A 57,108-nucleotide genomic window follows, 5' to 3' on the forward strand; every position below is an offset into this window, starting at 1 on the left:
TGATAATGGTGGCTTTAGCCCGGGTGTTCACCTCTTCCCATTCCGAACAGAGTCGTTAAGCCCCGGAGCGCCTATGGTACTGCCTTCACCGGTGGGAGAGTCGGTCGCCGCCAACCTTATCAAGCCTGCTGCCCCGCAGCGTCCAGTGCCTTACGGCCCGGGATGCGCGGGGCAGTTCGCGTTTATAGCCCTGCCAGTCCTGCCGTAGCAGTGATGCTGGGTTTTTGCCATTAGGCTATTCCTATAGGTTGATTTACAAGACTGGCTCACCTATTATATAGTAGGTGAGCCAGTCCTTTGTTAAGGCAACTGGTGGTATGCGCAATTAACCCATGAAGTGGGATTTACTGCCGCCATTTTGTAGTTACCTTCACGGAATTACTGTTTTCTCTGCATGGTATTTACGTATCCGTGGTTTCTGTGGGGTTTATTGGCTGTTGCTATTCCCATTGCCATTCATCTCTTTGAATTGCGTCGGCCGCAGCGGGTGCTGTTTTCCAACGTTGAGTTCATTCGGGAGGTGAAGCTGGTAACGGCTCGGCAGCGCAAACTAAAGCACTTGCTGGTGCTGGCGGCCCGGATTGGGTTGGTGGTATTTCTGGTGTTGCTTTTCGCGCAACCGTTCATTCCGGCTCCCGAGCAAGTTGCTACGGGGAATGTGGTGCAGGTGGTGCTCGACGATTCGCCTAGTATGCGGCAATTGGGCGACAACGACCAGCCGGTGTTGGAACAGGCCATCGACCAGGCTGCCGACCTGCCGCTGGCTTTTCCGGCTTCGGCCCGCTTTAACCTCGCACCGGGCGGGCCCGACTTGCTTGGCGTAGCGGCTTTCCGAAGCGCCGTGGAGCAAGTGCAGGTAAGCGGGCAGACCGGGGAGTTAGGTAAGGCACTGGGGCAGCGTCAGCAGGGCCGGGCGGCTGGTGCAGGTCCGTTGTTTATCTTCTCCGATTTCCAGAAGAACGACTTCTCGGCCCGCAGCCTGCAGGCGCTTGATTCCAGTCAACAGGTATTTCTGGTGCCGGCTGCGGCGAAGCCTTCTGCCAACGTATTCGTCGACAGTGTATGGCTCGATGATGGTTTCGTTCGTAGTGGCGTTGACCTTACGCTGCGTATTCGGTTGAAGAATGGTGGCCAGCTACCTGCCGACAATTCGCCGGCTAAGCTCTTTGTGGGTGCGCGCCAGGCAGCGGCCTTCCAGGTTACCGTGCCGGCTCAGCAAACTATTACCACCCAGGTGCGGATGCGGCTGGACGGGGCGCAGGTGCAGCCGTGCCGGGTGGTAGTCGATGATTTTCCGGTGGACTTTGACAATACGTACTACTTTACGCTGCAGCCCGCTGCGCAAATTAGAGTGGTAGAGGCGGCGGCGAGCGAGCAGCTCGGCCGGCTGTATGGCAACGAGCCACTGTTCAGCTACCAATTCACCAACTCGCAAACCGCCGACTACCGCAAGCTGGCGGAAGGTAGCCTGCTCTTGCTGCGCGAGGCTCCTGCGCTCTCTGCCGGCCTACGCGAAAACCTGCGGCGGGCGGTGCAGCAGGGCGCCACGCTGGTGGTAGTACCGCCGGCCGCCCCGAGTAGCCGGGAGGCGTATGGGCAGCTATTCCGCGAGTTGGGGCTGGGGCCGGTGCAGTGGCAGCCGGTGGCGTCGGCCGGCCCCGTACTTCAGGAGGTAGCCCTGCCCAGCAACCGCAACCCCTTTTTCCGCGACGTGTTGGCGGGTGTCAATCCGCAGGCGGCTATGCCCAAGGCGGCGCCGGTGTTGCGCTGGGCGCGCACGGGCACCGAGGTGCTGCGCATGCGCGATGGGGAGAGTTATCTGGCTGGTTTTCCGAGTGGAGCGGGCATGGTGTACGTTTTCTCGGCTCCTTTCAGCGCGCCGTATTCGGATTTTGCCCAGCATCCGCTGTTTGTGCCCGTGCTTTACAAGCTAGCCATGCAGAGCTACCGGCAGGAACAGCAGCCAGCCTATCGGCTCAACCAAGCGGTAGTGAATGTGCAGTTGCCTGCCCGGGAAACCGGACCGGAAACGGTGTACCGGCTGGTGCAGGATAGTCTGAGCTTTATTCCGGTGCACCGGCGGCAGGGCAACACGCTACGGCTGGAAGTGCCGCCCGGCTTGCGGCAGCCGGGCTTTTACGAATTGCAGCAGGCCGGCAAACCCGTAGCCACGCTGGCGTTCAACTTCGACAAACGCGAATCGGAGCTGGCCAGCTATTCAGCCGCCGAGTTGCGGGGCCTCATTGGCCCGAACCGGCCTAACGTGCAGGTATACGAAACCAGCGGAAGCCAGACGGCCGCTGCTCAGTATAAGGCCACGCGGGTAGGAACGCCGCTTTGGCAGTATTGCATCTGGGGGGCGCTGGTCTGTCTGCTGTTGGAGGCGCTGTTGCTGCGCTGGCAGCGGCGACCTGCACCTGTGCCGGCTATAACGGCATAAGCCGATAGGTTCCGGTTTTGCTCAGCAGCAAGCAGGGATATGGTAAAGATTGGTTGCGGCGGCGGCTGTATCTTGCAGCTTCATTTTACTTCTGCTTTGCAATCTACTACTGCTTCTGTCCCGAACCCGATACTGCGCACTGCCATGCTGTGCGGGGCCATTACCGGGGCGCTATGCTTTGCCTGGGTGCTGTTTCTGTATTTCAGCGACAACAACCCTTATGGTCCTAAACGGACACTGGCCGACTTTTTCCCGCCTTTGGCTGCCATTGCCAGCCAGGTGATGTTGCGGCGCTATTACCAGCCCGATGGACCAGGGCTCTGGAAAAGTATCGGAGTGGGGCTGCTGACAGCATTTATAGGCGCAGTGGTGTCGGCAACGGCTTTTTACCTGTTTTCGCGGCTTACAGGGCCGGAGTTGATTGAACAGCATCTGGCCGAAGTATACAAGCTGCTGGAAAGCACGAAGGCGCTATATCTGAAAGAGGCCAACGGCTTGCAGCAGTACGAAGCCACGCTACGTAACCTAGCGCGTACGCCGGCTGAATTCGCGCAGGATGAATTTTCAAAGAAGTTGTTTTTCGGGGTGCTTATCAGCATTCCGGGTGGAGTGTTCTTGCGGAAATAATATACCTTCCCGCATTCATTCACTCACTTTCCCATTTTGCTCATGGAAAACACCGCTACTCCTGCTGTAACCCCCGTTTCCGTTGGTATTCGCTACGGTCTGCTGACGGGTATCGTCACCGTTATCTACTCCCTGATCCTGAAGGCAGCCAACCTGGAGCAAATGCCCGTTATGGGCCTTTTGACGTTTGCTATCTTGATTGTAGGAATTGTGTTGGCACATAAATTCTACAAGAAGGCTTCCGGTGGTTTTATGAGCTACGGGCAGGGCCTGGGCATTGCTACTGTTGCCGGTGCCGTTATTGGTGTCCTGAGTGGCATTTTCAACTACATATATGTCAATTTTATCGATACAGAATACGCGCAGCGGGCAGTGGCTGCAGCCCGGGCCAAGATGGAGGCCGATGGTCAACTCAGTGAAGATCAGATCGATCAGGCAATGGAATGGACGTTGAAAATGATGCCCACCGGCCCGTTAAGCATCTTCTGGGCTATTCTGGCAACGGCTTTCTTTGCCTTCCTGCTGGCCCTTGTTATATCCGCCTTCACCAAAAACAAACGTCCTGAGTTTGAGTAAGCGCCTGCCGCAGCACTTTCCGGTGGAACTGTCCATCGTGGTTCCGCTGCTCAACGAAGCCGAGTCCCTACCCGAGCTCACGCGCTGGATTCACCGCGTGCTGGCCCAGCACGGGCTGACCTACGAGGTCATTCTCATTGATGACGGCTCGACCGACGACTCCTGGGAAGTTATTGAGGAGCTGGCCACCACGAACACGCACCTGCGCGGCATCCGCTTCAACCGCAATTACGGCAAGTCGGCGGCTCTGAACGTGGGTTTCAAGGAGACGACCGGCCGGGTGGTGTGCACCATGGACGCCGACCTGCAGGACTCGCCCGAGGAACTGCCCGAACTCTACCGCATGATTACCCAGGACGGCCTCGATCTGGTGAGCGGCTGGAAGAAAAAACGTTTCGACCCGCTTAGCAAAACCATCCCGACCAAGCTGTTCAACGGCGTCACGCGCTGGATTTCGGGCATCAGCCTGCACGATTTCAACTGCGGGCTGAAAGCTTACGACAGCCGGGTGGTGAAAAGCATTGAGGTGTACGGCGAAATGCACCGCTACATCCCTGTTATTGCCAAATGGGCCGGTTTCCGGCGCATTGGCGAGAAGGTGGTGCAGCACCAGGAGCGCAAATACGGCACCACCAAGTTTGGGCTGGAGCGGTTCGTGTACGGCTTTCTCGATTTGATGAGCATCACGTTCGTGAGCCGGTTCCGGCGGCGGCCGATGCACTTCTTCGGGGCCATGGGTTCGGTTTCCTTCCTGCTCGGGATGCTGATTACGCTCTGGCTGGTAGTGGATAAAATCTGGTATTCGTGGCACAATGTAGCCACCCGCGCCGTCACCGACCAGCCCCTGTTCTTCCTGGCCCTGGTGGCCGTGATTGTGGGCGTACAGTTGTTTCTGGCCGGTTTCCTGGCCGAAATGGTGCAGCTCAACGGCGACAACCGCAACGACTATCTGGTAAAGGAGCGGCTGAATCTGAAGTAATTCCGCCTGTCATCCTGAGCGGAGCGAAGGACTTATACAGAAGCTAACATCAAACATTAGCTTCTGTATAGGTCCTTCGCTGCGCTCAGGATGACAACGGCCCTACATCACCCTAACAACATGCGCGTCGTCATCATCGGGCCGGCCTACCCGCTGCGGGGCGGGCTGGCGACTTACAACGAGCGGCTGGCCCTGGCTTTTCAGGAGGCCGGCGACGAGGTGCGGCTCGTCACGTTTTCGCTCCAGTATCCTGATTTTCTGTTTCCGGGCCAGACGCAGTTCAGTACCGGCCCCGCGCCCGAGGGCTTGCCTATTGAAGTCAGCCTGAACTCGGTGAACCCGCTGTCGTGGTGGAAAGTGGGACAGCAGCTGCGCCGCGAGAAGCCTGATTTGGTGATTTTCCGGTTCTGGCTGCCGTTTATGGGGCCGGCGCTGGGTACCGTGGCCCGCCTCGTCGCCCGCAACGGCCACACCCGCGTAGTCGCCATCACCGACAACGTAATTCCGCACGAGGCCCGCCCCGGCGACCGGCCGCTGACACGCTACTTCCTGAGCGCCTGCCACGGCTTCGTGACGATGAGCCGGGCTGTGCTGGCCGATTTGCGCCGCCTCGGCTTCCGCCAGCCCGCCCGCTACCGCCCGCACCCGCTCTACGACAACTTTGGCCCCACCAAGCCCAAAGCCGCCGCCCTGGCCGCCCTGGGCCTCGACCCGGCGTTTGGCTACCTGCTGTTCTTCGGCTTCATCCGCGCCTACAAGGGCCTCGATATTCTGCTTGAAGCCTTTGCCGACGAGCGCCTGGCCACGCTGCCCGTGAAACTCATCATCGCCGGCGAATACTACGAGGACGCCGCGGCCTACGAAGCCCTCATCCGGCAGCATAACCTGGAAAGCCGCCTCATCCGGGCCACCGACTTCATCCCCAACGAGCAGGTGGCCGACTACTTCTGCGCCGCCGACCTGGTGGTACAGCCCTACAAAAACGCCACCCAAAGCGGCGTTTCCCAGATTGCCTACCACTTCGGCCGCCCCATGCTGGTGACGGATGTGGGCGGCCTGGCCGAACTGATTCCGGCCGGGGAAGTCGGCTACGTGGTGCCGCCGAGCCCCCAGGCCATTGCCGACGCGCTGGTGGATTTCTATGCGCAGCAGCGGGAGGCGGAGTTTATGGCTGGAGTGGCAGCGAAGCGGCAGGAGTTTTCCTGGGAGGTGATGGTGGCGGCGCTGAAGGAGGTAGCGGGCTGAGCGCCTGTCATTGCGAGGAGGCACGACGAAGCAATTTGGGCGGGCAACGCGCCCAGCCCAATGGAGCGAAAGGCCCTTGCGCCTGTCATTGCGAGCGAAGCGAAGCAATCCGGGCAGGTAATGCGCTAAGCCCAATGCAGCGAAAAGCCTTGGCCCTGGGCTTTTTATAAGCCTGGTGTTCAGTATATTTTCAAGCATGAAAACGTACTACGTTTACCTGCTAACGAATAAAAACCGGACGGTGCTTTACATTGGAGTAACCAATGACCTACAGCGCCGGGTGGGGGAGCATAAAGCAGGAAGGCATCCAGGCTTTACCAAGAAGTATAATCTGCATTACCTCGTCTACTTCGAGTCGTACCCGGACATAAACGCGGCTATTGCCCGCGAAAAGCAACTTAAGGCAGGCTCCCGGCAAAAGAAAGAGGCTTTAATCAATGCCGAAAACCCGGAATGGCTGGACTTGGCTACTGAGTTTTGAGAAATGTGGGGCGCCGGCAAAGCCTCTGATACTGTTGGGCGCTGCATTGGGCTGGGCGCGTTGCCCGCACGGATTGCTTGTCGTGCCTCCTCGCAATGACAATAGGGGGCTTAGCGCTGCATTGGGCTTAGCGCACCGCCCGCACGGATTGCTTCGCTTCGCTCGCAATGACAGGCGCAAGCAAGAGCTTTTCGCTGCATTGGGCTTAGCGCATTGCTCGTACGGATTGCTTCGCTCCGCTCGCAATGACACTATGCCGGCACGCTTGCCCGTACGGCCTCGAACACCTTTTCCGCCGGCAAATCTTCCATGCAACTCGTCCCCAGCCGGCAAGTACCGCGGTAGAAGCAGACGCACTGCCGGTCGGGCTGCACGATTTGGCCGCGGCCGTAGAGGTCGAATTCGTGGGGGTTGAAGATGTTGTTCATCAGAATCGTGGGCTTGCGCAGGGCGATACTGATGTGCATGGCCATCGTTACCTGCGTCACGATACCGTCTAGTTGGTGCATCAGGTTGATGAACTGGGGCAGGGGGAAGGTGCCCAGGTAGGCGGCGCCGGTGGCGGCGTGCAGGGCGCGGTTGCGGGCGTCTTCGGCCTCGCCGCCGAGCAGCACGGGCGCGTAGCCGGCGGTTTGCAGCTTTTCGATGAGTGCAATCCATTTTTCGTCGCTCCACAGGCGCGTCGTCCACCGGTCGCCGCAGCCGGTGTTCAGGCCGATGCGGGGGCCGGCGCCGGGGGGCGGCAGCTGGCGCCAGTCGTAGCCCTGGTCCTGGTGGGTGTCGAACACGTACTCTTCGCCCCGGAAATCGAAGCCGCACAGCTCGAAAATTTCCTGCACGTAGGGCTTGGTGTTGGCCAGGCTCAGCTGGTCGAACACGCCGGTGAGGTACTTGTGGCTGGCCTGCTCGTTCACCGGCCACGCCACGCCATCGGCGGGGCGCAGGGCGTAGCCGAATTTGCGGGCGGCCTTGGTGGAGTTGAGCAGCGCGCAGGCCTCTTTCTCTTTATCGAGGTTGATGGCCACGTCGAACTCGCGCCCCTGCAGCTGCAGCGCGCTGGCAAAATCGAACTTCAGGATTTCCTCAATCTCTCCCTGCGGCAAGATCGCGGGCGTGAGCGTGAGCCAGGTGATATAGCAGCCCGGATACTCCTGCCGCAGCCGCCGCAGCAGCGGCGTCGTCCGAATCACGTCGCCGATGGCCCCGAGCTTGATGAGCAGGATGCGGCGCGTGACGGGGGCGTAAACCGGACAGTCCGAGCACATATAGCCATGCTCCTTGTTGGGACGGCAGGGAATATCGCCCCGAAAATGGCGGCAGTCGGGGTGCACGGTGATGCCGTTGAGTTGGGACATTACGGTCTGGTAATCTTGGATTCTTTGCTGGTTAAAATAGTGCGCTCCTCAACGTCTTCTCAGCGAGCTTTCGCAGGAAAAACTGCGCCATAAGCTCGGCCTGCTACATGCCCACGTAATTCTGCGGCGTGATGGCGCGCAACTCTTGCTTAACCGATTCACTTACATCGAGGACGTCCACGAATTCGCGGATGGTGGCTTGGGAGATGGCCTCGCCGGTGCGGGTGAGGGCTTTGAGGGCGTTGTAGGGGTCGGGGTAGGCTTCGCGGCGCAGTATCGTTTGCAGGGCCTCGGCCACCACGGCCCAATTGGCTTCCAGGTCGCGGTGCAGGGCGGCTTCGTCGAGGGCCAGCTTGCCGAGGCCGCGCTGCAGGGCCGTCAGGGCGATGAGCGTGTGGCCCAGCGGCACACCCAAGTTGCGCAGCACCGTCGAGTCGGTGAGGTCGCGCTGGAGCCGGCTGATGGGGAGCTTGGCCGCCAGGTGCTCCAGCACGGCGTTGGCCAGGCCCAGGTTGCCCTCGGCATTCTCGAAGTCGATGGGGTTGACCTTGTGCGGCATGGCCGAGGAGCCCACCTCGCCGGCCTTCACCGTCTGGCGGAAATAGCCCAGCGAAATGTACTGCCACACGTCGCGGGCCAGGTCGGTGAGGATGGTATTGAGGCGCTTGAGGCCGTCGCAGAGGGCCGCCAGGTGGTCGTAGTGCTCGATTTGCGTGGTGGGGTGGCTGCGCTTGAGGCCCAGCCGGCCCTCCACAAACTGCTGGGCAAACTGATGCCAGTCGAGGCCGGGGTAGGCCACATGGTGGGCGTTGAAGTTGCCGGTGGCCCCGCCGAACTTGGCCCCGAACGGCACCTGCCCCAGCAGTTCCACCTGGGCATCGAGCCGGGCCACGAACACCTCGATTTCCTTGCCCAGGCGGGTAGGAGAGGCCGGCTGGCCGTGGGTGCGGGCCAGCATCGGCACGGCGGCCCACTCCTGGGCGCGGGTGGCCAGCTGGTTGCGCACGGCGGCGTAGGCCGGCAGCAGCGTGTGCAGCAGCGCGTGTTGCAGGCTCAGCGGAATGGCGGTGTTGTTGATGTCCTGCGAAGTCAGCCCGAAGTGAATGAACTCCACGAACTCGCCCAGCCCGAGGGCCGCAAACCGGTCGCGCAGGAAGTACTCGGCGGCCTTTACATCGTGGTTGGTTACGCGCTCGTGGGCTTTCACGGCCTCGGCGTCGGCGGCCGAGAATTTGGTGTACAGCGCCCGCAACGACCCGAATGTGGCCTTGTCGACGCCCTGCAGCTGGGGCAGCGGCAGCTCGCAGAGGGCAATAAAGTACTCCACTTCCACCAGCACCCGGTACTTGATCAGGGCCAGCTCGGAAAAGTAGGCTGCCAGCGGGGCAGTTTGGCGGTGGTAGCGGCCATCGAGGGGCGAAACGGCGGTCAGGGGCGTGAGGGCAGCGGCGGCGGACATAAGCAGGAGCGTGGAAGGAGAAAGGAGTTTGCCGGCAAATATACTGTCATCCTGAGCGGCGCGAAGGACCTAAACTCATGAAAACAATTCATCCTGCCGTAAACGGATCCTTCGCGCCGCTCAGGATGACAGAGCGTCATTCACCAAACCACCAAACCAGCGCCCCGGGGCGCTGGCCTTTTTGTTTACCTTTGCGGCTCAAGCTATTCGTGGGGCCGCGGCGGGTTTGGCCCAGTTCTGGCTAACCCGCCGCCAGCCTTGCGTATTCTCCCCGATTCGTGCACATCACTCCCGCAATCAAGAAAAAAATCGGCATCGGCCTGGGCATCTTCGTGGTGCTGCTGCTGGCCGGCCTGGGCCTGTTTCTGACCAAGCGCCAGCAGCTGCTGGAGGCGGCTCTGGTGAAAGTGAAAGCCAAAGTTGAGCGCAAATTTCCGGTGACGCTCACGCTGGGCCCGGCCCGCTTCACCGACCTGAACACTGTGGAGCTGCGCGGCATCAGCGTGGTGCCCGTGGCTCCGCTGCCCTCCGATACGCTGCTGCGCGCCCGCACCGTGCGCGCCTCCCTCAGCGTACGGAGCCTGTTTGCCGGCCGGCCCGTGTTCAGCAACCTCGAAATTGATACCGTCCGCCTCACGGCCCGCCAGCGTGCCGACGGCCGCGACAACTACTCGTTTCTTTACAAGAAAAAGAAGGGCGAGCCCGCCGTGGCCCGCGACACCACCCAGGGCACCAACTACGGCCTGCTGGCCAACCAGCTGCTCGAAGCCGCCTTCGACAACGTGCCCGGCGAGGCCGATTTCCGCCAGTTCCTGATTACCTACGACGGCCCCCGGCACCGCGCCCGCCTCACAATACCGCGCCTGGCTATTGAAGACGGCGAAATTTCGGGCGAGATGACGGCCCTGATCGACTCGGTGGAAAACCGCGTGGGCGTCGTCGGCCACATCGACGCTGGCAACTACGAGGTGGACGCCCAGGTATTCGGCCTCGATAAGCGGCCGGTGGTGATGCCCTACGTGCAGCGCCGCTACGGCGCCCGCGTGCAGTTCGACACCGTGCGCGTGAGCCTGTCGGACAAAACCTTCCGGCGCGACGAGCTGGTGCTGACCGGCACGGCGTCGGCGGTCAACTTCATCGTCAACCACCCCCGGCTTTCCGACCAGGATGTACGGTTCCCGCGCGGGGGCATCGATTTCGTGACCCGGCTGGGGCAGTCTTCGTTTGCGCTGGAAAAGGGCACCCGGGTGCTGCTCAACCGCATGGAGTTTTTTCCGCAGCTGAGCGTGCGCCGCCGGCCGGTGCCCGAGCGGGTGGTGGGCAAGAACATCAACGGCCTCACCAGCCGCGGCCAGCTCATGGCCGGCGTGGTGGTCAAGCTCGACGTGCAATCGGCCGAAACCAAAGCCAACGACTTCTTCGAGGCCCTGCCCGAGGGCATGTTTGAAACCCTGGAGGGCACCCGCGCCGAGGGCACGCTGCAGTACAAGCTGCACGCCGCCCTCGACATGAATAAGCTCGACAGCTTGGAGTTCGACTCGGGTTTGCGGGCCACCCGGTTCCGCATCACCAGGTTTGGCCGCGAAGACCTCAACAAGCTCAACGAGCCCTTCCGCTACACGGCCTACAACGACCAGGGCGACTCGGTAAAGACGTTCACGGTCGGCCCCGCTAACCCCGAATTCACGCCCTACAACCAGGTTTCCGACTACCTGAAGTACGCCATCATGACGGCCGAGGACCCGCGCTTCATGACCCACCGGGGCTTCATGGAGAAGGCCTTCGTGAAATCGGCTATCCAGAACATCAAGGAGCGGCGCTTTGCCCGCGGCGGCAGCACGCTCTCGATGCAGCTGGTGAAAAACGTGTTCCTGACCCGCAAGAAAACTATCGTCCGCAAGGTCGAGGAGGCGCTGATTGTCTGGATTATCGAAAACACCCGGCTGGCCAGCAAGCAGCGTATGCTGGAAGTTTACCTCAATATCATCGAGTGGGGCCCGAAAATCTACGGCGTGCACGAGGCGGCCGAGTTCTACTTTGACAAGGCGCCGGCCAACCTGAATCTGTCGGAAAGCCTGTACCTGGCCAGCATTATCCCGAGTCCGAAGCGGTTCCGGGGCGGCTTCAACCAGTACGGCGAACTGCGCGGCTCGGCCCGCTACTTCCGCCGCCTGATTGCCCAGCTGATGGCCCGCAAGGGCTACATTTCGGAGGGCGAGGCCGAAAGTGTGGGGGGCGTGAGCTTCAGCGGGCGCGGCCTGCGGGCCATGAACTTCAGCGCCCGCCCCGACACCACCCTGCGGGTTCTGGCCCCCGATTCGACCCGCTTCGACGAGCCCATCGACCTGCTCGACCTGCTGGGCACCGGCGTCCCGCCCGGCCTGGAAACCCCCAACCCGTGAAGGTGAGATGGTGAAATAGTGAAATGGTGAGTTGATGTTCGGGAGCCCTGTCATCCTTTATCTGGCGCCCTTAACCTGTCATCCTGAGCGCAGCGAAGGACCTATCCAGAAGCTACTGTTAGATGTTAGCCTCTGTATAGGTCCTTCGCTGTGCTCAGGATGACAGGTTGAAAGGTGGCAGGTGGGATTCTTTACTCGCTCTTGTCTGCCGGGGCGCTTTCCTCCGCTGCCGGCTTCGGAAACAATAGCGACAAAAGCACCGAGAGCAGCAGAATGACCCCCACCGTGCCCAGCGACCAGCCCATCGAGACGTGGATTCCGAAGCCTTCGGCCAGCAGCTTGCCGCCGATGAACACCAGGATGAGGGCCAGGCCGTAGTGCAGGTAGTGGAACAGGCGCATGAGGCCTTCAAGCGCGAAATACAGCGCCCGCAAACCCAGCAGCGCAAACACGTTGCTGGTGTAGACGATGAACGTGTCGCGCGAGACGGCCAGGATGGCGGGGATGGAGTCGGCGGCGAAGATAACGTCGGTGGTTTCCACCATCACCAGCACCACGAGCAGGGGCGTGGCGAACAGCACGCCGTCTTTGCGCACGAAAAACTTGCCCTCGTGCAGCTTGCTGGTGATGGGCAGGTGGCGGCTCAGAAACTTAACGACCGGGTTACTGTCGGGGTCGATTTCGGGCTCGCCGCCGCTGGTGGCCATCTTGATGCCGGTGTACACGAGGAAGGCCCCGAGCACGTACATCAGGAAGTGGAACTTGGCCAGCAGCGCCGCGCCCACCAGAATAAACACCGCCCGCAGCACCAGGGCCCCAATAATGCCCCAGAACAGGATTTTGTGCTGATACTGCGCCGGCACCTTGAAGTAGGTGAAGATCAGCAGGAACACGAACAGGTTATCGACGCTCAACGACTTTTCGATGAGGTAGCCCGTAAGGAATTCCAGCGCCGCCGCCTTGCCCAGCCACTGGTACACCAGGTAGTTGAAGCCCAGCGAAAGCGCAATCCAGAAGGCGCTCCAGCTCAGCGCTTCGCGCATACCCACCACGTGGTCGCGGCGGTTGAAAACCAGCAGGTCGAGCAACAGCAGGGCCAGCACAACTACGTTGAAGCCAACCCAGAACAGCGGGGATATTTCCATTAGTGGCAAGATACGCGGCCGCCGCCAAACACGGCGGTTGGTGGCGCGGGCTGCCGGGCCGCTTAGCGCGTTTCGGCGTCGGCGGGGCCGGCCGCGGCTGCCGTCAGCGGGCCGCCGTTGAGGCGGGGCGCATCGGCCGGCGCCGGGGCGCGGTCGAAGCGGCGGAACCAGCTGCTCATCTTCATCTGCACCACCCCAAAGAAGGCTTCCTTGAAGATGCCTTTGCTCATTTTGGAGGTGCCCCGGGTGCGGTCGGTGAAGATGATGGGCACTTCCTTGAGGCGAAACCCGAACTTGTAGGCCAGCCACTTCATCTCAATCTGGAAGGCGTAGCCCACGAACCGGATTCGCTCGCGGGTAAGTACGCGCAGCACCGGGGCCGTGTAGCACTTGAAGCCGGCCGTGGCGTCCATGATGGGCATGCGGGTAACGAGGCGCACGTAGGCCGAGGCGAAGTACGACATCAGCACCCGGCTCATGGGCCAGTTCACCACGTTTACGCCCTCGATGTAGCGCGAGCCGATGGCCAGGTCGTAGCCCTGCCGGGCGCAGGCGTCGTAGAGGCGCATGAGGTCCTCGGGGTTGTGCGAGAAGTCGGCGTCCATCTCGAACACGTACTCGTAGCCGCGGGCCAGGGCCCAGCCGAAGCCGTGCAGATAGGCCGTGCCCAGGCCCAGCTTGCCGGCGCGCTCCTCCAGAAACAGCCGCCCCGGAAACTCGGCCATCAACCCGCGCACAATAGCCGCCGTGCCGTCGGGCGAGCCATCGTCGATGATGAGCACGTCGAACGGCTGGGGCAGCGAGAACACCTTGCGGATAATTAATTCCGCGTTTTCCCGCTCGTTGTAGGTCGGTATCAGAACGAGGCCGTCAGTCATTGCCGTAAAGGTAAAATTTTGCGCGGAGTGCGGGGCTGACGGAAAAGCCGGCCGGCTACCAAGGCAACCGGCCGCAAACTGCCTGAAAGATGCAGCCGGCCCGGTTGAGGTTGCGTACCGGAGGCTGGATAACCGCGGGGCGGCTTCCGGGTTCGAGAAAAAGAGAAAAAACCGGCTAGGCCGAGCAGCCCGGCTACCGGGCCGCGGCCAGCGTGGCGGCCAACTGCCGAGCGTGGCGCACGCAGTCGGGCACGCCCACGCCGGCCCGCCAGTTGGCCGTGGCGTGCAGGCCCAGCGTCTGCAGGTGGTCGGCGGCGGCGTGGGCGGGCAGAATGCGCGCATCAAACTGCGGAATGGCACGGGGCCAGAAGTGGCGGTGCTGCCAGACCGGCGCGGCATCGGCTTTCAGCCCGTAGAAGCGGCTGAGCTCGGCGTGCACCGCCGCCTGCTGCTGGTCGGCCGGCTCCAGCGCCTGGGGCTCGTACTGGGTACCGCCTACAAAGGTGGTGAACAGCACCTGCCCGGCCGGCGCGCGGCCCGAAAACAGCGAGCTGGTCCAGATGCTGCCGGCGGCGTAGGGCTGCTCGGCCTTGGGGTGCAACGCCCCGAACCCATTGAGCGGGTGGCCCACGTCAGTGCGCTGGTAGGCGGTGTAAACGGCCGTCATGGGCGGGTAGTACACGGCGGCTAGCGCGGCGGCCTCGGCCGGAAACTGCTCGGTTAGCAGCTTGGCGGCGGCGTGGGTGGGCAGCGCCAGCACCACGTGCTGGTACAGCCGCGGGGCGGGGCCGGCGGTGGTGTCCAGCTCCCAGCGGCCGTCATCGTCGTGGCGGTGCAGGCGGGTGGCGGCCTGCCCGAAGTGGGCCCGGCGCAGCTTGGCGGCCAGCGTGTTGGGCAGCGTCTGCAGGCCTCCGGCCAGCGACACGATGCGGCGGCGGCCGGCGCTGCTCTTGGTTTTCATCAGCCCGCGCAGTACCGAGCCGTGGCGCTGCTCCAGGGCCGCCAGCTGCGGAAACGTTTTATGCAGCAGCAGCTGCGCAGGGTCGCCGGCGTAGATGCCCGAAATAAATGGGTTGAGCGCATATTCCACCACTTCGGACCCGAAACGGCGCGTGAAAAACCCGCCCAGCGTTTCAAGCTCGTTCACGGGCTCGGGCTTGCGGAACAGCTCCCGCACAATGTTGTAGCGGCCTTTCAGACTGAAAAACTTGCTGGTGAGCAGACCGGGCGGCGTGCCGGGCAGCGGCTGGTAGGCGCCGGCCCGCAGCACGTAGCGGTTCTGGCTCACGGCGGCGGCATCCTCGACTTTATCGGTCAGCCCCAGCTCCTGGAACAGGACCGCCAGCTCATCGGAAAGCTGCAGCGAGTTGGGCCCTACTTCCAGCAGATAACCGCCGTGCTGCTCCGAGCAGATGGTGCCGCCCGGCCGCGGGCTGGCCTCGAACAGGTCGTAATCAATGCCCGCCCGTTGCAGCCCCCAGGCCAGCGTGAGCCCCGAAATACCCCCGCCGATAATTGCAATAGCCATTTTCTTAACGCGTGAAATGTGCAGAATGTAGTGCAAAGGTACAGTCATCCTGAGCGCAGCGAAGGACCTTATCAGGCCTGAACAACTGCAATGACTCATTCAAACAGGGTAAGGTCCTTCGCTCCGCTCAGGATGACTGTACCTTTGCCCCCACATCAGCGCATCAGTACATCAAAATCAGCACAGCAACAGCATGAACAAAGCCGTTTTCCTCGACCGTGATGGCGTATTGAACCGGGAAGTGGGCACGTACGTGTGGGAGCCGGCAAAATTCGAGGTGCTGCCGGGCGTGCCCGAAAGCTTGGCGCGTCTCAAGGTGGCGGGCTACTTCCTTATTGTGGTAACCAACCAGGCTGGCATTGCCAAGGGCCTCTACACGGCCGCCGATGTGCAGGCCTGCCACGCCAAGCTGCAGCAGGCCGTGGGCGGCATTTTGGATGCGCTCTACTTCGCGCCCGGCCACCCCAGCGTGTCGGAAAGCCTGCGCCGCAAGCCCGATTCGCTGATGCTGGAGCAGGCGCTGAGCCGTTTCAACCTTGATGCAAGCCAGTGTTGGCTGGTAGGCGACCGGCTCCGCGACATGGCCGCCGCCGAAAAAGCGGGTGTGCGCGGCCTGCTCGTGGGCCCCGACGAGCCCGTAGGCTTCCTGACCCGCGCCACCGACCTGCCCGCCGCCACCGACTTTATTCTGGCCGCCGATGGTGCGGCTAAAAGTTGATGACGCCCCCGCCAACTGTACCCAAAGGCGAGCCGACAGTCGAACCGGCTTGCGCCAGGAGTTTTACTGCTGCGCGGTTGCCGAAGCGGCGCTGGCCATTACCGGCGTATCGGTGGCTGCGGTAGCCGGCATGGGCTGGTGCTGCGCAGGTTTGACCGAGGTGTAAGCCGGGCACGAGGAACGGCAGGAAACGGTGCCGAGCGAGAGAAGTAGTCCGAAAACGAAAAGCTTTTTCATGGTATAATACCAGATTGGGTAATGCGGGTCCGTGTTTATCAGAACCCCGTTGTGCCCCAAACGATTCAATCGGCGCCAGATTGTTTAACCCAGGAAAAATAACAGCAACTTTCCTGAATGCAAAAAGCGCCTTCCCGTGGGAGAAGGCGCTTCCGGATAAAATACTGGCGGTGCTTACTGCCGCTCGATGGCAGTAGCCGGGGCCTGGGCCATTACGGGCGACGAAATACGGCTGGCGTCTTTCGTGGCGCTGTAGGCGGGGCATTGCATTTTTTTGTTGCAGGAGCTCAGGCCAAGACCAGCTACGCAAGCGAAGAGTAGGAGTTTTTTCATGCGTGAAAATTGAAATGCGGGCCAGGCCCAAAAAGATATATCGGGCCTAAAGATAAGCGGTTGAACAACCGCTTGCAACTGGTGGGCCCGCACTTCGCCCAACAGCCTGATATAGACGCTAAAAACTGCGGGAACCTCGGTAAGAGATTCCCGCAGTTTTGGGCTTATCCAAGATTAGAAAGCTGCGGTGCGCTACACTTGGTAGCCCAGAATCCGCAGCATCGACTCGCCGGTCTGCTCTTCGGCAAATACGCGGTCAGTGAGGTTACCGGCTTCGTCGCGGTCGAGAATCACCATTTTGGGGGCCGGAATCAGGCAGTGCTTTACGCCGCCGTAGCCCGAAAGGCTTTCCTGGTAGGCGCCGGTGTGGAAGAAGCCCACGTAGAGCGGCGCGGCGTCGGTGGCGGGCTTGCGCTCGGGCAGAAACACCTGGTAGATGTGCTTTTCGGCGTTGTAGTAATCCTGCGAGTCGCAGGTGAGGCCGCCGAGCTGGATTTTCTTGTATTTTTTGTCCCAGCCATTGAGCGCCAGCATGATGAAGCGCTGGTTCAGGGCCCAGGTGTCGGGTAGGTTGGTAATGAACGAGCCGTCGATCATGTACCACAACTCCTTGTCGTTCTGGAGCTTCTCATCCAGAATGCTGTAAATCGTGGCGCCCGATTCGCCCACCGTGAAAATGCCGAACTCGGTGAACACGTCGGGCTCGGGCACGCCCTCGTCGTCGCAGATGCGCTTGATGGTCCGCAGCACCTCCTCAATCATGTAGGGGTAGTCGTACTCCTTCTGGATGGAGGTCTGGATGGGCAGGCCGCCGCCGATGTCGATGGTGGTGAGGGTGGGGCACACCTTGCGCAGCTCGCAGTACTGGTGCACGAACCGGCTCAGCTCCGACCAGTAGTAGGACGTATCCTTGATGCCGGTGTTGATGAAGTAGTGCAGCATCTTCAGCTCGAAGCGCGGGTCGTCCTTGATTTTGCTTTCGTAGAGCGGCAGCGCGTCGGCGTAGCGGATGCCCAGGCGCGAGGTGTAGAACTGGAAGCGCGGCTCCTCATCGGAAGCCAGCCGCATGCCCAGGCAGCATGATTCGCGCACGTTTTCGTGGTAGTAATCCACCTCGTTGGGCGAGTCGAGAATGGGCATGCAGTTGCCGAAGCCGTCGTTGATGAGGCGGGTAATTTCGCGCTTGTACTCCTCGGTTTTGAAGCCGTTGCAAATGATATAGGTGTCCTTGGTCACCCGGCCCTTGGCGTACATGGCCCGGATGATATTGGTATCAAACCAAGACGAGGTTTCGATGTGGACGTTGTTTTTAAGGGCCTCTTCCACCACGAAGCTGAAGTGTGAGGCCTTGGTGCAGTAGGCGTACGAGTACTTGCCGCGGTAGCCGGTCTGCTCGATTCCGCGGGCAAACCACGCCTGCGCCCGCTTGATCTGGGAGCTGATTTTGGGCAGGTAGGAGATGCGCAGCGGGGTGCCGTGCTTTTTCACCAGCGCCATCAAGTCAATGCCTTCGAAACGCAGCTCGTTGTTTTCCACCTTGAATTCGTCGGTCGGAAAGTCGAACGTCTGCGAAATCAGGTCGTGGTAGGTGTCCATGTAAGGCATTGGCGGTTTTTTAGTGCGTAGGGCCCAAAGCGCAGCGCTTAGGCGAGGAACGGATGAAAGCAGAACAGCAGGGGCGAAGCAGCGGGCAGCGCGCCAGGAAAGAAAAACTTCTTCCCCAACAACGAAGCACCGTCAACTAAGCCGTAAATTGCTGCTGCAAAGATACCCCCTCGCGGGGGTTTTGGTTGTGCTCTGTTCGTTGGTGGCGCCGGAAAATCCGCGCGCGTCAAGCCTGAGAGGATATCCCACCCGCTCAATCGGCAAGCATTAGGTCAGTATTGAGTAGTTGGTATTGAGTAGTGAGATGACTTGCTGACGAGCCAAATAGGTTGGTCGAATATCATCTTAATACTCAATACCAACTACTCAATACTACACTAACCACCCTAACCCTTTTTCTGCCAATGTAATATGCGACGTATCAAGCTGCTGGAAGTCCGCTCCGAACTGGGGGCCGGAACCCGGGGGGCCAGTATGGGCATCGATGCCCTGAAGGTGGCCTGCCTCAACAAGGGCTCCGATTACTTCCGCCGGTTCAACTCGGTAAAGGTGCCCGACCTGAACCACGTGCTGTTCGAGAAAAACCTCTTTCCCTTCGCCCGCCACCTCGACTCCATTTATATGGTGCAGAAGGGCATTGCCAGCACCGTGGAGCAGACGCTGCGGCTGGGCGAGTTTCCGCTGGTGCTGGCCGGCGACCACAGCAACGCCTCGGCCACCATTGCCGGCATCAAGGCCGCCTACCCCCACAAAACGCTCGGCGTCGTCTGGGTTGATGCCCACGCCGACATCCACTCGCCCTACACCACGCCCAGCGGCAACGTGCACGGCATGCCGCTGGCCCTGAGCCTGAACGACGACAACCTTGAGTGCCAGCGCAACCAGCCCGCGCCCGAAACCGAGTTTTTCTGGCAGCGCCTGCGCGATTTGGGCGAGCCCGGCCCCAAAGTAGCCCCCGAGCACCTCGTGTACGTGGTGGTGCGCGACACTGAGGCCGAGGAAAACGCCATCATCAAGCGCCTGGGCATCAAAAACTATCAGCTGGAGGAAGTGCGCGACAAAGGCACCCGCCAGGTGGCCCGCGAAATCTACGAGCGGCTGCGTTTCTGCGACATGGTATACGTGTCGTTTGACGTGGATTCGCTGGATTCGCGCTTCAGCAAGGGCACCGGCACGCCCGTCGAGGATGGGCTGAACGTGGAGCAGGCCATCAGCCTGTGCCGCGCGCTGCTGGAAAACGACCGGGTGGTGTGCTTCGAGATGGTGGAAATCAACCCCACCCTCGACCGGGAAAACACCATGGCCAACAACGCCTTCGACATTCTGGAAGCCTCCACCGACGCCATCCAGAACCGCCTGCGCATGGAGGAAGTAGTGAGCCGGTAACGGTGAAATGGTGAGGTGGTGAAATGGTGAGTTGAACGTTTCGGGGGCCTGATTGCGCGGTTGCGGCAGGGGCGGTACCATCCGCACTGAACGCGCCGTGAGGCCACCAAAACGTTCAACTCACCATTTCACCACCTCACCATTTCACCTTATCTTGCGGCAAACTATATCCTATGCCCAACCAGCAATATTCCCGCGCGGCCGCTTCTTTACCTCAGTTACCCAAGGCGCCCACCGGCATCGAGGGGCTGGATGAAATAACGGAGGGCGGGCTGCCGCTGGGCCGGCCCACGCTGGTGTGCGGCAGCGCGGGTTGCGGCAAAACCCTGCTCGGCATCGAGTTTCTGGTGCGCGGCATCCTCGACTACGACGAGCCGGGCGTGCTGATGGCCTTCGAGGAAACTGCTCCTGAACTGGCCGCCAACGTGGCCTCGCTGGGCTTCGACCTGGCCCAGCTGCAGGCCGATAAAAAGCTGCGCCTCGACCACGTGCACGTCGACCGCTCGGAGATTGACGAAACCGGCGAGTACGACCTGGAGGGCCTGTTTATCCGATTGGGCTACGCCATTGATACCATCGGGGCCAAGCGCGTGGTACTCGATACCATTGAGTCGTTGTTTTCGGGTTTCAGCAACGAAGCTTTGCTGCGCTCTGAAATCAGAAGGCTGTTTCGCTGGCTCAAAGACAAGGGGGTAACCACCATCATTACCGCCGAGCGGGGCGAGGGCACGCTCACGCGCCAGGGCCTGGAGGAGTACGTGTCGGACTGCGTGGTTCTGCTCGACAACCGCATTATCGACCAGATAACCACCCGCCGGCTGCGCATCGTGAAATACCGCGGCAGCACCCACGGCACCAACGAGTACCCCTATATCATCACCGAAGACGGCATTTCGGTGCTGCCCGTCACGTCGCTGCGGCTGGAGCATGCGGTGTCGGACAACATCGTTTCGACCGGCGTGGCCGACCTCGATACCATGTTCCGGCGCGGCGGGCTTTACCAGGGCAGCAGCACGCTGGTAACGGGCACGGCGGGCACGGCCAAAACCACCCTGGCGGCGGCCTTCGCGCTGGCGGCCTGCCAGCGGGGCGAGCCAACCATGTTTTTCGCCTTCGAGGAGTCGCCGGCCCAGCTGCTGCGCAACATGGCCTCGGTAGGCCTCGCATTGCAGCCCTTCGTGGATAGCGGCCTGTTGCGCATTGAGGCCAGCCGGCCCACGCTCAACGGCCTGGAGCGCCACCTGGTCACGATTCATAAGCTCATCGGCCAGTTCAAGCCCCAAACCGTGCTCATCGACCCCATCAGCAACCTGGTGTCGGTGGGCAGCCTCTCGGAGGTGCGGAGTATGCTCACGCGGCTGGTGGATTTTCTGAAAGTGCAGGGCATCAACGCCCTGTTCACGGCCCTGATCAGCGGCAGCCAGGGCCAGCGCGAGATGACCGAGGAAGGTATTTCGTCGCTGGTGGACACCTGGATTCATGTGCGCGATTTGGAGGGCGTGGGCGAGCGAAACCGCGGCATCAGCATTCTGAAGGCCCGCGGCATGGCCCACTCCAACCAGGTGCGCGAGTTCATCGTCACCGAGCACGGCATCCGGCTGCTCGACGTGCTGGTGGGCCCGGCCGGCATCATCACCGGGGCCAGCCGCCTCACCCAACATATTCAGGAGCAGGCCCGGGCCCTGGCCACCGAGCAGGAAGCCGAGCGGCGCGACCGGGAGCTGGAGCGCAAGCGCCGGGTGCTCGAAGCCACCATTGCCAACCTGCGCACCGAGTTTGAAAGCGTGGAGGAGGAGCTGCGGCTGGTGAACTCGGAGGAGCAGCAGCGCCACGAGTCGCTGTCGGACGAGCGGCGGCAGCTGGGCCGTAGTTTTTCTACCCGTCCGCCCGGCGACGCCAACGCTTAGCCGGCAGAATCGTTAGGAAGGTGGCCGGGCGGCCCCACCCGCCTATTTGCCCGCCTGTCTGTCATCCTGAGCGCAGCGAAGGACCTATACAGAAGCTATTATTAAACGGTACCTTCTATACAGGTCCTTCGCTCCGCGGACGCCAGATGAAGGATGACAGACGGGCGGGCGGATAGGCAAGCGGGACGACAGCAGGGGCGGGGCAACCCAATCCTTTCGGCCCGTAATACATCAGAACCCAAGACCCCCAAAGCACTATGGACGAGGAAATGTGGGAGCTGCGGCTGTACGTGGCCGGGCAGACAGTGAAATCGATGCAGGCGCTGGCCAACCTCAAAACCTACTGCGAGCAGCACCTGAAAGGCCGCTACCGGCTGGAAATCGTGGATTTGCTCCAGCACCCGCAGCTGGCCGAGGGCGACCAGATTCTGGCCATCCCGACGCTGGTGCGCAAGGTGCCCGCGCCCATCCGCAAAATTATCGGCGACCTCTCGAACCAGGAGCGGGTTTTAGTGGGGCTCGATATCCGGGCTCTCGACCACTCGTAAGCGGCTGCTGGTATGCAAGACTGGCCTTCTGCCACCGACGAGCACCCGCCCAGCTACGTGCTGGAGCTCTACATCACCGGGGCCACGCCCAACTCGACGCGGGCCGTGCGCAACATTAAGGCAATCTGCGAGCGGTACCTAGCGGGCCGCTACGAGCTGGCGATTATCGATATTTATCAGCAGCCCGAGCTGGCCCAGCAGGCCCGCATTATTGCCGCGCCCACGCTGGTCAAGAAAAGCCCCGGTCTGGTGCGCTGGCTGGTGGGCGACCTCTCGGACCGGCCGCGGGTACTGCGCCTGCTGGGGCTGAACGCCGGGCCCGACGATGCGTCGCAGTCGGGGCAAAATAAGTAAGTTGCGAGGCGATGAATGCCGATTCTCTCTTTTCTGCCGCGCCTATGTCTTCCCCGGCCCCAACACCTGCCCAGCTGGCCCTCGAAAACGAGCGGCTGCGCCAGCAGCTGCTCGAAGCCGAGGAGCTGCTGACGGCCATCCGCACGGGCAGCATCGACGCGCTGGCCGTGCAGGGCCCCGACGGGCCGCGCATTTTCACGCTCGAAGGCGCCGACCACAGCTACCGCACCCTGATTGAGCAGATGAACGAGGGCGCCCTGCTGCTGGCGCCCGACTCCACGGTGCTCTACGGCAATGCCTGCCTGGCCGCCCTGCTCGACGCGCCGCTCGAAACGCTGATCGGCAACTCGTTCAGGCCCTTTGTGCCGGCCGATTTCCACGACTACTGGCAGGAGCTGCTGGCGGCCGGCTGGGCAGGCAAAACCAAGGGCGAAATGCCATTGCGCGCCGCCAGCGGCCGGCTGCACCCCGTGGCCCTGGCCCTGAGCGTGCTGGGCTCGACGGAAACGCCGGTGCTGGCCATCATTGCCACCGAAGTATCGGCGCGGCGCGAAATCAGCGTGATTCGGGCGCGGGTATCGGCCCAGAACGCGCTGCTGGAGCAGCAGCAGCAGCGGCTGCGCGTGCAGGTGCAGGCCACGGCCGAAACCACCCGCATTCTGGAAGGCATTCCGCACATCACCTGGACGGCCACTCCCGAGGGCCATCCGTCGTATCTCAACCGCAACTGGTACGATTTCACCGGCCAGTCGACGGCCGTGAGTTTCGGGCCGGGAAGCTCCCTGCCCTACCTGCACCCCGACGATTTGCCCGGCGTGATGCGGCGTTGGCACGACTGCCTGGCCATCGGCCGGGGGGCGGAAGTGGAGTGCCGCATCCGCAACGCGCAGGGCGAGTACCGCTGGATGCTGGGCCGCATCCGGCCCTCGCGCAACGAGGCCGGCGAGCTGGTGCAGTGGGTTGGCACCTACACCGACATCCACGAGCAGAAGCTGGCCCTGGCCCGCATCGAGCAAACCCGGCAGGAGCTGCGCGCCAACAACCAGCAGCTCACCCGCATCAACGCCGACCTCGACAACTTCATCTATACCGCCTCCCACGACCTTCGCTCGCCCATTACCAACATCGAGGGCCTGCTCGATACGCTGCGCCAGGAGCTGCCCGCCGACCAGCGGCCCGGCGCCGTGGAGCCCGTGCTGCGCATGATGCAGGATTCGGTGGACCGCTTCAAGCGCACGATTGAAAACCTGACCGACATTTCGAAGCTGCAGCAGGACAGCGCCCTGCCGCGCGCGCCGGTAGCGCTGGCTCCGCTTATCGAGGATGTGCGCCTGGATTTGCAGCCGCTGATTGCCGCCGCCGGGGGCGAGCTGGAAGTGGATGTTGCGCAGTGCGCCACCGTGATGCTGGCCGAAAAAAACCTGCGCTCCATCGTGTATAACCTGCTCAGCAACGCCTTCAAGTACCACCACCCGGCGCGGCCCGCCCGCGTGCGGCTGCGCTGCCAGCCCGCCGGCCCGGGTTTCGTGGCCCTGCAGGTGCACGACAACGGCCTGGGCCTCGACCTGCACGAAGACCGCCAGCTGTTTACCATGTTTCAGCGCCTGCACGACCACGTGGAGGGCTCGGGCATCGGGCTGTACATGGTGAAGAAAATTGCCGAAAACGCCGGTGGCCGCGTTGCCGTAGCCAGCGAGCTAAACGAGGGCTCGGTTTTCACGGTATATCTGCCCGAGTAGGGGCCGGCGCGCATGTAGAGGCGCCTACTTGCGTCTCGTCGTCCGCGTACGCGCCGCCCCGGTTGTTGCGCGTGTCGCCCCGGCTGCTCGCGCCCTCGCCCCGGTCGTTCCAGCTGCCGCCGCAGCCGTTGCGGGTGTCGCCCCGGCCGTCCGCGGCCCCGCCCCGGTCTTCCGCGGTGCTACCTGAATTGTCCGCGCCCCTGCCCCGGTCTTCCGCGGCCCCGCCCCGGTCGTCCGCGGCCTCGCCTTGGTCTTCCGCATCCTCGCCCCGGTCGTCCGCGGCCTCGCCCTGGTCGTTCGGGGCGCCGGCCCGGCCCGCCCGCGCGAATCGGTTACCTTTGCCGCTGGCGGCGCGCCGGCTACCCGGCCGGCCGCCAAACCCTGTTTTCCGTATCCCGACCTCATCGTGCAGCAACTCGAACAAAGCCTCAAAACCGCCCTCAGCGCGGCCATCCACCACGTATTCGGGGCCGATGTGCCCGCCGCGCAGCTGCCGCTGCAGGCCACCCGCAAGGATTTCGCGGGCCAGTTTACGCTCGTTACTTTCCCGCTCACCAAAACCCTGGGCAAGGGCCCCGAGCAAATCGGGCAGGCGCTGGGCGAGTACCTGCTGGCCCACGAGCCGCGGGTTTCGGGCTTCAACGTGGTCAAGGGCTTCCTCAACCTGGAAATTGCCGATGCCGAGTGGGTGCAGGTGTTTGAGCAGCTGCGCCAGCGGCCGGCCGGCGCGCCCGTAGCTACCGGCGGCCCGCAGCGCGTGGTGGTCGAGTACTCGTCGCCCAACACCAATAAACCGCTGCACCTGGGCCATTTGCGCAACAACTTCCTGGGCTACTCGGTGGCCGAAATCCTGAAAGCCACCGGCGCCGAAGTCACCAAGGCCAATCTGGTAAACGACCGGGGCATCCACATCTGCAAGTCGATGCTGGCCTACCAGCACTACGGCCAGGGCGAAACCCCGCAGAGCGCCGGCATCAAGGGCGACCACCTGGCGGGCAAGTATTACGTGCTGTTCGAGAAGCACTACCGCGAGCAGGTGCGCCAGCTCGAAAACGAGGGCGTGGCCCCCGAAGTAGCCAAAAAGAAGGCCCCGCTCATGCTCGAAGCCCAGGATATGCTCCGGGCCTGGGAAGCCCAGGACGAGGCCGTGGTCAGCCTCTGGAAGCAGATGAACGGCTGGGTGTACGAGGGCTTCGACGCCACCTACCAGAACATCGGCGTCGATTTCGACAAGTTCTACTACGAGTCGCAGACCTACCTGCTGGGCAAGGAGCGGGTGGAAGAAGGCCTGCAAAAAGGCGTGTTCTTCAAGAAGGACGACGGCTCGGTGTGGGTCGACCTCAAGGAGGAAGGACTCGACGAGAAGCTGCTGCTGCGCGCCGACGGCACCAGCGTCTACATCACCCAGGATTTGGGCACGGCCGAGCTGAAGTTCGAGCATTTCGGCTACGATTTGAGCGTGTACGTGATTGCCGACGAGCAGAACTACCACATGCAGGTGCTGCGGGCCGTGCTCCAGAAGCTGGGCAAGCCCTACGCCGACGCCATCCATCACCTGAGCTACGGCATGGTGGATTTGCCCTCGGGCAAGATGAAGAGCCGCGAAGGCACCGTGGTGGATGCCGACGAGCTGGTACGCGAAGTGGTGGACGCCGCCCGCGCCGCCACCCTCGAAAAGGGCAAAACCGAGGGCCTGAGCGACGACGAGCTCGAACGTCTTTACCACATGCTGGGCCTGGGCGCGCTCAAGTATTACCTGCTGAAGGTGGACCCCAAAAAGCGCATGCTCTTCAACCCCGAGGAGTCGGTGAAGCTCGAAGGCGACACCGGCCCGTTCATCCAGTACAGCCACGCCCGCATCTCCAGCATCCTGCGCAAAGCCGCCGAGCGCGGCGTAGGCCCCGATGCTTCGCTGGAAGGAATTAAGGAGCTGCAGGCCACCGAGCGGGACCTGATTCAGGAGCTGGCCCGCTACGAAACCGTGGTTGCCGAAGCCGCCCGCGTGCAGTCGCCGGCGCTGGTGGCCCAGTTCGCCTACGACGTGGCCCGCGCCTACAACCGCTTCTTCGCCGAAGTGCCCATCGTGGCCGAAGCCGACGAAACCAAGCGGGCCTTCCGCGTAGCCCTCTCGGCCCAGACCGGCCGCGCCCTCAAAACCAGCATGGCCCTGCTCGGCATCGAAGTCCCCGAGCGGATGTAAAACGAGCCCCAGCGGGGCGGCATATCGGTAGCTATGAAGAAGTTGTAAACACCGAAGCCCCAGCGGGGCGACACCAGCCGTCGAACGATGAGTGTCGCCCCGCTGGGGCTTAGGGATTTCCTTACGGCTGTTTTGCTACCGATATGTCGCCCCGCTGGGGCTCAAAACTAAGCCTGTGCGTTGGTCGTGAAACCCCCAACTTTCTGACCTCTACAATTTTCAACTTAAAATTTGCCCTAATGAAAAGCGTTGCCGTGTACTGTGGTTCGGCCACCGGAACCAACCCCGCCTACCAGCGCCAGGCCGAAGAAATGGGCCGCCTGCTGGCCGAGCGCAACCTGACGCTGGTGTACGGCGGCGGCCGCGTGGGCCTGATGGGTGTGGTGGCCGACAGCGTGCTGGCCCACGGCGGCCAGGTGGTGGGCGTGATTCCCGACTTCATGATGGGCAAGGAAATCGAGCACCGGGGCCTGACGGAGCTGCACATTGTGAGTAGCATGCACGAGCGGAAGCTGCTGATGGCCGAGCGCGCCGAGGCCTTCGTGGCCATGCCCGGCGGCTACGGTACGCTCGAAGAGCTGTTCGAGGTGCTCACCTGGGGCCAGCTGGGCCTGCACCACAAGCCGATCGGCGTGCTCAACGTGGAGGGTTTCTACGACCACCTGCTGCGCGCCCTCGACCACATGGCCGACGAAGACCTGCTGCGGCGCGAAAACCGCCAGCAGCTCCTGAGCCAGCCCACCCCCGCCGCCCTCCTCGACGCGCTGGCCGCCTACGTGCCCATCAAGGTAACCAAATGGCTGCGGCCGGGCGAGGAGTAAGGTAACAAGCATTAGGTAATCCTGTCATCCTGACGAAGGAAGGACCTTATCACCTAAGAACGAGTCGTCATTACGATTATCGTTCTTAGGTGATAAGGTCCTTCCTTCGTCAGGATAACAGGCGGTTGCGCTCGTTCTTCCTAAGCCCCTAACTCCGGCACGCGGTACACCACGGCGTTGCAGTTCATGCCGGCCCCGACGGAGGCGAAAACCAGCACTTCGCCGGGCTTAATGGCGTAGCCTTCGAGCTTGTTCTTGCTGATCAGGTCGAGCAGAGTGGGCAGGGTGGCCACCGAGGAATTGCCGAGCCAGGAGATGGTCATGGGCATGATGCCGGCGGGGGCGGGCGCGTCGCCGGCCAGGGCATAGAGGCGCTTGAGGATGGCCTCGTCCATCTTGCCGTTGGCCTGGTGAATAAGCAGGCGGCTCATATCGGACAGGCCCAGGCCGGCCTTTTCGAGGCAATCCTTGATGGCCTGGGGCACGGTTCTGAGGGCGTACTCGTAGAGCTTGCGGCCTTCCATCTGCAGAAACAGTTCGGTGCCGGTGTACTCGTGGTTGCGCGAAGTAGCCATGCGCAGCAGCAGGGCGGCCTGCACGGTGTCGGAGCGCGAGCTGTGGGCCAGGATGCCCTCCGGCTCCGCCGCGTCGTCGGCCGTTTCGCGGGCCTCCAGCAGCACCGCGCCGGCGCCGTCGGAGTAGATCATGCTGTCGCGGTCGTGCGGGTCGCAGACGCGCGAGAGGGTTTCGGCCCCGATGACGAGCACGCGCTTGGCATCGCCCGAGCGCAGGTAATAATCGGCCTGAATGACGCCCTGCAGCCAGCCGGGGCAACCAAACGGCAGGTCGTAGGCCACGCAGTGCGGGTTTATAATGCCGAGCTTGTGCTTGACGCGCGCGGCCAGACTGGGCACGAAATCGGAGCGGCGGTTATCGGCCGTGATGTCGCCGAAATTGTGGGCGACCAGAATGTAGTCGAGCTGCTCGGGGTCGGTGCCGGGGCAGGAGGCGAACAGGTCCTGAGCCGCCAGCAGGGCCAGGTCGGATGCCACCTGATCGTCTTCGGCGTAGCGCCGCTCGTGGATGTCGGTAATCTGGGCAAAGCGCTCCACGATTTCGGCGCCTGGCTTGTCGAGCCGCTGGCCGCTGCCATCGAAAAAAGAGCTGTCGAGAAAAGCGTCGTTCCTGACGATGCGGGCCGGGATGCAGGACCCGGTTCCGGTAATGACTGAGTGCAACGCCTTGCGCATGAGCAGGTTGGGGTGATGAAACTGGTGTGCTATTCAACGAAAGTAAGCGCTTTTTAACTAGGGCAGAGCTCCGATGTTCAAAATTCCGGCCTTGGTCGGGGCTGGCGCCGGCTACCGCCCCGCCCGAACATTCGGCGTGTCGGGTGGGTTGTCTGCCCCAAACAACGCGCTTGTCGTATGAGAACTGTACTGCTGCCGGGCCTGCTGCTCGTTGCCACCCTGGGCACGGGCGGCTGCACTTCGGCCCCCGGCACCTCGCCCGTATCCGCCACCCCTCCTGTTACCCCCACTGCCATGTCTGAGCCAACCGCTGCTGCCACTTCCGTCTACGATTTCACCCTCAACGACATCAACGGCCAGCCCGTGCCGCTGAGCCGCTACCGGGGCAAAAAGCTGCTACTTGTGAACACGGCTTCCGAGTGCGGCTACACGCCGCAGTACAAGGAGCTGGAAGAGCTGAGCCGCCAGCACGGCGAGCAGGTGACCGTGCTGGGCTTCCCGGCCAACAATTTCGGCGGCCAGGAGCCCGGCTCCGACGCCCAGATTGCGAGCTTTTGCGAGAAGAACTTCGGCGTCACGTTTCCGCTGTTCAGCAAGATTTCGGTGGCCGGCCCCGATGCCGCTCCGCTCTACCAGTACCTCGGCAGCAAAACCCAGAACGGCGTAACCGACGAAAAGCCGAACTGGAATTTCTGCAAGTATCTGATTGATGAAACCGGGCACGTAGTCGCGTTCTACCCCTCCAAAGTGAAGCCGCTGGACGAGGAGCTGCTGACGGCCATCAGCAGGTAGTCCGACCATACCAGGACTTACGCAAAAGGGGCCGTAGGCTTGTAGCGCGAAGCTTCCGCTTCGCGTGCCGTTGAATATAACAAACTAACAGTCAGAATCTTTACGCGAAGCAGAAGCTTCTCGCTACAGTCGTTCTGTGTAAGTCCTATATATTATCCGTGGTAGGGGCGGGGGCAAGCCCCGCCCCTACGGCTGCCTGCCTGGCTTTGTTCGGCGCTGCTCGTAATAACGGTTCCGGTACCTTCGCGGCAGTTCTACCAACTTCCTCGCGCCCGATGCAGACCGTTATTTTCGACATGGATGGCGTGCTCGTCGACACCGAGCCCGTGCACCGCTACGCCTATTTCCGGCATTTCGAGGAACTGGGCCTGCCCGTAACGGATGCCGAGTACGCCACCTTCACCGGCCGCTCGACCAAGAACGTGTACCAGCATCTGAAGGACCGCCACGGCCTGCTGCAACCGGTGGAGGAGCTGGTGCTGGCCAAGCGGGCGCACTTCAACCGCGCCTTCGACGAGAAGCCCGACTTCGACCTGCTGCCCGGCGTGCGCACGCTCATCGAAGACCTGCACCGGCACGGCCTGGAAATGCTGCTGGCCTCCTCAGCCTCGCACTCCACCATCGATAGGGTAATGCGGCGGTTTGCGCTGGCGCCCTATTTCAGCCACCTCATCAGCGGCGAGGATTTCCCGCGCTCCAAGCCCGACCCGGCCATTTTCGCGTACGCCGCGGCCCTGGCCCGCTCGCCCGCCACCGAGTGCGTGGTTATCGAGGATTCGACCAACGGCGTGGCGGCGGCCAAGGCGGCGGGCCTGTACTGCATCGGCTACAACAGCATCCACTCGCCCAGCCAGGATTTGCAGCGGGCCGATTTAGTGGTGGCCGATTTCGGGGAACTGAGCGCGGCGCGGATTGCGGCGCTGACAGGGAATTAGAACGTAATTTTGTGGGAGTGAGGGGCATGAAAAGTCTGTCATCCTGAGCGGAGCGAAGGACCTATACGGAGGCTAACATCAAACTATAGCTTCTGTATAGGTCCTTCGCTCCGCTCAGGATGACAGGAGGACTTACCACCTCATTACCTCCTTTCCAGTTCACCTCATCACCCCAAATCACCCCATGACCTTTCCTGCTAAAGCCTGGGTTTCGGCGTTTCGGCCGCGTACGTTGCCGCTGGCGCTGGCCAGCATTATGGCTGGTGCCTTCCTGGCGGCCAGCCACGGGCAGTTCCGGCCCGCCGTGGTGGCGCTGGCGGCCCTCACCACCGTGCTGCTCCAGATACTCAGCAACCTGGCCAACGACTACGGCGACTCGCAAAACGGGGCCGACAGCGTGCACCGTGAGGGGCCGCTGCGGGCCGTGCAAAGCGGCGTGATTACGCCGGCCCAGATGCGGCGGGCCATGGGGTTGTTCGGGGCGCTGTCGTTGGGCAGCGGGGTGCTGCTGCTGTGGGTGGCGCTGGGCGTGGCCGGGGCCTGGGTGTTTGGGGCGTTTCTGGTGCTGGGGCTGTCGGCCATCTGGGCGGCCGTCAACTACACGGCCGGCAGCAAGCCCTACGGCTACGCCGGGCTGGGCGACTTGTCGGTGTTTGTGTTTTTTGGGCTGGTGGGTGTGTGCGGCACCTACTTTCTGCAGGCCTACAGTCAGGTGCGCAACGTGGCGCAGGCCCTGCCCTGGCCGGTGCTGCTGCCGGCGGCGGCGCTGGGCTGCTTCGCTACGGCCGTGCTCAACGTGAACAACATCCGCGACATCCGCTCCGACGCGCTGGCCGGCAAAATCACGATTCCGGTGCGACTGGGGCCGGTGCGCGCCCGCCGCTACCACTGGCTGTTGCTGGCGCTGGGCTTCGCGGCGGCCGTGCTCTACGTGGCCTTCACCTACCACTCGCCCTGGCAGTGGCTATTTCTGCTGAGCGCCCCGCTGCTGCTGCGCAACGCCCGCGCCGTATGGCAGCGCCAGGATTCCCGGCAGCTCGACCCGCTGCTCAAGCAAATGGCTCTCACCACGCTCGTTTTCACGCTGCTGTTCGGGCTGGGGCAGGTGTTGTAGGGGAGGGGGGAAGCCGTTTTCAGCGAATCTACCCAACTAAATCTTATCAACTATGCTCTCCGACAAAGAAACTACCCGCCTCAGCAAGCTCCTGAGCCTGGTGCTGCGCCACAACCCCGCCCATCTGGGCCTGACGCTGGACGAGCAGGGCTGGGTAGCCGTGGATACGCTGCTGGCCCAGGCCCAAAAACAGCAGGTGCCGCTGACCCGTGAGGTACTGCTGCATCTGGTCGAAATCAGCCCCAAACAGCGCTTCCGGCTTTCCGACGACCAGCAGCGCATCCGGGCCAGCCAGGGGCATTCGGTGGCGGTAGAGCTGGGCTACGCGCCCGTAACGCCCCCGCCGGTGCTTTACCACGGCACTGCTACCCGGAATCTGGCGGCCATTAGGGAGCAGGGCCTGCTAAAAATGAGCCGGCAGCAGGTGCACTTAAGCACCGATGAGCCGACCGCCCGGCAGGTGGGCAGCCGCCACGGTCCGCCCACCGTGCTGCGGGTGGATGCCGCCCGGATGCACGCCGCCGGCCATCCGTTCTATCAGGCCGATAATGGCGTCTGGCTGACCGATGTGGTGCCGCCGCAGTACCTTGACGTTGCATAAGCTAGACCACTCCTACGCTGCCCATCTGCTGGAAGCCGGTACCGATATTCGCATCATTCAGGACTTGCTGGGCCACAGCAGCAGCAAAACCACCGAAATTTACACGCATGTTGCCCAACGCACCCGCCCGGCTTCCCCGCTCGATACGTTGGGCCTTTGAACCTGAGTTTCGGCAAGCATGCCAATGTGGGTATGCTTGCCGAAGGTTACTTGCGTACAAAGCGCGGGTTGCCGAAACTCACAGAGGTGCCGAGCTTCGGCAATCCTAATGTTAATGGCAAGTGTAACCAACGACCGTTCAAATACAAGGAAATTTAAAAATGGAGGAAACTAAACAACATAAATCATCCTTTGAAATTTTTAGAGACCCAAATGCTTCCGAAAGAGAAAAGTATAAATTTTATGCTCAAAACGACCATTACGCTTTAGAACTGAGAGAGAAAGTAAGAAAAGTTGTTGTAGAGAAAGGATTAAGTTCTGTAATGAATGACACAAAATGGTTAAAACTACAAAGCTCAATAGTGAAATTGCCTTTCGCACCACCTTATATTGAAAAATTAATACTTGAGAATAAAAATTTTGAAGAAGTGCAAATAAGTGATGCTCCACAATGGTTAGGAGATTGGAGCCCATTTTATGAGGAAGGGATGTATTTGTTTTTTGCTATTGAATATATAAAGGTTAGACCTCTTTATGCTGAATATAATGGACGTTTAGTTGCTCCTAAAATATATGATGAAACCAAAGAGTTTGAACAAATTTTGCAAGAATTGCACATCCCTTATGAGGAAGAATGCGGAACTTTTACAATATACGGATACAAATAACACCTGCTACTAACAATGATTTGCCAAAAGAAGGATTCAAGTTCTTCGGTCGAGCATTTTCACAAGGCACAACGATAGTAATTCTATTAAGCTTTTGTGCTAAAATCACCGCCTTCGCCAAGCGCCAAAGAGTTAACACAAAAATGGTATAAAGCGGCCGCTGCTTCTCATGAAGCAGCGGCCGCTTTTGTTTCTGCCCGAAGTATTCTGGGGCCTTACTGCTTGCTTGGCAGTAGCTTCTTTACCAACCGAACCACCTGGTCAATCACAAAGCCCAGCGCGAGTCCGCCGATGCCGCAGGCCAGCACTTTGGCCAGCCAGGCCACTACGGGTGCCGAGGCCAGCGCCTGTTCGAGGTCGTGTAGCAGATGGGCCGTGTAGGGAATGCCGTGGGCAATGATTTCGGCCCCCACCCATAGCATGGCGGCGGTGCCCACGTAGCTGAGGATATTCAGGAATTTGGGCATAAACCGCACCATGCTGCGGCCGAATTGCTGGACAGCGGGACTACCACTCGTCTGGGCCAGGTGCAGGCCGATATCGTCGGCTTTCACAATGAGGCCTACGAAGCCGTACACGGCCACAGTGATGAATACGGCTACGGCCAGCATCACGATAACCTGGTTTAGCAGCGGCGCGCCGGTTACCTGGCTGTAGGCAATGGCCATAATTTCGGCCGACAGGATGATGTCGGTGCGCACGGCCCCGGCTACGCGTTGCTGCTCCAGCTCCTCGGGCGTAATGGTTGGCACTGGCTCGGTTTCGGCCGCCACTTCGGGGTGCGGGCTGAGCATTGAGTGCACCTTTTCGTAGCCCTCGAAGCACAGGTAGGCGCCGCCCAGCATCAGGATGGGCGTGATGGCCCAGGGCGCGAAATACCCCAGCACCAGCGCCGCCGGCGTGAGGATGAGCAGCTTGTTGAAGAGCGACTTCTTGGCAATCTGGTAGATGATGGACAGCTCGCGCGAGGGGCTCAGGCCCACCACGTACTTGGGCGTCACAGCCGTATCATCAATCACGATGCCCGACACCTTACCGGTCGTTTTGGCCACCTGCGTCGGCACATCGTCCAGGCTGGCGGCACTGACTTTCACCAAAGCGGCCACATCATCGAGTAAAGCAAAAAGTCCGGAGGCCATAAAGGGGGGTGAGAGGGTATTGGAGTTGTAAGGTCGTTTGGAAAGTCAAAGGAACGTCATGCTGAGCGAAGCCGAAGGCAAGTCGAAGCATCTCGCGTGCAATGCTAACCCTGACAACTGCAACAAAGCGGTAGAGATGCTTCGACTTCGCCTCCGGCTTCGCTCAGCATGACGGGCTTAGCCGTATCAATGACGGGCAAAAAGCCTTTGAGAAAAGGTGCTGCTACTTCGCAGCCTTCAGGCAGTCCGCTCTTTGAAAGCTGCGAAAACGGACTTTATACCTCCTGGGCCTGAATGGCGGTTAGCAGCACCGTATTGTAGATGTCGTCGACGGTGCAGCCGCGGCTCAGGTCGTTGACGGGCTTGTTGAGGCCCTGGAGCATGGGGCCGATGGCCAGGGCGCCGGTTTCGCGCTGCACGGCTTTGTAGGTGTTGTTGCCGGTGTTCAGGTCGGGGAAGATGAGCACGCTGGCCTGGCCGGCCACCGGCGAGCCGGGCAGCTTCTGCTGGCCCACGGCCAAATCCACGGCCGCGTCGTACTGGATGGGGCCCTCCACGAGCAAATCGGGCCGCAGCTGCCGCACCAGGGCCGTAGCCGCGCGCACCTTGTCCACATCAGTGCCCTCGCCCGAGGTGCCCGACGAGTAGGAGAGCATAGCCACGCGGGGCTCGATGCCGAAGCGCCGGCTGCTTTCGGCCGACGAAATGGCAATTTCGGCCAGCTGCTCGGCGGTGGGGTTGGGGTTCACGGCGCAGTCGCCGAACACGGCTACGCGGTCGGGCAAACACATAAAGAACACCGACGACACCACCGACACGCCGGGCTTGGTTTTGATGAACTGCAGCGCCGGCCGGATGGTGTGCTGGGTGGTGTGCGCCGCCCCCGACACCATGCCGTCGGCCAGTCCCTCGTACACCAGCATCGAGCCGAAATACGACACGTCGGTCATCAGGTCGCGGGCCATTTCCAGGTTCACGCCCTTCGCTTTCCGCAGCTCGTGCAGGGTCTGGGCAAACTCGGGGGCCAGCTCGGAAGTCTGGGGGTTGAGGAGCTGCACCCGCGCCGGGTCGAGCGGGCGGCCCAGGCGGCGGGCGGCAGCCAATATCTGGTCGGGCTCGCCCAAAATGATGAGCTCCACCACGTCCTGCTCCAGCAGGCGGGCGGCCGCCAGCAGCACCCGGTCGTCGGTGCCCTCGGGCAGCACGATGCGCTTGCGCCGGGCCCGCGCGCCTTGCAGCAGCTGGTACTGGAACATGTGGGGCGTGAGGCCGCGGGGCGCGAAGGTGCTCAGCTCGTTAAGCAGCCGGGCGGTATCGAAATGGCGCTCAAACGTCTGGATGGCGAGCCGGATTTTACTTTCCTGCCCCGGCCCGATGCGCGACTGGATGCGGCCCACGCGGGTGGTAGCCTCGAACGTGCCCGGCTCGACGAGCACAATCGGCACCACCTCGGGCAGGCCCTCAATCAGGCGCAGCACCGACTCCTCGGGCCGGTAGCCGCCCGAGAGCACCAGCCCGGCCACGCGGGGGTAGTTGGCCGAAATATTGGCTTGCAGCGCGCTGAGCAGGATATCGGCCCGGTCGCCGGGCGTGATGATGAGCACGTTTTCTTCGAGCCGCCGCAGGAAGTTAGGCACCTGCATGGCCCCGTTGATGAAGTGGTCGACGGGGTTGGCCAGCAGATCGGCCCCGAATAGCACCTCGCCGCCCAGCTGCTCCTGAATCTCGCGCATGGTGGGGCTGCGCAGGGCCTGGCTTTCCGGAATGACGGCCAGCAGCGTATCGGGCGGCAGTTGGGCCATCAGCCGGGCCTGCACCTCGGCCAGCTGCTCGGGCAGCACCCGGTTGAGCACCAGGGCCAGCACCCGCACATCCTCGTTCTCGGCATCGCGCCGCACCGACAGGGCCGCATCCACCAGCTGGTCGACGGTTTTGCCCAGGCCCGACATCAGCAGCATCACCGGAATGCTGAGCGTGCGGGCCACCTGCCAGTTCAAATCCAGCTCCAGCGCCAGGCCGGTGCCCACGAAGTCGGTGCCCTCGACCACCACGAAATCGTGAGCGGCCTCAATCTGCTTGTAGCGGTGAATAATGGTGTCGAGCAGCTGGCCGGTGCGGCTGCTTTCGAGTAGGCGCAGGGCCTGCTGGCCGGTGTAGGCGTAGGTTTCGGCGTAGGGCTGGGGTAGCTGGAAGTGCCGCAGCACTGTTTCGATGTGGGCGTCGGGCTGGTCGGCGCGGCCATCAGCTGGGGTGATGATGGGCTTGAAGTAGCCTACCCGTTGGGCCTGGCCCAGCAGCAGGTTCACCAACCCCAGCGTCAGCACCGATTTGCCGCTGTAGGGCTCGGCGGTGGCAATGTAAACGGCTTTGCTCATGAGTAGGAGGGTTTTCGCGGAGAGAATCACTCACGGAGCAGGAAAACTGAAAACGCTCCGCAACGGCAAAACTACGCACAACCCGCCCGCCCACTCAGTTTGCTGTCCGCCGTTCTGTACCTTGCCGCCGGTTGAGGCAGTCGATTAACTAAGAAGGCATGAACAGTTCGGTGTGGCTTATTGGCCTGGGCGGTTTTATTGGGTCGGTGAGCCGCTACTGGGTGCAGCAGTATTTCCTGCGGCTGGTACCGGGCGCCTTCCCGCTGGGCACGTTCGTGGTCAACGTGCTGGGCTGCCTGCTGATTGGTCTGCTGCTGGGCCTGTTTGAGCGGCACGGAGCCGTGCCCGCGCCCTGGCGGCTGTTCCTTACGACGGGGTTCTGCGGGGGCTTCACCACTTTTTCCACCTTCGCCTACGAAAGCGTGGCGCTGGGCCGCACCGGCGAGCTGCTGCTGCTGGCCCTCTACGCCGCCGGCAGCCTGCTGCTGGGCATGCTGGCCGCCTTTGCGGGCGTGTGGGCCGCCCGGTTTATCTAGGCTGCTTGTAGCTCTTGCCTACTAACCAGCAGTACCAAGGCTTTGAACAGCCCAGCATCTACCCGCAGATGGGGACTAGGCGCCGGGCTGCTTTACTGCACCGCTTGGCACTTATACCTTGAGGGTGCCTTCGATGGAATCGTCCAGGGTTTGGCCGATGGCGGCACCGATGGCCGTTTTCACGAAGGCAATGGCGTTGCCGTGCTTGTTGTCCCAGTAGTAGCCGTCGTGGGGCGTTACCTGTATCACGGTGATGCGCGGGTCGTCTTCGCCCTCGGTAAACCAGGCTTTCAGGATGGGCGTCCAGAGCTCCTTGATGCGGGCGCGGTCGGTGGAAATGGTGGCCGTGCCGACTACGCTCAGAAAATCGGAGTGGGCCGAGCCCTGAAACAGGAGCTGCACTGAGGCATCCTGCTGGATCTGCTGGTTTTTGTGGCTGTCGTTGGCGCTCAGAAACCAGAAGTTGCCCTGCTCGTCGATGTCGCGCACGGCCATCGGGCGGGTTACCGGCACCTCGCTGCTGCGCAGGCGGGTGCTGAAAAAGCAGGTGTTGGTTTTTTCGGCCAGCTCCTTCATTTTGGCAATGGCCTCGGTGGCCAGCAGGTCCTGGTGGTTTTTTTCGGGCTGCTCTCGGTTGATGCTATCCATAAAACAAGGAAGAAACGGTGGGGATGCTGCTCCATACGCACCTGCCTGAGCAGAGTTGGTTCTGCCCCACGCCCGCACCGGGCCAGTGCTTTTCGCCTGTTGCGGCCCGACCGCTTGGGGACATGCCCCGCGCTGCCGGCCACGTTGTTGGCCATGCTGGGACGGCCCGTGGGGGCGGGCGCTTTTTTTCGGGCTCAAAGCACCATCAGCCAAATACTTTTCGGCGGCTTCGCTGTTGTTGTCTCCTATTGCCAGGAAATCGGCCGCTGCCAGAAGGCAGGGCCACTTCCAAGCGGCACTGCCCTCTGGCGGCGGCCGGCATCACGCGCACCTCAACCAACCCATAATCAATGAAACGCTCCTTCCTGCTCACGGCCGCGCTGGCGGTTTTCACCCTCCAGACTCAGGCCCAGACCGCCGCCACCACGGCCCCGGCCCGGCCGGCGGCCGACCAGATTGCGACCAAAAAAGGCCCGCTCACGGTGCAGCCCATCACGCACGGCAGCGTGGTGCTCACCTGGAACGGTAAAACCATTTACGTAGACCCCTACGGCGGGGCTGCGGGCTACACCGGCCTGGCCGCCCCCGATATTATCCTCATTACCGATATCCACGGCGACCACCTCGACCCCAAAACGCTGGCCGGCCTCCCGGTTGGCAAGGCGCTGATGGTGGTGCCCAAAGCCGTAGCCGAGCAGCTGCCCGCCGAGTACCGGGCGCAGGCGCGCATCCTTGGCAACGGGCAGCAACTCGACACGCTGGGCCTGAATATATCGGCCGTAGCCATGTACAACCTGCCCGAAGCGGCCGACGCCATGCACCCCAAGGGCCGGGGCAACGGCTACGTGCTGGGCCTGGGCGGCAAAAACGTGTACCTGTCGGGCGATACTGAGGATACGCCTGAAATGCGGGCCCTCCAGAACATCGACGTTGCCTTCGTGTGCATGAACCTGCCCTACACCATGGATGTGCAGAAGGCCGCGCAGGGCGTGCTGGCCTTCAAGCCCGGCATCGTGTACCCTTACCACTACCGCGGCCAGAACGGGCTGAGCGATGTGCAAGGCTTTAAAAAGACGGTAAACGCGGCCAACAAAAAGATTGACGTGCGGCTGCGCAACTGGTACGCGGCCGGCAAATAATGCCGAAACCGACCGGAGCCCGCCGCGACCCCTATTACAAACAATAGGGGTTGCGGCGGGCTCCGTTTTTACGTAGCAGCGGGTTGCTTATTTGCGGGTCGTGGCCAGCGTGAGCAGGAATACCGACTCCTGCCGGGCTGTTACGCTGTGCGGCAGGCCCGCGTGCAGCGTAACCAGCTGGCCAGCCTGCAGCTCCAGCATCTGCTCCTGCGCCCCAAAACCGATGTGGCCCTCCAGCACCTGCACGCTGATGGGGCCGGGCGCGGTGTGCGTTTTCAGCTCGGCGCCTTCGTGCAGCGCAATCATCACCACGCGCATACCGTCCGAATGCAGCAGCGTCAGGGCGTTGCGGTCGTTGTTTTGCCAGGCCGGCTCCTGCTTGATTTGGGCCAGCGCCTGCGGCAAACTCAGTTCGAGCAGGGGGGCATCGAGGGTGCGGGTGCCGGCCGGGCGCTGCGGGGTGGCTTCATTCGCTTTTTCGGCTGGCTCCGGGGCGCTGGCCGACTCGGGCGCGGCACCCGGATTTTCCCGCAACGCCTTCACCATATCGGCGCTCAGGGCGTCGCTCGAAATGCCGTAGCCATTCACCAGCGTGCCCTTTACGTTGTGCCGGTTCGAGGAAATGGCGTACACCACGGCCTCGTCGCCGGGGTCCGACTGGCCCTCGAAACGGTAGTGCTTATCGACCTGAAACTCCTCGGGCGACAGTTGCAGGGCGTTGCCGTGGCACACCAGGCAGTTGTCCTGCAGGTTGAAATCAACGGTGTAGCCTTCCTTTTTCAGGTGGTTGAGTACCTCAGAAACGGTGGTCATGGGTTCCATAGCAAATCCAGAGAAAACAGGGTGGATGAAAAGGAGGAGTTAGCGGGCCCGCTTCGGCCCTGAAAGCAGCCTGCCGCCAACCGGCGGATGCGCGCCGGCCATACCGAGTATTCGGATTGGAAGGCAAAATGTTGAGGCGGCCCGGCCAAGGCGCTGGATGCCAAAGCTCGTAAATCCTGCCCAAACCGCGCGCCGGCCGCCAAGCGGGGCGGCCGTGGTTATTTGGGCAGCGGCGCTTCGTCCTTGCTTTCGCTGAGCTTTTGCGCCAACTTCTGGGGCACGCCCACGTTGTTGAACAGCCCGCTGACTATGCCCTGGCGCCACAGCGTAAACACCGAAAACCGCGGCTCGCGGGTGGACGTCGTCTGGCCGGTCGCAAATTTGCCGCCCTTGCGCGGGTTCTGGTCGCGGATAACTACAAAGTTTACCACCTTCGATTTGAGGCGGGTAAGCAGCGACTGCTCAATTTCCGGCCGATCATAACGCAGCAGCCGCAACTGCAAACCCGAATACTCGGCCCACGTGGTGCCCGTCACGCGCCGGCGGTCGGCGTGCATATCAAAGCGCAGGCGGCGCACTGTTCCCCGCTTAAACTCGACCAGCCGGGTGGGCACCGTCATCGAATTGAGCATGGCAAACTGGCCGGGCCCAAACGCACCCCACACCCGGTGGCGCCCCAGCGGGTCGAGCAGGTACATCGAAACCCGGGCATCGAGCCGGCAGCGGTTCTGCAGATACGTGGTGGCGCTGCCCGTGAGGGGCGTGGCCGCGGTCTGGCGGCTGGGGTCGTTGCTAAGGTTGAAGAAGCGGCCATTGAAGCGGTTGATGCTCAGTCGACCCACGATGGGCGTAAGCGGGCTGCGGTAGCTCGAATACAGGTTGCCGTCCCGGATAATCAGCTGCCGGATATCGACCAGCACGGGCAGCTGGCGCATCTGCTCGGGCGACACCTTGGAGTAATGGGGGTTGATGGGGCCGCGGCCATCGGAGGCAATGCGCACCACCGGGCTTTGCACTGTGAGGCGCGCCGTTCGAAAATCGGTGCGGCGTACCAGGGCGGCAAAGTCGAGGCCATCGAAGGTGAGCGAGCGGAGCCTGATGGAGATGGCAGGCGCCTGGTAGCCCTTGTGTCGGTTCATGCCCACCGCAGAAAACGCAGGCGTGAGCGACATGCCGGTGAAAACCAGACGGCGGGCGTCCGTGTCGAGGTGCATCTGTTGGCTGGCGGCCCGGTAGTACGGCGGGTCGAAAGGGGCCGTAATCAGGCCGGAGCGGACCCGCCAGGCTTTCGCATAGGCAATCCGGGCCGGCCCCAGGGCCGCCAGCGAATCGATGCGAATAGCCGAGCCAGTGAGGTAAAGGCCGGAAATCTGCGGCGTGTGGCGCAGCCCGGCAATCTGCACAGCGGCGTTCTTGACCACCAACTGGCTCAGGTCGGAGCGCCGCGCAATGCCCGCCAGCAGCTTCCAGACCGGTGGAGGGGGCTGGGCCGGCGGGGTAAACTTGAGCCGGGCGTTGCCAATGGTCAGCGTGTCGGCCCGAAAATGCTGCCGGTGCTGCAACGCGCCGGCATCGAATCCGGAAAGCGCCAAATCGGGCATAGTCAGCTCGACGCGCACTGCCCCGGGCGGGCCGTGGCCGGGCGCTGGCGGCCGCACCTGCACCGCGCGCAGGGCCAGGGTGCGGGCCTGGGTCGAGAGCCGCAAACCGCCCAGGCTCAGCGCGTGATCCGCCACAGTGGCCCGGCTCGGACCCAGCGCCACGGTCCAGCTGCGGGCAAAAAATACGCGGCCCGAGTCCGGAGCTGCAGCCGGGCCGTAATGCAGCCCCCAGCCGGTGAGCAGCACCTTGCTGGCCTGCACCGCCGCAGCCCCCGCGCCCATGCGAACAAAGCCGTTTTCAAGCCGCAGGTATGCCAAATCCAGCTTTTCCAGGTAGCTGCGCAGAGAAGATGTCTGCGAAGCGGAAGACTGAGCCGGTAGTGAGGCTGTAAGGGTTGGAGCCTGCAGATGCAACGAGTCGGCCTGCCAACGGTGCCGGTAGCGCAGCGCCAGCGCATCGAGGCCGCTCAGGCGTAAGCGCGGCAGCGCGAGGGTAATTTGCGCCTGATCCGGCTGCCGCGGGCCGCGGGGCTGAATCCGGAGCGAGTCGAGTTGCAGGAGCCCCCCGGCGGTGGAAAGGCGCGCGCCGACCAGCGCCAGCCGATGGCCGGCCGCAGTGGCGCGCGCCTGCTGCAGCCGCAGCCTCCAGGCCAGGGCATAGCCGAGGCGTTGCGTATCGGCGGCCCCGGCCGGGTCGATGCGCATTGCGTGGGCACTGAGGTCGGCGCGTGCAAAGCGGGCCGTTGGCTGCGACCCGGGCAGGTAAGCGCCTTGGACATTCAGTAGCCCTAAGTAATCAATTTCGAGGCCTTGGAGGTGGAGCGGCAGCCGTTCGTGCAGCGGTTTGCGGGCCGTTTTGGCGGGCTTGCGGGCCAGCGCCAGCACGTCGATGCGCGCCGAGTCCAGCACCACGCTATCAATAGGCACCACGCCTTTACGCAGCAGCGCCAGCAAATCGATGCCCCGGATGCTGAGCCGGGCTACGTCGAGGCGCACGCGGGGCAGCGTGTCGGCCACCGTTTCAGCCGGGCGCAGGCGCACGCGCCGGAGCCGGATGGCGCGCTGCCAGAAGCTGGTGTGCAGCTCGCCTACCCGCAGGCGATACTGGCCGCGGGTCTGAGCGGCTACCTGCTGCTCCAGCTTTTTGTGCAGCCAGGGGTCAAGGTAGCGCGACGCGGCAAATCCCGCTACTGCCAGCACTACCAGCGCCGCCAGCAGCCAGCGGCCCCAATGGCGGGCCGCCCGCCCGGGCTTGCCCTGGGCTGGTGCAACAGAACCGGCAGGTGAAGGCGTATCGGGCACGGGCGTATTCAGCAATGCAGCCATAACGCAAAAAGCCCCGGCCAGGGTTATTGCCAGAAACCGGTTCTGCTTAGCCCAAACGCGAAAAAGCCTCAAAAACTGCATCTGCGAACAGATTTACAGCTTTTGAGGCTTGATTTGTGGGAAGTCGTTAGACCTTCCTGGTACCCAGAGCCGGGCTCGAACCGGCACATCTTGCGATATTGGTGTTTGAGACCAACGCGTCTACCGGTTCCGCCATCTGGGCAACTTACTACGTTCGGCCGGTAGGTCACGAACGGGCTGCAAACTTAGCCAGAGATTCGCGAATGCGCAACAGGTAACGCTTTTTGAGGTAGTAGGTGCGCACCTGCTGCAGGGCCTGGGGGCGGGCATCGGCGGGCAGGCCCTCGTAGCCGGCCAGTACCGGCTCGATACCCGCATCGAGCGTGTCACTCAGCGCGTTGACTTCCGCCGCTACCTTCATTTCAATGGTGGGGTCGGTCTCAAATTCCAGCTCCATCAGCTGCTCATTCAACTCCATCACTTCCATTAAAAAATCGGGCGGCAGTGCCTGCTGGCCTTCTTCAAGCAGCCCGTGGCGGCCCAGAATATAGGCCATACGCTGGTCGGGGTGGCTGAGGGTGCGGTAGGCGTCGGTGTTGAGCGTGGCCAACTGCAGAATCTCCTGCTGCTTTTCGGCGCTGGCCGTGGCGTGATAATCGGGGTGATACTCCCGGCTCAGGGCGTAGTACCTGGTTTTAAGCGCCGCCTCATTGGGCCGGAACGTCTCGGGCAGCTCGTAGAAGTCGAAGTAATTGGGCGTTTCAGACATAGGGTCGGGAAGAGAAGAGGCCGGCTCGGGAGTTTGCCGGGCTAAGAAGTTCAACCCGTAGCCGGCCCGATAGGTTACGCTGCCCGGCCGAAAAGGCAAGCCGGATCAGGCAGTGGCTGGGGCGGGCAACTCGGCGGGGCGCACCGAAAACGCCAGGGGCGGGGCCGCAAACAAAGCCTTAGTGGCCGGCCACACCTGCCCAAACAGCACCGACTGCCGATACGCGTTCAGCGCCTCCGCCGAGTCCCAGTGGCTGTGCGTGCAGTACACGCGCGGGTCGTCGGCATCCTGCCACAGCTCCAGGTGGCGGCAGCCCGGCATCTGCCGGATCTGGGCTTCAGAATCCTGAAAAATGCGCAGAAAGGCAGCCACGTGTTCGGGCGCAAACGTGAGGCGAACAATCCGGATCAGCATACAGATAGAGAGTAAAAAGTACTTGAGAAAAAGCTGTCAGATTGACTGATATTTATTAACATAATGTAAGCACGAATTAATTTTTATGCCCACACGCCTTCAGAAAAGGCTTTCAAACCCTATCCTCCGTAGCGCACATCCACCTGCGAGTCAAAGTGCAGGCCCAGCAGCTCGGAGGCATTGCCTTGGTTGATGCCAATGCACAGCTTGTCCTGACTGTTGAAAATGCAGATGGCCTCGCCCGGGTCGGCCGCCTGGAAGTGGGGGGCGATACTGCGCACGGTTTCGCGGGCGAAATGGATGGTAAACGGCCGGTCGCGACCGATGACTTCGAGGGCCGAGCGCGAAATATCGGTTATCAGGTTACCGTAGTGGTCGACGTGCACGACGTGGCCGGTGACGCGGTTGTCCTGCAGGCGCAGCTGGCGGTTGAGCAGCTGGTAGGGTTCGGCTTGGTCGGGGCCGAGTTCGGCCAGCGCCTTGCCTTGGGCCAGGTGCACGGCGGCGGGCACCAGCAGGTCGCGGGTGGGGGAGGCGGTGGGCTGCTGGCCGGCGCTGAGGCGCACCAGCTGCTCGGGCGCACCGTCGCAGAGCAGCGGCAGCAGCCCGTTGTCGGCAGCCACAAAGTAGTGGCCCTGGAACCGGGCGGCCAGCCAGGCCGCATTCGGCGCGCCCAAATCATTCACGCCCACCAAATGCACCGTGCCGGCCGGAAAATCGGCGTACACGGCGCCCAGCACGTGCACGGCGTGGGCAATGTTGAACGGCTCGATGCCGTGGGTGAGGTCGAGCACCGGCAGCCCGGGGGCCAGCTGCAGAATCCGGGCCTTCACGGCGGCCACATAATGGTCGCGGTAGCCGAAATCTGACAGAAACGTAATCAAGCCCATGACCGGAAATTCGGAGTTATTCGTACTATTGCTTTGCGCCCCGTGGGGGTGGCAAAAGTAGGCCTTTTGCCCGGAACCGGATAGGGCAACGATAACCCGGCTTTTGCTGTTATAGGCAGCAGAGGTGGTCATCCGCCGGGCTTTCAGCCGCTTATTTTTCTCTTCTCGCTTTTAAAATCCGATAGTTTGGTCGAAAAAGTCATCACGCTGGAAAATGTGTCCCTGGTAGAATTCCTGGGGCCCGACAACCAGAACATCCGCCAGCTGGCCGCGGCTTTCCCGGGCAGCAAAGTTGTTTCGCGGGGCAACGAAATCAAGATTCAGGGCCAGCCGGCCGTTATCAGCCGCATCAACGACATCCTCTCGGCCCTCATCGAGCACTACCACGAGTACGGCACCATCACCGACAAAACCGTGAGCCAGTACCTCTCCTCGGCCGATGAGGAGGTGGAAGAAGCGCGCATGGCCGCCGCGCCCGACGTGATTCTGTTCGGAGCCAAGGGCGGCGTTATCAAGGCCCGCACGGCCAACCAGCAGCGCCTCGTGGATGCCGTGATGAAGAACGATTTGGTGTTTGCGCTCGGGCCGGCCGGTACGGGCAAAACCTATATTTCGGTGGCGCTGGCCGTGCGCGCCCTCAAGAACAAGGAGGTCAAGAAAATCATCATCTCGCGCCCCGTGGTGGAAGCCGGCGAAAGCCTCGGCTTCCTGCCCGGCGACATGAAGGAGAAAGTCGACCCCTACCTGCGGCCGATTTACGACGCGCTGGAGGACATGCTGCCGCCCGAGAAGTTCAAGTTCTATATGGAGAACAAGACCATCGAAATTGCGCCGCTGGCCTACATGCGCGGCCGCACGCTCAACCACGCCTTCGTGCTGCTCGATGAGGCCCAGAACACCACGCCTTCGCAGCTGAAGATGTTTCTGACTCGCATGGGCCCGCACGCCAAGGTGATGGTAAACGGCGACCGGAGCCAGATCGACCTGCCCACTAAGCAGAAATCCGGCCTCAATCAGGCCCTCGACATCCTGCGCGACGTGCCCGGCATCGGGTTCGTGGAAATGACGGCCGAGGATGTGGTGCGCCACCGCCTGGTAAAGGAAATCGTGCTGGCCTACGACCAGTTCGACACCGAGCAGGAGCAGGAGCGCGCCGACCAGGCCAACCGCCCCGTGCGCCCCGCCCAGCGCCGCGGCGAGTAGGTTTGCCTGAGCTGTTAGCTCTCAGCTGACAGCTGTTAGCTTGACCGCCTGTCATCCTGACGAAGGAAGGACCTCATTCCGTGAAAACCAGTCGTTATTACGATTGCCGTTTTCACGGAATGAGGTCCTTCCTTCGTCAGAACGAAAAATGTGGACTTTTACTTTTGACCTTTTCTCGTTGACCTCAGAATTGCCCATGCAAGTCCGCCGCATTACCACCGACGCCGACCTGGAAGCGGCGCTGGTCATCCGCCGTACCGTGTTTGTGCTGGGCCAGAACGTGCCCGCCGACCTCGAATACGACGCCCACGACCGCACCGACGCCGCGCACTACCTCGCCCTGACTGCCACCGGCCAGCCCTGCGGCACGGCCCGCTGGCGCCCCACGGATAAAGGCGTGAAGCTGGAGCGTTTCGCCGTGCTGGCCGAGCACCGCAACCAGCAGGCCGGCGCGGCCCTGCTCGCCGCCGTAGTCCGCGATGTGCAGGCCGCGCACCCCGGCGCGCTCGTGTACCTGCACGCCCAGTTGCCCGCCGTGCGCTTCTACGAGCGTCACGGCTTTCAGAAGATGGGCGAGAAGTTTGTGGAGGCCGATATTGAGCACTACCGGATGGCGCTGCCGCAGGGCTGAAATCTGAGCGGAGCGGAAAAACAATGCGTTGCCGGTGCTGACAATTCGCCGTATTTTCTTCACCTTGATTACCAGATACCTGCCTTAGCCAGACTGTCCGGTCGGAAGCGGTCAGCTAGCAGCTAAAAGCCAACCGCTCAGCCCCACGGGTATGCAAGTCAAATGGGCCCCGAATGCCTTCGTGCGTTTCGTGCTGCCGCTGATGGCCGGTATTCTCACGTATTTGTACTATGGCCCGGCGCTGCCCGAGCTTTGGCCGCTACTGCTGGGGCTGGTGACGCTGTTCGGCGGGCTGCAGTGGTGGGCGGTCCGGCGGCCCGAACCCGGCCCCACCGACGCGGCCGGGCTGCTGGCGGTGCTGGCTCTGTACGTGGCCGGCCTCACGCTCACGCAGCAGGCCACCGAAAGCCGGGCTCCCAACCACCTCTACCGCTTCGGTAGCGAAGTTGAATTTTACCGGGCCGTGGTGGACGATTACACGGTGCGCCGGCCCGCCACCTACGCCACCACCGTGCGGGTGTCGGCGGTGCGGGTGGCGGGGCGGTGGCGGCCCGCGGTGGGCGGCATCCGGGTCTCCATTCCGCGCACCGATTCGTTACCGGCGCCCCAGTACGGCGACCTGTGGCTGGTGCGCGGCGCGCCGACCCCGAGCAAGGCCCCGCTCAACCCCGGCGAGTTCGACTACCGCCGCTACCTGCAGTACCACCAGATTTACCACCAACAGTTCATCCACCCCGACCAGTACCAGCGCGTTGGCATCGCGCCGCCGAGCTTGCTGCGGGCCGTGGCCATGCGGGCGGCGCGGGTAGTGGAGGCCGTTTTCAAGCACTACGTGCACGCCAAACGCGAGTACGCGCTGGCTTCGGCGCTGGTGCTGGGCCTCAAAGACGACGTGGATCAGCAGACCAAGGAGGCCTACGCCAACACCGGCACCACGCACATTATGGCCGTGTCGGGCCTGCAGGTGGGGCTACTGTTTGGGGCCGTGAGCTGGCTGCTGGGGCTGTTGCCGGGCCGCCGCGGGCCATTTATGCGGCTGGCCACGGCCCTGGCCGGGCTGGGCGTTATCTGGAGCTACGCCTTTCTGACGGGCCTTTCGGCCTCGGTGCTGCGGGCCACGGTGATGTTCTCATTTTTGATTGTGGCCCGCGCTTTCGGCCGGCAGACGTCGATGTACAACCTGCTGGCCGTGGCGGCTTTTTTTCTGCTCTGCTACGACCCGTATCTGCTCTGTGATGTGGGCTTCCAGCTCTCGTTTCTGGCCGTGCTCAGCATCGTGTACCTGCAGCCGATAATTGCCGGCTGGCTGCATCCGAAGGCGTATTTCCTGGACCGGCAGCGGCCCTGGCAGCCGCCGGCGGTGCAGCGCTTCTGGAAGGGGCTGGGCATCGGGTTCGATTGGGTGTGGAAGGCTACGGCGCTATCGTTGGCGGCGCAGGTGGCCACGTTTCCGCTGGGCTTGTTCTACTTCCACCAGTTTCCGCTGAGCTTCCTGCTCTCCAACCTCGTGGCCGTGCCCATTTCCAGCCTGGCCGTGTACGTGGGGCTGCTGCTGTTGCTGCTCAAGGGCTGTGGCTGGCTGCTGGGGCTGATTTCGGCGTCCGCCGCGCACGGCTTCGACTACCTGCTGAAAGGCGTGGCCTGGGTATTTGAGTTCATGATCTGGGGCTTCAACGAGTACATTTTCCTCATCGGCCGGTCGCTGCCCGGGGCGCTGGTGTCGGGCATCCACATTTCGGCTCCGCAGGCCTGGCTGATATTCGGGGTGATTCTGGCCCTGCTGGCCTTCTTTGCCCTGAAAAAGCTGCAGTGGCTGGCGCTGGCCTGCACGTTTATGGGCGTGTTTGCCGGCAGCCGGGTGTGGGCCGCCCGCCAGCTGGCCCCCGACGAGCAGCTCATCGTTTACAGCATTCCGCGCCGCTCGGTGGTGGGCTTCTGGCAGGGCGCGGCCGCCGACATCGTGCCGCTCGACTCGCTGCCGCTCACCGAAACCGAGCGCACCTACCGCATTGTGCCGGGCAGCATCCGGCGCAATGCCCGGCGCGTGCGCTACTGGCCCGGCTGGCGGGGCGGCCCGGTGCCGGCAGTGGTAGCCGAGCCGGGGCTGGTGCTCAGCGGCTGGCGCGGCCGGCAGCTGGCCTTCGTGAGCGGGCGGCTGAGCGGCAGCACCGGGCCGCTGCCGGGGCTGGCGGCCGTGGTGCTGCGCCGCAACGCGCGGGTGCAGCCCGCCGAGGTGGCGGCGCTGTTCGGCACGGCCCCGCGCATTGTGTTCGATTCGAGCTGCAAAAGCTGGTACGTAGCCCGGCAGGATTCGCTGTTCCGGGCCGCCGGTTTCCGCACCCACGACGTGACGCTGGCGGGGGCCTTTGTGGTGGGCGCCCGTTCTGATGAGTACAAAATTACCGTCCGGGAATAGCCGGGTTTAGCGGCGGTTTCGTATCATAGTAGCATCAATTTTGCTAGGTTTGGATTTTCCGACCTCCTTCTGGCTCAGCCCGGCCCCTTGCTGCGTGCATCTATTGGCCCCTCTGCTGACCCCCATTTTGCCCCACCGACCCCGACTATGGAAGACGCCCTCACTCAGGAACTGGAAGAACTGCGCTACATCGGCTACGAAGTGCAGGATTCCATCGGCTACATCACGCTCAACCGCCCCGATAAGCGCAATGCGCTAAACGCCAACGTGGTAACCGAGTTAAAGCAGGCCTTCGCCCACGCCGAGGAAGACGAGGCCTGCAAAGTAATTGTGCTGCGGGCCGCCGGCGACGTATTCTGCGCCGGCGCCGATTTAGGCTACATTCAGGAGCTGCAGAACTTCGGCTACAACGAAAACCTGGCCGACTCGACCCACCTGATGCAGTTGTTCCACCAGATTTACACGCTCAACAAGGTGGTTATCGGGCAGGTGCATGGGCACGCGCTGGCCGGCGGCTGCGGCCTGGCCACCATCTGCGACTTCGCCTTCACGGTGCCGGAAGCCAAATTCGGCTACACCGAGGTGAAAATCGGCTTTTTGCCGGCCATCGTCAGCATTTTTCTGCTGCGCAAAATAGGGGAGGCCCGCACCAAGCAGCTGCTGCTCACCGGCGACATTATTCTGGCCGACAAGGCGCTGGAGTACGGACTGGTGAACTTTGTAGTGCCCCGCGAAGAGCTGGCCGATAACGTGTACCGTTTCGCCCGTCGCCTGTGCGTCGAAAACTCGGCCCAGAGCATGGAAACCACCAAGGAAATGATGACCCGCCTGCCCGAAATGCCCCTCGAAGACAGCCTGCGCTACGCCGCCCGCATGAACGCCGACGCCCGTAGCTCCGACGACTGCCGCCGCGGCATTGCCGCCTTCCTCAACAAGGAGAAGCTCACCTGGGACAATTGATTTTAATGTGAAAAGTGTGGTGAGAATGTGACTAATGTGCGGAATGTATTTCTGCATGTGGAACAAATGGTATTCCGCACATTATTCACATTCCTCCTGCATTCTGCACATTCAAGCAAAAAACCTTCTCGCTTTTCCGCTGGTTAGGGCAGTATGACAACGCTGGGTGCCGTGGCCGTAACGGCCGCTACTTTCTTGGGAATGGAATTCGTAGCCTGGTTTATGCACCGCTTTGTGCTGCACGGGCCGCTGTGGTTTTTGCACCGCTCGCACCATGTGCGCCACCCGCACCGCTTCGAGCGCAACGATTTCTTCTTCCTGTTTTACGGCTCGCTCTCGATGCTGCTCATCATCTTCGGCTCCGAAAACCACGATTTTCGGTTCTGGATGGGCGTGGGCATTGCTAGCTATGGCACGCTGTATTTTTTCGTGCACGACGTGCTCATTCATGGCCGGCTGCGCTTCTGGCGCAAGTCGCGCAACACGTATTTGCGGGCCCTGAATATGGCGCACAAAATGCACCACAAAACCACCGGCCGCGACGGCAGCGAGGAATTCGGCCTGCTATGGATTTCGCCCAAGTACTTCCGGATGGCCCTGAACCGTCCGGCCCCCAGCCGCACGCTGAAATCCACTGCCAAAGCCACCGAATAAAGGCCGGGCCGCCCGATTTTAAAACCGCAGCGGCAGTTGCCGGTTGTTCGGCTTCAGAGTCTCACCCCCTGAAATAAAAGCTAACAGCTATCCGCTAATAGCGAACAGCTCAACCCAATGGGGCATTTTTCCATTTCCGATTTAGAGCAGCTTTCGGGCGTAAAGGCGCACACAATTCGCGTGTGGGAGCAGCGCTACGGCATTCTGCAGCCCGCCCGCACCGCTACCAACATCCGCACCTACTGCGAAGACGATTTGCGCCGGCTGCTGAACGTGGCCACGCTCTGCGACCGGGGCTACCGCATTTCGAAAGTGGCCGGCCTGAGCGAGCAGGAGCTATGTGCCGCCGTGCTGGCCGGCAACGATGCGGCCCACAGCTACTGCCAGCGCGTGAACGGGCTGCTGGCCGCCATGCTGGCCATGGATGAGTGCCGGCTGGTGGATTTGTTCGACCAGAGCATCGGGCAGTTGGGCCTGGAAGAGGCCATTTTGCGGGTGGCCTACCCGTTTTTGCAGCGCATTGGCGTGATGTGGCAGGCCGGTACTGTAAATCCGGCCCAGGAGCACCTGGTAACCAACCTGCTGCGCCAGAAAATGCTGGCCGCCACCGATGCGCTGCCGCCGGTGGCGCCCGGCGCGGCCCGGCGCTGGGTGCTGTTTCTGCCCGAGCGCGAAATGCACGAGCTGGCGCTGCTGTTTATGAACTACGTGCTGCGGGCCCGCCGCCACCACGTGCTGTATCTGGGCCAGAATCTGCCCATCACCGAGCTGCGGTCCGTGTGCGCCAGCTACCAGCCCCACGCCCTGCTCACGGTGCTCACGGCCGTGCCCGAGCGCGACGAGGTGGGCAGCTTTGTGCAGCAGGTCTGCCAGCACTGCCCCAGCACCGACCTCTATATCTATGGGCCGTTGGCGCAGCTCGATTTTCCGCTGCCGCCCAAAACCACCCGCCTGGCCCTGATTACCGACTTTATTGCCCTGGCCGACGCCCTGGCAACAGAGCACAAGCTCGGCGCTACAAACCAATAGCGGCGGCGCGGCGTAAGCCTTTGGGCCGCCGGAAATTATGTGGCGGCCGGCAACAACTGGCTGGGTGGGCGTTGGATGCGCGTGGCGTTCAGTTGAGAAACCAGCGGTTGGCAATTCAGGCAGGCAATAACCCGGCTTCAGCAGGCTCAGGACCGATGTGGGCGAATAAGGAGAAATTAATTGACCCGGCGGCGTACTTTTTAGCAGGGGGTGCGTATATTTGTTTAACCTTTGAGCCCTAAAAGCTAAACAGTATGACCTCTCTCGAATTCACTGACCAGGTACAGAAGATTTCCTACTCGCTGAAGCCCGTGGCGATGAACCTGACCCGCGACGCCGACGACGCCAAGGACCTCGTGCAGGAAACGCTGCTCAAGGCCATGCTCAACAAAGACAAGTTTAAGACGGGCACCAATTTGAAGGCGTGGTTGTATACCATCATGCGCAACACCTTCATCAACAACTACAACAAGATTACCAAGCGCAACAGCAACATCGATAGCACCGAGTACTTCCAGTACTTTAATACCGATGAAAACTACATTACCCACAACGGAGCCAGCTCCGATTTCGTAGTAACGGACATCAACGCGGCAATTGCCGGCCTTTCGGCCGACTACCGGACGCCGTTCATGATGTACTACATCGGCTACAAATACCTGGAAATTGCGGAAAAGCTGCAGATTCCGATTGGAACCGTTAAGAACCGAATCCACATCGCCCGCAAAGAACTCAAGCAGGCGCTGAAGACATACGCCCCCGGCGTGTAGGGAATAGGGAGAGAGTACAGACCCGCCCCGGGCGTATCACGGGCCGCGGACTACGCAACCAACTTTGGCCCGCGTAGTTTGCGGCCCGTTGTTTTGCCCCCTAAGCTAAACTTTGGGGCCCGTGGCCGGTATCATAGATCAGCTTGGCTGGCAAAATCAGCAAATACCCATCTTTGCGCCTGTGAAGAAACACGTCATGGTTATCGGGGCCGGCTTCGCGGGCCTTGCGGTGGCTACCACCCTGGCCCAGCAGGGCTGCCGCGTTACGCTACTGGAAAAAAACGAGGGCCCTGGGGGCCGGGCGCGCCAGTTTCAGGCCGAGGGGTTCACCTTCGATATGGGCCCGAGCTGGTACTGGATGCCCGACATCTTCGAGCAGTACTTCGCCAAGTTCGGCCGCAAGGTGAGCGACTACTACGATTTAGTGCGCCTCGATCCTTCGTACCAGGTGATTTTCAAGGGGCCCCAGGCCGTGGATATTCCGGCGGCCATGAGCGAGCTGCGGGCGCTGTTCGAGCGGTTTGAGCCCGGCAGCGGCGCCCGGCTCGACGAGTTTCTGCGGCAGGCGGCCTACAAGTACAAGGTGGGCATCGGCAAGTTTGTGCACATGCCCGGCCGCTCGCTGCTGGAATTTGCCGACCCGCGCCTGGTAGTAGACGCCGTGCGCCTCGATTTGCTCCAAAGCATGCACAAGCACGTGCGCAAATTTTTCAAAGACCCGCGCCTGCTGGAGCTGGTCGAATTCCCGATTCTGTTTCTGGGCGCCACTTCCGAAAACACGCCGGCCCTGTACTCGCTCATGAACTACGCCGACCTGGCGCTGGGCACCTGGTACCCGATGGGCGGCATGCACAAAATTGTGGAGGGCATGGTGGCCCTGGCCCGCGAGCAGGGCGTGGAAATCGAGTACGACGTGCCCGTGGAGCAGATTGTGGTGGAAAACGGCCGCACCACTGGCGTGCAGACCGCCGCCGGTTTCCGGCCCGCCGATGCCGTGGTGGCCGGCGCCGACTACCACCACGCCGAGCAGCACCTGCTGGCCCCCGAGTGGCGCACCTACTCGGAAGACTACTGGGACAAGCGCACGATGGCGCCTTCGTCGTTGCTGTTTTACGTGGGCGTGAACAAGCGCCTGCCCAACCTGCGCCACCACAACCTGTTTTTCGACGAGGACTTCGGCCTGCATGCCGAGGAAATATACGAGAACCCGAAGTGGCCCACCCGCCCGCTGTTCTACGTGTCGGCCCCCTCGCAAACCGACCCCTCGGTAGCGCCCGAAGGCTCCGAAAACCTGTTTCTGCTGATTCCGGTGGCCCCCGACCTGCCCGACCCCGAGGAAACGCGCGAGCATTACTATAACCTGATTATGGAGCGGCTGGAGCGCCACTGCGGCACCAGCATCCGCGACGCGGTGGTGTACAAGCGCAGCTACGCCCACCAGGATTTCATCAACGACTACCACAGCTACAAGGGCAACGCCTACGGGCTGGCCAACACGCTACGCCAGACGGCCATTCTCAAGCCTGCCCTCAAAAGCAAGAAAGTCAGCAACCTCTACTTCACCGGCCAACTCACCGTGCCTGGCCCCGGCGTGCCGCCCTCCCTCATCTCGGGCCAGGTAGTGGCAGGGGAGGTGTTGAAGGAATTATGAATTATGAATTATGAATTATGAATTATGAATTATGAATTATGAATTATGAATTATGAATTATGAATTATGAATTATGAATTATGAATTCGTTCTGTAAAAGCCTGCCTCAACACCGGATTTTGAATTGAGAAATATGAATGAGCCGCTCGATCAGCTAAACGGAATTCATAATTCATAATTTAAAATTCATAATTCCAAAGAACTTGGACCACGTTGCCCTTTTCACCGAAACCAGCCGGGCGTGCAGCAAGCTGATAACCCAGCGCTACAGCACGTCTTTCACGCTGGGCATCCGCACGCTCGACAAGCGGTTTCACCTGCCGGTGTACTCGGTGTATGGCTTTGTGCGCTGGGCCGACGAAATTGTGGATACCTTCCATGAGCACGACAAGGCAGCGCTGTTTGCCGATTTTGAGCGCCAGACCTACGAGGCGCTGGATAAGCGCATCAGTCTGAACCCCGTGCTGCATGCCTTTCAGGATGTGGTGCACCGCTACGGCATCGACCGGGAGTTTATTGCGGCCTTTCTGTACAGCATGGAAATGGACCTCGACGACCGGAGCTACGACCAGTCGTTGTACAGCAAATACATCTACGGCTCGGCCGAGGTGGTGGGGCTCATGTGCCTGCGCATTTTCTGCGAGGGCGACCAGCAGCAGTTCGAGCGGCTGCGCGAGCCGGCCCGGCGCCTTGGTTCGGCCTTCCAGAAAATCAACTTCCTGCGCGACATCCGTTCCGATTACGAGGACCGGGGCCGGGTGTATTTTCCGGGCGTGCAGTACGCGCAGTTTACCGACGCCGTGAAGCGCGACATCGAGGCCGATATCCGGGCCGATTTTGAGGCCGGCTACGCGGGCATTGTGCAGCTGCCGCGGGCGGCCCGGCTGGGCGTGTACCTGGCGTATGTGTACTATCTCAAGCTGTTCCACAAAATCCGGCAGCTGCCGGCGGCCCATATCCAGGGGCAGCGGGTGCGGGTGCCCACCAACACCAAGCTGCTGCTGCTGCTGGGCTCGTGGCTGCGCTACCGAACGGCCAAACTATAAGCCTATACCGGCTTGGTTGGGCTAAAATTCGCTATTTGGCGCTATAATTGAAGCAGGGCAGCCGCTACCCGTTGCGGTGGCGGCTGCCGCCTCTTTCCTTCGCCTGTGCCTAAGTTTCTGATTCTTACCCTTCTCCTGATTTTTTCTGCCCTCGTGTCGACCGAAGCCAACCCTTACACCCTGCCCAAGCTCCGCCAGCAGTACCAGCAGGCGGCCGCCAGCAAAGAAGCCGGCGAAAAATTTCATCAGCTGATGAGCGCCTACACCCAGCAGAATGCAGTGGTGCTGGCCTACAAAGCCGCCGCCGAGGCTATTCGGGCCCGCGACGCCTCCATGCTCAGCAAGCTCACCTACGTGCAGCAGGCCAGCAAGCAGTTCGAGCAGGCCGTGCAGCTCGACCCCAATAATCCTGAAGTGCGGTTTCTGCGCCTGAGCGTGGAAAGCAATCTGCCCGGCTTTCTGGGCCTGAGCCAGCACGTGGATGAGGACCGGCAGTTTCTGGTGAAAACCCTGCTCCAGCACCCCAATTCGGGCCTCGACGCCGAATCGTTCGGGCTGGTGCGCGACTTTCTGGTCGGGCGCGGGCACGTGTCGGAGGCCGATGCGCAACGGCTGGCCCGATTATAGTACCGGCGCCGCCATTCGGCGGATGTGTAGCCACCCGGCTCCGTAGCACCCCTGAGGGCCCTGCGGAGCCGTTTTATTTGTCTGGCCAGGCGCTTCACGCTGGCTTCTTTGCTTATGCCTATGAAATCTGTTCTGCTACTCTTAGTTATTTGCCTGCTGGGCGGCCGCGTGGCCCAAGCCCAGCAGGTGCTGCTGAAAGGCCGCGTGCTCGACGAAAAAAACCAGCCCATACCCTACGCCGGCGTGGGGGTGGTGGGGGCCGAAGTGGGCACCGCCACCAACGAAGCCGGCGAGTTTCTGCTGCGGGTGCCGCGCCTGCCCCAGCAGCTGCGGGTCGGGAGCCTGGGTTTCGAGCCGGCCACGCTGACCGTAACCACGGCGGTTGAGCCCCTAGTTATCCGACTCAAAACCAGCTTGGTGGCGCTGCCCGAAGTGCGGGTGCGCAACCCCGGCCAGCTGGCCATTGAACTGGTGCAGCGCGCCAGCGCCAAGCTGGCCCGGCACCAGCGCGAGAGCATGTACGGCCAGGCATTTTACCGCCAGAAGCAGCGCCATAACGGCCGCTACACCGAGTTTATGGACGCCTTCTACGATGTGCGCTTCACGGTGGAAGGCGTGAGCGGCTGGCTGCTGACGCAGGCCCGCTACGGCCAGGTGGCCGAAGAAACGGGCGTGGATATGATGAACTTCTCGGCGGCCATGCGCCTGATTCCGGTGTTCGACCCCAAGCCCAGCCCGCGCAAAGTGGCCGTGCCGCTGGGGCCGCGCGCTACCGAACAATTCACGTTTCAGTTGCGCGAGGTGCTGCGGGGCGAGGCCGGCGAGGTAGCCGTTATCGACTTCCGGCCCCGGCCCGATTTGGGCCAGTCGGCGCTGAGCGGCACGCTCTACCTCGATTTGCGCTCGGCCGCCTTGCGCCGGGTGGAAAGCCAGGTGCCCATTGCCGATTTGATGTCGTTGCAGTTTGGCGAAGGCACCAGCCTCGACTCGCAGGATATGCGCCTGACGGCCGATTTTGTGCCGTACCAGGATACGCTCAGCCAGCTGCGGGCCGTGCGGGCCGAGCAGCGCATCGTGCTCCAATACCAGGGCCGACCCGATACTACTACCGTGAGCGGCAACCTGTTTTTCTATAGCTACGCCAAGGGCGCCAACACCAAAGGCTACAAGAGTACGGGCGTGAATTACAACGACTTGCGCCAGGCCCGCAAAGGCCCCTACGAGCCCGAGTTCTGGCGCAGCCGCGAAGTGCTGCGCGCCTCGCCGGCCGAGGAGCGCGTCATCCGCGACATGGAGCAGCAGCAGGCGTTCGGCGCATTTTAACCGAATGGCGCGGGTGGGGCCGGCACGGGCTTTTTTTGCCGAATATGGCGTATCTTCCGCTAGCCGTAACCTTCCGGGCGCCTTCGAGGTTACTGCTTCGCTATGCCGCATCACCTAAGTGTCCGCATCGACCCCAATTCCGGCTTTTGCTTTGGCGTCATCTATGCCATTCAGATGGCCGAAGACCTGCTCGACGAGCAGGGTTACCTCTATTGCCTGGGCGACATCGTGCACAACGATGAAGAAGTGGAGCGCCTGGAGCGGCGCGGCCTGCGCATCATCGACTACGAGCAGCTGGCTGGCCTGCGCCGCGAGGCCGTGCTGATCCGGGCCCACGGCGAACCGCCCAGCACCTACCAGATGGCCATGGAAAACGAGCTGACGCTCGTGGACGCTTCGTGCCCGGTGGTGCTCAAGCTCCAGAACCGCATCAAAACCAGCTACGACAAGCACGACCGTATCTTCATCTACGGCAAGCACGGCCACGCTGAGGTGCGCGGCCTGCTGGGCCAGACCAGCGGCGAGGCCGTGGTGTTCGAAAGCCTCGAAGAGCTGCTGACCCACGAGCTGCCGGCCCGCCTTACGCTTTACAGCCAGACCACCAAAAGCACCGACTCGTTTTACCGCATCAAAAAC

51 protein-coding genes, 1 tRNA gene and 1 rRNA gene (1 of these 53 only partly in view) are annotated in these 57,108 nt (G+C 62.1%); 36 read left to right on the top strand and 17 right to left on the bottom strand.

Features of this window, described 5'->3' with window-relative positions; all coding sequences use genetic code 11:
- Positions 1–4: 4 nt before the first annotated feature.
- The 7 genes from rrf (at position 5) to H145_RS0108940 (ending at position 6,348) form a co-directional block, all read left to right on the top strand.
- A 5S ribosomal RNA gene (gene rrf, locus H145_RS0108910) occupies positions 5–116 on the top strand.
- Positions 117–394: 278 nt separating this feature from the next.
- Positions 395–2,440, top strand: coding sequence for a BatA domain-containing protein (locus H145_RS0108915; protein WP_071595157.1), 2,046 nt, complete (start codon positions 395–397; stop codon positions 2,438–2,440).
- A 39-nt stretch (positions 2,441–2,479) separates the two neighbouring features.
- A complete protein-coding gene (locus tag H145_RS0108920) occupies positions 2,480–3,067 on the top strand; it encodes a DUF4199 domain-containing protein (RefSeq protein WP_083937734.1) in 588 nt (195 codons plus the stop codon).
- Positions 3,068–3,109: 42 nt separating this feature from the next.
- Complete coding sequence (locus H145_RS20625) at positions 3,110–3,643, top strand: DUF4199 domain-containing protein (protein ID WP_019947800.1); 534 nt, start codon at positions 3,110–3,112, stop codon at positions 3,641–3,643.
- On the top strand, positions 3,636–4,622 hold the full coding sequence (locus H145_RS0108930; protein ID WP_019947801.1) for a glycosyltransferase family 2 protein: 987 nt from the start codon (positions 3,636–3,638) through the stop codon (positions 4,620–4,622). The genes H145_RS20625 and H145_RS0108930 overlap by 8 nt, the downstream gene beginning before the upstream one ends.
- Positions 4,623–4,712: 90 nt before the next feature.
- Positions 4,713–5,867, top strand: coding sequence for a glycosyltransferase (locus H145_RS0108935; RefSeq protein WP_240471680.1), 1,155 nt, complete (start codon positions 4,713–4,715; stop codon positions 5,865–5,867).
- Positions 5,868–6,063: 196 nt separating this feature from the next.
- Positions 6,064–6,348 carry a GIY-YIG nuclease family protein gene (locus H145_RS0108940; protein ID WP_019947803.1) on the top strand — a complete coding sequence of 95 codons (285 nt, stop codon included), beginning with the start codon at positions 6,064–6,066 and terminating at the stop codon, positions 6,346–6,348.
- A gap of 251 nt (positions 6,349–6,599) precedes the next feature.
- On the opposite strand, the gene H145_RS0108945 is transcribed toward H145_RS0108940, so the two are convergent.
- Positions 6,600–7,703, bottom strand: a complete 1,104-nt coding sequence (locus H145_RS0108945; protein ID WP_019947804.1) for a glycosyltransferase family 9 protein — start codon at positions 7,701–7,703, stop codon at positions 6,600–6,602.
- A gap of 103 nt (positions 7,704–7,806) precedes the next feature.
- A complete protein-coding gene (purB, locus tag H145_RS0108950; protein ID WP_019947805.1) occupies positions 7,807–9,162 on the bottom strand; it encodes an adenylosuccinate lyase in 1,356 nt (451 codons plus the stop codon).
- Between the two features lie 278 nt (positions 9,163–9,440).
- Here purB and H145_RS20630 point away from each other — a divergent pair, with 278 nt between their 5' ends.
- Positions 9,441–11,564: a biosynthetic peptidoglycan transglycosylase gene (locus tag H145_RS20630; protein WP_019947806.1), complete on the top strand. Its 2,124-nt coding sequence runs from the start codon at positions 9,441–9,443 to the stop codon at positions 11,562–11,564.
- Between the two features lie 191 nt (positions 11,565–11,755).
- Here H145_RS20630 and H145_RS0108960 read toward each other — a convergent pair whose 3' ends face one another.
- The 3 genes from H145_RS0108960 to hemG form a co-directional block, all read right to left on the bottom strand.
- Positions 11,756–12,709: a TerC family protein gene (locus H145_RS0108960; RefSeq protein ID WP_019947807.1), complete on the bottom strand. Its 954-nt coding sequence runs from the start codon at positions 12,707–12,709 to the stop codon at positions 11,756–11,758.
- 62 nt (positions 12,710–12,771) lie between these two features.
- On the bottom strand, positions 12,772–13,587 hold the full coding sequence (locus H145_RS0108965; RefSeq protein WP_019947808.1) for a polyprenol monophosphomannose synthase: 816 nt from the start codon (positions 13,585–13,587) through the stop codon (positions 12,772–12,774).
- A gap of 193 nt (positions 13,588–13,780) precedes the next feature.
- Complete coding sequence (hemG, locus tag H145_RS0108970) at positions 13,781–15,115, bottom strand: protoporphyrinogen oxidase (RefSeq protein WP_026351376.1); 1,335 nt, start codon at positions 15,113–15,115, stop codon at positions 13,781–13,783.
- Positions 15,116–15,308: 193 nt separating this feature from the next.
- Between hemG and H145_RS0108975 the strand changes: the two genes are divergently transcribed.
- Positions 15,309–15,833: a D-glycero-alpha-D-manno-heptose-1,7-bisphosphate 7-phosphatase gene (locus H145_RS0108975; protein WP_019947810.1), complete on the top strand. Its 525-nt coding sequence runs from the start codon at positions 15,309–15,311 to the stop codon at positions 15,831–15,833.
- Between the two features lie 63 nt (positions 15,834–15,896).
- Here H145_RS0108975 and H145_RS24080 read toward each other — a convergent pair whose 3' ends face one another.
- Together H145_RS24080 and H145_RS0108990 are read right to left on the bottom strand one after the other, a co-directional pair.
- Positions 15,897–16,070: a hypothetical protein gene (locus tag H145_RS24080; RefSeq protein ID WP_157541398.1), complete on the bottom strand. Its 174-nt coding sequence runs from the start codon at positions 16,068–16,070 to the stop codon at positions 15,897–15,899.
- 525 nt (positions 16,071–16,595) lie between these two features.
- Entirely contained in the window at positions 16,596–17,999 is a 1,404-nt protein-coding gene (locus tag H145_RS0108990) for a type III PLP-dependent enzyme domain-containing protein (RefSeq protein WP_019947813.1), read from the bottom strand.
- Between the two features lie 420 nt (positions 18,000–18,419).
- Between H145_RS0108990 and H145_RS0108995 the strand changes: the two genes are divergently transcribed.
- The 7 genes from H145_RS0108995 to H145_RS0109030 all read left to right on the top strand — a co-directional run bounded on the left by H145_RS0108995 (position 18,420) and on the right by H145_RS0109030 (position 26,963).
- The gene (locus H145_RS0108995) at positions 18,420–19,394 is read left to right on the top strand and encodes an arginase (RefSeq protein WP_019947814.1); all 975 of its coding nucleotides are present in this window, start codon (positions 18,420–18,422) and stop codon (positions 19,392–19,394) included.
- Positions 19,395–19,567: 173 nt separating this feature from the next.
- A complete protein-coding gene (kaiC, locus tag H145_RS0109000) occupies positions 19,568–21,301 on the top strand; it encodes a circadian clock protein KaiC (RefSeq protein WP_019947815.1) in 1,734 nt (577 codons plus the stop codon).
- 257 nt (positions 21,302–21,558) lie between these two features.
- Positions 21,559–21,849 (top strand): circadian clock KaiB family protein, encoded by a 291-nt coding sequence (locus tag H145_RS0109005; RefSeq protein ID WP_019947816.1) that lies wholly within the window; start codon positions 21,559–21,561, stop codon positions 21,847–21,849.
- A 12-nt stretch (positions 21,850–21,861) separates the two neighbouring features.
- Positions 21,862–22,203, top strand: coding sequence for a circadian clock KaiB family protein (locus H145_RS0109010; RefSeq protein WP_019947817.1), 342 nt, complete (start codon positions 21,862–21,864; stop codon positions 22,201–22,203).
- A gap of 44 nt (positions 22,204–22,247) precedes the next feature.
- Entirely contained in the window at positions 22,248–23,942 is a 1,695-nt protein-coding gene (locus H145_RS22725; RefSeq protein ID WP_019947818.1) for an ATP-binding protein, read from the top strand.
- 406 nt (positions 23,943–24,348) lie between these two features.
- On the top strand, positions 24,349–26,142 hold the full coding sequence (argS, locus tag H145_RS0109025; RefSeq protein ID WP_019947820.1) for an arginine--tRNA ligase: 1,794 nt from the start codon (positions 24,349–24,351) through the stop codon (positions 26,140–26,142).
- A 239-nt stretch (positions 26,143–26,381) separates the two neighbouring features.
- Positions 26,382–26,963, top strand: a complete 582-nt coding sequence (locus H145_RS0109030) for an LOG family protein (RefSeq protein WP_019947821.1) — start codon at positions 26,382–26,384, stop codon at positions 26,961–26,963.
- A 140-nt stretch (positions 26,964–27,103) separates the two neighbouring features.
- Here H145_RS0109030 and H145_RS0109035 read toward each other — a convergent pair whose 3' ends face one another.
- Positions 27,104–28,213 (bottom strand): 3-oxoacyl-ACP synthase III family protein, encoded by a 1,110-nt coding sequence (locus H145_RS0109035; RefSeq protein ID WP_019947822.1) that lies wholly within the window; start codon positions 28,211–28,213, stop codon positions 27,104–27,106.
- Positions 28,214–28,390: 177 nt separating this feature from the next.
- Here H145_RS0109035 and H145_RS0109040 point away from each other — a divergent pair, with 177 nt between their 5' ends.
- The 6 genes from H145_RS0109040 to H145_RS24085 all read left to right on the top strand — a co-directional run bounded on the left by H145_RS0109040 (position 28,391) and on the right by H145_RS24085 (position 32,482).
- On the top strand, positions 28,391–29,005 hold the full coding sequence (locus H145_RS0109040) for a glutathione peroxidase (RefSeq protein ID WP_019947823.1): 615 nt from the start codon (positions 28,391–28,393) through the stop codon (positions 29,003–29,005).
- A 275-nt stretch (positions 29,006–29,280) separates the two neighbouring features.
- Positions 29,281–29,940, top strand: coding sequence for an HAD family hydrolase (locus H145_RS0109045; protein ID WP_019947824.1), 660 nt, complete (start codon positions 29,281–29,283; stop codon positions 29,938–29,940).
- Positions 29,941–30,124: 184 nt separating this feature from the next.
- Positions 30,125–31,054 carry a 1,4-dihydroxy-2-naphthoate polyprenyltransferase gene (locus H145_RS0109050; protein WP_019947825.1) on the top strand — a complete coding sequence of 310 codons (930 nt, stop codon included), beginning with the start codon at positions 30,125–30,127 and terminating at the stop codon, positions 31,052–31,054.
- A 52-nt stretch (positions 31,055–31,106) separates the two neighbouring features.
- Positions 31,107–31,655 (top strand): RNA 2'-phosphotransferase, encoded by a 549-nt coding sequence (locus H145_RS0109055; RefSeq protein WP_019947826.1) that lies wholly within the window; start codon positions 31,107–31,109, stop codon positions 31,653–31,655.
- Positions 31,648–31,815 carry a tyrosine-type recombinase/integrase gene (locus tag H145_RS0109060; RefSeq protein ID WP_019947827.1) on the top strand — a complete coding sequence of 56 codons (168 nt, stop codon included), beginning with the start codon at positions 31,648–31,650 and terminating at the stop codon, positions 31,813–31,815. The genes H145_RS0109055 and H145_RS0109060 overlap by 8 nt, the downstream gene beginning before the upstream one ends.
- Before the next feature lie 160 nt (positions 31,816–31,975).
- Complete coding sequence (locus tag H145_RS24085) at positions 31,976–32,482, top strand: DUF6678 family protein (RefSeq protein ID WP_157541400.1); 507 nt, start codon at positions 31,976–31,978, stop codon at positions 32,480–32,482.
- Positions 32,483–32,697: 215 nt separating this feature from the next.
- On the opposite strand, the gene H145_RS0109065 is transcribed toward H145_RS24085, so the two are convergent.
- Complete coding sequence (locus H145_RS0109065; RefSeq protein WP_019947828.1) at positions 32,698–33,621, bottom strand: DUF808 domain-containing protein; 924 nt, start codon at positions 33,619–33,621, stop codon at positions 32,698–32,700.
- A 275-nt stretch (positions 33,622–33,896) separates the two neighbouring features.
- A complete protein-coding gene (gene pta, locus H145_RS0109070; protein ID WP_019947829.1) occupies positions 33,897–35,996 on the bottom strand; it encodes a phosphate acetyltransferase in 2,100 nt (699 codons plus the stop codon).
- Positions 35,997–36,154: 158 nt separating this feature from the next.
- On the opposite strand from pta, the gene crcB reads away from it, so the two are divergent.
- A complete protein-coding gene (crcB, locus tag H145_RS0109075) occupies positions 36,155–36,532 on the top strand; it encodes a fluoride efflux transporter CrcB (protein ID WP_019947830.1) in 378 nt (125 codons plus the stop codon).
- 111 nt (positions 36,533–36,643) lie between these two features.
- Here crcB and H145_RS0109080 read toward each other — a convergent pair whose 3' ends face one another.
- The gene (locus H145_RS0109080; protein WP_019947831.1) at positions 36,644–37,180 is read right to left on the bottom strand and encodes a pyridoxamine 5'-phosphate oxidase family protein; all 537 of its coding nucleotides are present in this window, start codon (positions 37,178–37,180) and stop codon (positions 36,644–36,646) included.
- A gap of 350 nt (positions 37,181–37,530) precedes the next feature.
- Between H145_RS0109080 and H145_RS0109085 the strand changes: the two genes are divergently transcribed.
- Positions 37,531–38,319 carry an MBL fold metallo-hydrolase gene (locus H145_RS0109085; protein ID WP_019947832.1) on the top strand — a complete coding sequence of 263 codons (789 nt, stop codon included), beginning with the start codon at positions 37,531–37,533 and terminating at the stop codon, positions 38,317–38,319.
- Positions 38,320–38,406: 87 nt separating this feature from the next.
- On the opposite strand, the gene H145_RS0109090 is transcribed toward H145_RS0109085, so the two are convergent.
- From H145_RS0109090 to H145_RS0109115, 6 genes are all read right to left on the bottom strand, one after another.
- Complete coding sequence (locus H145_RS0109090; RefSeq protein WP_019947833.1) at positions 38,407–39,132, bottom strand: cupin domain-containing protein; 726 nt, start codon at positions 39,130–39,132, stop codon at positions 38,407–38,409.
- 227 nt (positions 39,133–39,359) lie between these two features.
- Entirely contained in the window at positions 39,360–42,068 is a 2,709-nt protein-coding gene (locus H145_RS0109095; protein WP_019947834.1) for a hypothetical protein, read from the bottom strand.
- Between the two features lie 138 nt (positions 42,069–42,206).
- Positions 42,207–42,291 (bottom strand) — tRNA-Leu (locus tag H145_RS0109100).
- Between the two features lie 24 nt (positions 42,292–42,315).
- A complete protein-coding gene (locus tag H145_RS0109105) occupies positions 42,316–42,858 on the bottom strand; it encodes an iron-sulfur cluster co-chaperone HscB C-terminal domain-containing protein (RefSeq protein ID WP_019947835.1) in 543 nt (180 codons plus the stop codon).
- A 105-nt stretch (positions 42,859–42,963) separates the two neighbouring features.
- Positions 42,964–43,272 carry a putative quinol monooxygenase gene (locus H145_RS0109110; protein ID WP_019947836.1) on the bottom strand — a complete coding sequence of 103 codons (309 nt, stop codon included), beginning with the start codon at positions 43,270–43,272 and terminating at the stop codon, positions 42,964–42,966.
- 119 nt (positions 43,273–43,391) lie between these two features.
- A complete protein-coding gene (locus H145_RS0109115; protein ID WP_019947837.1) occupies positions 43,392–44,162 on the bottom strand; it encodes an SAM hydrolase/SAM-dependent halogenase family protein in 771 nt (256 codons plus the stop codon).
- A 186-nt stretch (positions 44,163–44,348) separates the two neighbouring features.
- Here H145_RS0109115 and H145_RS0109120 point away from each other — a divergent pair, with 186 nt between their 5' ends.
- The 12 genes from H145_RS0109120 to H145_RS0109175 form a co-directional block, all read left to right on the top strand.
- Positions 44,349–45,365, top strand: a complete 1,017-nt coding sequence (locus H145_RS0109120; RefSeq protein ID WP_019947838.1) for a PhoH family protein — start codon at positions 44,349–44,351, stop codon at positions 45,363–45,365.
- Positions 45,366–45,561: 196 nt separating this feature from the next.
- Positions 45,562–45,996, top strand: a complete 435-nt coding sequence (locus H145_RS0109125; RefSeq protein WP_019947839.1) for a GNAT family N-acetyltransferase — start codon at positions 45,562–45,564, stop codon at positions 45,994–45,996.
- A 151-nt stretch (positions 45,997–46,147) separates the two neighbouring features.
- On the top strand, positions 46,148–48,412 hold the full coding sequence (locus tag H145_RS0109130) for a ComEC/Rec2 family competence protein (RefSeq protein ID WP_019947840.1): 2,265 nt from the start codon (positions 46,148–46,150) through the stop codon (positions 48,410–48,412).
- A gap of 147 nt (positions 48,413–48,559) precedes the next feature.
- Positions 48,560–49,372 (top strand): enoyl-CoA hydratase/isomerase family protein, encoded by an 813-nt coding sequence (locus tag H145_RS0109135; RefSeq protein WP_019947841.1) that lies wholly within the window; start codon positions 48,560–48,562, stop codon positions 49,370–49,372.
- Positions 49,373–49,525: 153 nt separating this feature from the next.
- Positions 49,526–50,026: a sterol desaturase family protein gene (locus H145_RS0109140; RefSeq protein WP_019947842.1), complete on the top strand. Its 501-nt coding sequence runs from the start codon at positions 49,526–49,528 to the stop codon at positions 50,024–50,026.
- Between the two features lie 117 nt (positions 50,027–50,143).
- On the top strand, positions 50,144–51,055 hold the full coding sequence (locus tag H145_RS20640) for a MerR family transcriptional regulator (RefSeq protein WP_019947843.1): 912 nt from the start codon (positions 50,144–50,146) through the stop codon (positions 51,053–51,055).
- A 254-nt stretch (positions 51,056–51,309) separates the two neighbouring features.
- Entirely contained in the window at positions 51,310–51,825 is a 516-nt protein-coding gene (locus H145_RS0109150; RefSeq protein ID WP_019947844.1) for a sigma-70 family RNA polymerase sigma factor, read from the top strand.
- Positions 51,826–52,021: 196 nt separating this feature from the next.
- The gene (locus tag H145_RS0109155; protein ID WP_019947845.1) at positions 52,022–53,476 is read left to right on the top strand and encodes a phytoene desaturase family protein; all 1,455 of its coding nucleotides are present in this window, start codon (positions 52,022–52,024) and stop codon (positions 53,474–53,476) included.
- A 203-nt stretch (positions 53,477–53,679) separates the two neighbouring features.
- On the top strand, positions 53,680–54,522 hold the full coding sequence (locus H145_RS0109160) for a phytoene/squalene synthase family protein (protein ID WP_019947846.1): 843 nt from the start codon (positions 53,680–53,682) through the stop codon (positions 54,520–54,522).
- 105 nt (positions 54,523–54,627) lie between these two features.
- Positions 54,628–55,149, top strand: coding sequence for a hypothetical protein (locus tag H145_RS0109165; RefSeq protein ID WP_019947847.1), 522 nt, complete (start codon positions 54,628–54,630; stop codon positions 55,147–55,149).
- A gap of 120 nt (positions 55,150–55,269) precedes the next feature.
- The gene (locus H145_RS0109170) at positions 55,270–56,472 is read left to right on the top strand and encodes a carboxypeptidase-like regulatory domain-containing protein (protein ID WP_019947848.1); all 1,203 of its coding nucleotides are present in this window, start codon (positions 55,270–55,272) and stop codon (positions 56,470–56,472) included.
- A gap of 102 nt (positions 56,473–56,574) precedes the next feature.
- Positions 56,575–57,108, top strand: the 5' portion of a protein-coding gene (locus H145_RS0109175; RefSeq protein ID WP_026351383.1) for a 4-hydroxy-3-methylbut-2-enyl diphosphate reductase. The gene runs 315 nt beyond the window's last position; 534 of the gene's 849 nt are visible here — the first part of the coding sequence; the start codon lies at positions 56,575–56,577; the stop codon falls past the right edge of the window.

The sequence above is a fragment of the Hymenobacter aerophilus DSM 13606 genome (genome assembly GCF_000382225.1).
Taxonomy (GTDB): Bacteria; Bacteroidota; Bacteroidia; order Cytophagales; family Hymenobacteraceae; genus Hymenobacter; species Hymenobacter aerophilus.

What these genes read in the sequence shown, in the direction of transcription:
- H145_RS0109155 (WP_019947845.1), top strand. Translation starts at nt 52,022, where the DNA reads ATGGTTATCGGGGCCGGCTTCGCGGGCCTTGCGGTGGCTACCACCCTG.
- H145_RS0109130 (WP_019947840.1), top strand. Translation starts at nt 46,148, where the DNA reads ATGCAAGTCAAATGGGCCCCGAATGCCTTCGTGCGTTTCGTGCTGCCG.
- H145_RS0109150 (WP_019947844.1), top strand. Translation starts at nt 51,310, where the DNA reads ATGACCTCTCTCGAATTCACTGACCAGGTACAGAAGATTTCCTACTCG.
- H145_RS22725 (WP_019947818.1), top strand. Translation starts at nt 22,248, where the DNA reads ATGTCTTCCCCGGCCCCAACACCTGCCCAGCTGGCCCTCGAAAACGAG.
- H145_RS0109105 (WP_019947835.1), bottom strand. Translation starts at nt 42,858, where the DNA reads ATGTCTGAAACGCCCAATTACTTCGACTTCTACGAGCTGCCCGAGACG.
- H145_RS0109040 (WP_019947823.1), top strand. Translation starts at nt 28,391, where the DNA reads ATGAGAACTGTACTGCTGCCGGGCCTGCTGCTCGTTGCCACCCTGGGC.
- H145_RS0108915 (WP_071595157.1), top strand. Translation starts at nt 395, where the DNA reads ATGGTATTTACGTATCCGTGGTTTCTGTGGGGTTTATTGGCTGTTGCT.
- H145_RS20625 (WP_019947800.1), top strand. Translation starts at nt 3,110, where the DNA reads ATGGAAAACACCGCTACTCCTGCTGTAACCCCCGTTTCCGTTGGTATT.
- H145_RS20640 (WP_019947843.1), top strand. Translation starts at nt 50,144, where the DNA reads ATGGGGCATTTTTCCATTTCCGATTTAGAGCAGCTTTCGGGCGTAAAG.
- H145_RS0109095 (WP_019947834.1), bottom strand. Translation starts at nt 42,068, where the DNA reads ATGGCTGCATTGCTGAATACGCCCGTGCCCGATACGCCTTCACCTGCC.
- H145_RS0109110 (WP_019947836.1), bottom strand. Translation starts at nt 43,272, where the DNA reads ATGCTGATCCGGATTGTTCGCCTCACGTTTGCGCCCGAACACGTGGCT.
- H145_RS0108945 (WP_019947804.1), bottom strand. Translation starts at nt 7,703, where the DNA reads ATGTCCCAACTCAACGGCATCACCGTGCACCCCGACTGCCGCCATTTT.
- H145_RS0109080 (WP_019947831.1), bottom strand. Translation starts at nt 37,180, where the DNA reads ATGGATAGCATCAACCGAGAGCAGCCCGAAAAAAACCACCAGGACCTG.
- H145_RS0109055 (WP_019947826.1), top strand. Translation starts at nt 31,107, where the DNA reads ATGCTCTCCGACAAAGAAACTACCCGCCTCAGCAAGCTCCTGAGCCTG.
- pta (WP_019947829.1), bottom strand. Translation starts at nt 35,996, where the DNA reads ATGAGCAAAGCCGTTTACATTGCCACCGCCGAGCCCTACAGCGGCAAA.
- H145_RS0108920 (WP_083937734.1), top strand. Translation starts at nt 2,480, where the DNA reads ATGGTAAAGATTGGTTGCGGCGGCGGCTGTATCTTGCAGCTTCATTTT.
- H145_RS0109135 (WP_019947841.1), top strand. Translation starts at nt 48,560, where the DNA reads ATGGAAGACGCCCTCACTCAGGAACTGGAAGAACTGCGCTACATCGGC.
- purB (WP_019947805.1), bottom strand. Translation starts at nt 9,162, where the DNA reads ATGTCCGCCGCCGCTGCCCTCACGCCCCTGACCGCCGTTTCGCCCCTC.
- H145_RS24080 (WP_157541398.1), bottom strand. Translation starts at nt 16,070, where the DNA reads ATGAAAAAGCTTTTCGTTTTCGGACTACTTCTCTCGCTCGGCACCGTT.
- H145_RS0108975 (WP_019947810.1), top strand. Translation starts at nt 15,309, where the DNA reads ATGAACAAAGCCGTTTTCCTCGACCGTGATGGCGTATTGAACCGGGAA.
- kaiC (WP_019947815.1), top strand. Translation starts at nt 19,568, where the DNA reads ATGCCCAACCAGCAATATTCCCGCGCGGCCGCTTCTTTACCTCAGTTA.
- H145_RS0109045 (WP_019947824.1), top strand. Translation starts at nt 29,281, where the DNA reads ATGCAGACCGTTATTTTCGACATGGATGGCGTGCTCGTCGACACCGAG.
- H145_RS0109010 (WP_019947817.1), top strand. Translation starts at nt 21,862, where the DNA reads ATGCAAGACTGGCCTTCTGCCACCGACGAGCACCCGCCCAGCTACGTG.
- H145_RS0109005 (WP_019947816.1), top strand. Translation starts at nt 21,559, where the DNA reads ATGGACGAGGAAATGTGGGAGCTGCGGCTGTACGTGGCCGGGCAGACA.
- H145_RS0109065 (WP_019947828.1), bottom strand. Translation starts at nt 33,621, where the DNA reads ATGGCCTCCGGACTTTTTGCTTTACTCGATGATGTGGCCGCTTTGGTG.
- H145_RS0108995 (WP_019947814.1), top strand. Translation starts at nt 18,420, where the DNA reads ATGCGACGTATCAAGCTGCTGGAAGTCCGCTCCGAACTGGGGGCCGGA.
- H145_RS0108960 (WP_019947807.1), bottom strand. Translation starts at nt 12,709, where the DNA reads ATGGAAATATCCCCGCTGTTCTGGGTTGGCTTCAACGTAGTTGTGCTG.
- H145_RS0109170 (WP_019947848.1), top strand. Translation starts at nt 55,270, where the DNA reads ATGAAATCTGTTCTGCTACTCTTAGTTATTTGCCTGCTGGGCGGCCGC.
- H145_RS0109050 (WP_019947825.1), top strand. Translation starts at nt 30,125, where the DNA reads ATGACCTTTCCTGCTAAAGCCTGGGTTTCGGCGTTTCGGCCGCGTACG.
- H145_RS0109125 (WP_019947839.1), top strand. Translation starts at nt 45,562, where the DNA reads ATGCAAGTCCGCCGCATTACCACCGACGCCGACCTGGAAGCGGCGCTG.
- H145_RS0109140 (WP_019947842.1), top strand. Translation starts at nt 49,526, where the DNA reads ATGACAACGCTGGGTGCCGTGGCCGTAACGGCCGCTACTTTCTTGGGA.
- H145_RS0109035 (WP_019947822.1), bottom strand. Translation starts at nt 28,213, where the DNA reads ATGCGCAAGGCGTTGCACTCAGTCATTACCGGAACCGGGTCCTGCATC.
- H145_RS24085 (WP_157541400.1), top strand. Translation starts at nt 31,976, where the DNA reads ATGGAGGAAACTAAACAACATAAATCATCCTTTGAAATTTTTAGAGAC.
- H145_RS0109030 (WP_019947821.1), top strand. Translation starts at nt 26,382, where the DNA reads ATGAAAAGCGTTGCCGTGTACTGTGGTTCGGCCACCGGAACCAACCCC.
- H145_RS0108965 (WP_019947808.1), bottom strand. Translation starts at nt 13,587, where the DNA reads ATGACTGACGGCCTCGTTCTGATACCGACCTACAACGAGCGGGAAAAC.
- H145_RS0109085 (WP_019947832.1), top strand. Translation starts at nt 37,531, where the DNA reads ATGAAACGCTCCTTCCTGCTCACGGCCGCGCTGGCGGTTTTCACCCTC.
- H145_RS0108990 (WP_019947813.1), bottom strand. Translation starts at nt 17,999, where the DNA reads ATGGACACCTACCACGACCTGATTTCGCAGACGTTCGACTTTCCGACC.
- hemG (WP_026351376.1), bottom strand. Translation starts at nt 15,115, where the DNA reads ATGGCTATTGCAATTATCGGCGGGGGTATTTCGGGGCTCACGCTGGCC.
- crcB (WP_019947830.1), top strand. Translation starts at nt 36,155, where the DNA reads ATGAACAGTTCGGTGTGGCTTATTGGCCTGGGCGGTTTTATTGGGTCG.
- H145_RS0109090 (WP_019947833.1), bottom strand. Translation starts at nt 39,132, where the DNA reads ATGACCACCGTTTCTGAGGTACTCAACCACCTGAAAAAGGAAGGCTAC.
- H145_RS0108940 (WP_019947803.1), top strand. Translation starts at nt 6,064, where the DNA reads ATGAAAACGTACTACGTTTACCTGCTAACGAATAAAAACCGGACGGTG.
- H145_RS0108935 (WP_240471680.1), top strand. Translation starts at nt 4,713, where the DNA reads ATGACAACGGCCCTACATCACCCTAACAACATGCGCGTCGTCATCATC.
- H145_RS0109115 (WP_019947837.1), bottom strand. Translation starts at nt 44,162, where the DNA reads ATGGGCTTGATTACGTTTCTGTCAGATTTCGGCTACCGCGACCATTAT.